A 57,671-nucleotide genomic window follows, 5' to 3' on the forward strand; every position below is an offset into this window, starting at 1 on the left:
TCAGATGTGTCCAACATTTGGGGTGCAGTTCACAAAGGCGCCCTGATTTTAGGCGATGTTCAGATACTTGTGGGTCTGCATCGACAACCGCCAGTTGCGCGCGATGCAGGTTTCGATGCACAGGCGGGTCGCCTCTTCTTTCTGGCTGATCGGCTGCAGCGCAATAATCCGTGCCTTGTCGTCCTGCAGCGTCGCCAGCAGTGCGTCCAGCGCCTCGATGTCGCGCTCGCGCGCCACCGGATGCTTCACCTCGTCGGCGCGCCGCAGCGCCTGATCCAGCACCTTCATGCCGCCGCGCATATTCACCTTCGGCGAAACCGTCACCCAGGTTTTGGCGGAACAGCGAATGTCGTGGGTGCCGCTGGTCTCAATCTGGCAGCCGTAGCCATGCTGTTCGAACAGCTCGGTCAACGGTGTCAGATCGTAGATGCAGGGTTCGCCCCCGGTGATCACCACATGACGTGCGGTGTAACCTTGTTGGCGCATCACCGCCAGCAGCTGCTCGGCGCTGGCATTGCCCCAGGCGTCGCTTTCCTCTGTTTTGACCAGGATCCGTTGCAGGTCGACTTCCCGATTGGCTTCCTTTTCCCAGGTATGTTTGGTATCGCACCAACTGCACCCTACCGGGCAGCCCTGCAGGCGGATAAAAATGGCCGGCACGCCGGTGAAAAAGCCTTCGCCCTGCAAGGTTTGGAACATCTCATTGATCGGGTACTGCATCGGTTTCTCAATCTGGAAAAGTAAAAAGCGATTATCGCAGATTCCGGCCCGGCGACCAAACGGCCAACATTGTATTAAATTTTATTCTCCGCGCCGCCGCCAGCATATCCCACCACCCCTGGCGTTTATTTAATTTGTTCGACGGGTTCTGATCTTTCATTCACGGTGTAACCTGCTTCGCAAAAACAACATTTATTTAACGTATAGGATAAATATATTTGACATAAAGCCTCGGCGCGCAGATGTATATACAAGCAAACACAAGCCGGGCGCCAGTTTCGGCCACGTTCCATCACGACTACATCTGCGTTTAGAGGGTGCCATGACTCATTCCACCAGCGAGTTAAACATTCAACAGGCCATCGACGACAGCAAGTTTTCGCTGTTTCACTGGACACTGATCATTCTCGGATTTCTGATCCTCGCCATCGACGGTTTCGATACCGCCGCCATGGGCTATATCGCCCCCTCGGTCGCCAAAGACTGGGGCATCGTGAAGCAGGATCTGGGGCCGGTGCTGAGCGCTGCGCTGCTGGGGCTGTCGCTCGGCGCGCTGATCGCCGGGCCGATCTCCGACCGCATCGGCCGCAAGCGCGTGCTGGTGTTTTCCTGCCTGTTCTTCGGCCTGTCGAGCCTGGCCACCGCCTACGCCGGTTCGCTCAACAGCCTTACGCTGTGGCGCTTCCTCACCGGTCTCGGGCTGGGGGCGGCGATGCCCAACGCCATTACCTTGATCTCCGAATACGCGCCGCAGCGCTGCCGTTCGCTGGCGATCAACACCATGTACTGCGGTTTTCCGCTGGGCGCGGCCGGCGGCGGCGCCATTTCATCGTGGCTGATCCCGAACTACGGCTGGCACAGCGTGCTGCTGCTCGGCGCCATCGCGCCGCTGGTATTGACTGTCCTGCTGATCCTGCTGCTGCCGGAGTCGGTTAAATATATGGTCAACCGCGGGCAAGATGCGGCGAAGATCAAGCGCATCGCGCAACGCTTCGTCAGCCAGAGCCTCGACGGCGTGACGCGTTTTTATCTGTACGAAGAGAAGCTGGCGCAGACCAAGACCAGCGTCGGCCTGCTGTTCAGCCGCCCTTACCTGCTCGGCACGCTGATGCTGTGGCTGACCTACTTTATGGGGCTGGTGATCTACTACGTGTTGCTGAGCTGGATGCCAATCCTGATGCAGGGATTGGGCTATCAGTTGGAGCAATCGGCGATGCTCACCTCGCTGTTCACCTTTGGCGGCACGCTCGGCATCCTGGTGGCCGGCTGGTTGATGGACCGCTGGAATGCGCACAAAGTGGTCTCGAGCGGCTTTGTCGTCACCGCCCTGCTGATCGTGGCGATGGCCACCGAGGATAAACAGATCGTGCTGCTGGGCGCCTTCATCTTCCTGATGGGCGTCACCATGAACGGCGCGCAGTCCGGGCTGCAAACGCTGGCGGCGACCTTCTACCCGACCCACAGCCGCGCCACCGGCATCGCCTGGATGCAGGGCATCGGCCGCTTCGGCGGCGTCGCCGGCACCATGATGGGCGCCCAACTGCTGGCCATGCAGTGGGAAGTGCAGAGCATCCTGATGTTCCTGTGCGTGCCGGCGCTGATCGCCGCCATCGCCACGGTGTGCAAGATGAGCCGCAAACCGACGCTGCAGCCGGCCGCCTGACCCTTGCAAGCCCGCCCACGGCGGGCTTTCTTCCTGCGGTGATAGGGCTTTTTTATCCTCCGCCGTCAACTGTAATCAGACTGTAAAAATATTGTGACTAGCCGCCCAAAAATGAGTCAATTTTAATTCATTTTTGCCGAACAGCTCACTTTTCTCCGGCTTTCCGTACCTGAGACCGGCGATAAAAAATCGCATATCAACCTGATATAAAAAGAAAATAACTTTTTCTTATGCCACTTTTCAGCGGCAACTGGTCAGTGTTGCATATGCTTGTACATACAAGTATATGTTAATAAGCCCTACGCATTGTTATGCCGTGGTACTCATCCCCACCGCGGCATGGAATCTGCACCGATACTGTTTGAGGAAACTGCTGTGACTACAAATAACAAAGTTCGCAATGTCGATGTACGCGCGCCACGCGGCACACAATTAAACGCAAAAAGCTGGCTGACCGAAGCGCCGTTACGCATGCTGCTGAACAACCTCGATCCTGAAGTTGCGGAGAACCCACACGAGCTGGTGGTGTACGGCGGCATCGGCCGCGCCGCGCGCGACTGGGATTGCTACGACAAGATCGTCGAAACCCTGAAAACGCTGGAAGAAGACGAAACCCTGCTGGTGCAGTCCGGCAAACCGGTCGGCGTCTTCAAAACCCACAGCAACGCGCCGCGCGTGCTGATCGCCAACTCCAACCTGGTGCCGCACTGGGCAACCTGGGAACACTTCAACGAGCTGGACGCCAAAGGCCTGGCAATGTACGGCCAGATGACCGCCGGCAGCTGGATCTACATCGGCAGCCAGGGCATCGTTCAGGGCACCTATGAAACCTTCGTCGAAGCGGGCCGCCAGCACTACGACGGCAGCCTGCAGGGGCGCTGGGTGCTGACCGCCGGTCTGGGCGGCATGGGCGGCGCGCAGCCGCTGGCCGCGACGCTGGCGGGCGCCTGCTCGCTGAACATCGAATGTCAGCAGAGCCGCATCGATTTCCGTCTGAAAACCCGCTACGTCGATGAGCAGGCCAAAGATCTGGACGACGCGCTGGCCCGCATCAAGAAATACACCTCAGAAGGCAAAGCCATCTCCATCGCCCTGTGCGGCAACGCGGCGGAAATCCTGCCTGAGCTGGTGCGCCGCGGCGTGCGCCCGGACATGGTCACCGACCAGACCAGCGCCCACGATCCGCTGAACGGCTACCTGCCGAAGGGCTGGAGCTGGGAAGAGTATCGCCAGCGCGCGCAAACCGAGCCGGCCAAAGTGGCCGCCGCCGCCAAGCAATCGATGGCCGATCACGTCAAAGCCATGCTGGCGTTCCAGCAGATGGGCGTGCCGACCTTCGACTACGGCAACAACATTCGCCAGATGGCGAAAGAAACCGGCGTCGACAACGCCTTCGACTTCCCGGGCTTCGTGCCGGCCTACATCCGTCCGCTGTTTTGCCGCGGCATCGGGCCGTTCCGCTGGGCGGCGCTGTCCGGCGATCCGCAGGACATCTACAAAACCGACGCCATGGTGAAAGAGCTGATCCCGGATGACGAGCACCTGCACCGCTGGCTGGACATGGCGCGCGAGCGCATCAGCTTCCAGGGCCTGCCGGCGCGCATCTGCTGGGTTGGCCTTGGCCAGCGCGCCAAGCTGGGCCTGGCGTTCAACGAGATGGTGCGCCGCGGCGAACTGTCCGCTCCGATCGTCATCGGCCGCGACCACCTGGATTCCGGCTCCGTTTCCAGCCCGAACCGTGAAACCGAAGCGATGAAAGACGGCTCAGATGCCGTTTCCGACTGGCCGCTGCTGAACGCGCTGCTGAATACCGCCAGCGGCGCCACCTGGGTTTCCCTGCACCACGGCGGCGGTGTCGGTATGGGCTTCTCCCAACACTCCGGCATGGTGATCGTCTGCGACGGCACCGACGAAGCCGCCGAGCGCATTGCCCGCGTCCTGCACAATGACCCGGCTACCGGGGTCATGCGTCACGCCGACGCCGGTTACGATATCGCTATCGACTGCGCCCGTGAGCAAGGTCTGAACCTGCCGATGGTTGCCGCGACCCAAGGAGAAAAAGCATGAAAGCGCTGACTATTCGCCCAGGCAAACTGACGCTGGCCCAGCTACGCGACGTGTATCAGCATCCGGTGACGCTGACGCTGGACGACAACGCCTACGGCCCTATCCAGCAGAGCGTGGCCTGCGTGGAACGCATCGTTGAAGAAAACCGCACCACTTACGGCATCAACACCGGGTTTGGCCTGCTGGCTTCGACCCGCATCGCCCGCGACGATTTGGAAAACCTGCAGCGTTCAATCGTGCTGTCACACGCCGCCGGCGTGGGCGAGCCCACCGACGACAATCTGGTGCGCCTAATCATGGTGCTGAAAATCAACAGCCTGTCGCGCGGCTTCTCCGGCATTCGTCTGGAAGTCATCCAGGCGCTGATCGCGCTGGTCAACGCCGAAGTTTATCCGCATATCCCGCTGAAGGGCTCGGTCGGCGCCTCCGGCGACCTGGCGCCGCTGGCGCACATGAGCCTGGTGCTGCTGGGCGAAGGCCAGGCGCGTCATCAGGGCCAATGGCTGCCGGCGACCGAAGCGCTGGCCAAGGCCGGTCTGAAACCGCTGACGCTGGCGGCGAAAGAGGGCCTGGCGCTGCTGAACGGCACTCAGGTCTCCGCCGCCTTCGCGCTGCGCGGCCTGTTCGACGCGGAAGACCTGTTCGCCGCCGCGACCGTGGCAGGCAGCCTGACGGTGGAAGCGGCGCTGGGCTCCCGCAGCCCGTTCGATGCGCGTATCCATGAGGTGCGCGGCCAGCGCGGCCAGATCGACGCCGCCCTCGCCTACCGCCACCTGCTCGGTGCGCGCAGCGAAGTCTCCGACTCGCACCGCAACTGCGAAAAAGTGCAGGATCCTTACTCCCTGCGCTGCCAGCCGCAGGTGATGGGCGCCTGCCTGACGCAGATCCGCCAGGCCGCCGAGGTGCTGGAGATAGAAGCCAACGCCGTCTCCGATAACCCGCTGGTGTTCGCCGAACAGGGTGACGTGCTGTCCGGCGGCAACTTCCATGCCGAACCGGTGGCGATGGCCGCCGATAACCTGGCCCTGGCGTTTGCCGAAATCGGTTCGCTGTCCGAACGCCGCATCTCGCTGATGATGGACAAGCACATGTCGCAGCTGCCACCGTTCCTGGTGGAGAACGGCGGCGTGAACTCCGGCTTCATGATCGCCCAGGTTACCGCGGCGGCGCTGGCCAGCGAAAACAAAGCGTTGGCGCACCCGTCGAGCGTCGACAGCATTCCGACCTCCGCCAACCAGGAAGACCACGTTTCCATGGCGCCGGCCGCCGGTCGTCGCCTGTGGAGCATGGCGGACAACGTGCGCGGCATTCTGGCGGTTGAATGGCTGGCTGCCTGCCAGGGCCTGGATTTCCGCAACGGCCTGAAGACCTCGGAAGGTCTGGAGCAGGCACGCCGTCTGCTGCGCGAGCATGTCAGTTTCTACGACAAGGATCGTTTCTTCGCCCCCGACATTGAAGCCGCCAGCCAACTCTTGGCGGCCGGTCACCTGACATCGCTGCTGCCTGCGGCGCTGCTGCCTAGCCAGGCATAATCATCACACACTGAATCACGCAGTTTGTTCTGCCCCGCCGGGTGCGTTCCACCCGGCGCGGGCAGCGCGTGCCTGTTCGGCAAACACTTAACGGGAAGCAACATGCGTAACGAAACGACACAACTCAGACGCGGACTAAACGCGCGGCACATCCGTTTCATGGCTCTCGGCTCGGCGATCGGCACCGGCCTGTTCTACGGCTCCGCCGGCGCCATCCAGCTGGCCGGCCCGGCCGTGCTGCTGGCCTACCTGGTGGGCGGCGCGGCGGTGTTCATGGTGATGCGCGCGCTGGGTGAAATGGCGGTGCACCAGCCGGTTTCCGGCTCGTTCGGCCACTACGCCAGCCACTATCTCGGCCCGCTGGCCGGGTTCCTCACCGGTTGGACCTACACCTTCGAAATGGTGATCGTCGCCCTGGCGGACGTCACCGCCTTCGGCATTTATATGGGGCTGTGGTTCCCGGAGGTCGCCCAGTGGGTCTGGGTACTCAGCATCATTCTGTTTATCGGCGCGCTCAACCTGTGCAGCGTCAAGGTGTTCGGTGAGCTGGAGTTCTGGCTGTCGCTGGTCAAAGTCGCCGCCATCGTGGCGATGATCGTCGGCGGCGCGGCGGTGATGCTGTTCGGCTTCGGCCAAACCCAGCACGCCACCGGTATCAGTAACCTGTGGCAGCACGGCGGCTTTATGCCTAACGGCATCGGCGGCGTGGTCGCGTCATTGGCGGTGGTGATGTTCGCCTTCGGCGGCATTGAGATCATCGGTATTACCGCCAGCGAGGCAAAAGACCCCGCCAAAGTGCTGCCGAAAGCGATCAACGCCGTGCCGGTGCGCATCCTGCTGTTTTACGTGCTGACGCTGACGGTGCTGATGGCGATCTATCCGTGGAACAGCATCGGCCAGAACGGCAGCCCGTTCGTGGAGATCTTCAGCAACCTCGGCATCAGCTCCGCCGCCAACGTGCTGAACGTGGTGGTGATCACCGCCGCTATCTCGGCCATTAACAGCGACATCTTCGGTGCCGGCCGCATGATGTACGGCATGGCGCAGGACGGCCAGGCGCCGCGCAGCTTCACCAAACTGACCGCCGGCGGCGTGCCGTGGATGACGGTGCTGGTGATGTCGATCGCCCTGCTGCTGGCGGTGGTGCTCAACTACCTGATCCCGGAGAAAGTCTTCATGATCATCGCCTCGATCGCCACCTTCGCCACCGTCTGGGTGTGGCTGATGATCCTGCTGTCGCAGATCGTCATGCGCCGCACGCTGTCGCCGGAGGAAACCCGTCAGCTGAGCTTCCCGGTGCCGTGGTGGCCGGTGGCGCCGGCATTGGCGACCGCCTTTATGGCATTTGTCATCGGCCTGCTCGGCTACTTCGAAGAGAGCCGCATCGCGCTGTACGTCGGGCTGGTGTGGATCGCTTTACTCACCGTGGCTTACTGGCTGTGGGTGCGCAAGAAAGGCGGCGGCTCGCCGGTGAGCGCGGCAACGCAGCAGATGTAACGCTCGCTTCTGATAAAACCCGCTGCGGCGGGTTTTTTATTGTGCTTTTGGCCAAACGCCGGCCATAAAAAAACCCGCCGCAGCGGGTTTTTATTCAGCAACCGAATCGGTCGAACTTACTGGCCTTTAACTTCTTTCAGGCCGTTGAACGGCGCACGGTCACCCAGCGCTTCTTCGATACGGATCAGTTGGTTGTATTTGGCAACGCGGTCAGAACGGCTCATGGAACCGGTTTTGATCTGGCCAGCCGCAGTCCCTACCGCCAGGTCGGCGATGGTCGCGTCTTCGGTTTCACCGGAACGGTGAGAGATCACCGCGGTGTAGCCAGCATCTTTCGCCATCTTGATAGCAGCCAGCGTTTCGGTCAGAGAACCGATCTGGTTGAATTTGATCAGGATGGAGTTAGCGATGCCTTTCTCGATGCCTTCTTTCAGGATCTTGGTGTTGGTAACGAACAGATCGTCGCCCACCAGCTGGATTTTGTCGCCCAGAACTTTGGTCTGGTAAGCGAAGCCCGCCCAGTCGGATTCATCCAGGCCGTCTTCGATAGACACGATTGGGTACTGTTTGGTCAGGTCTTCCAGGAAGTGAGTGAACTCTTCGGAAGTGAAGGCTTTGTTGCCTTCGCCGGCCAGCACGTATTTACCGTCTTTGTAGAATTCGGAAGCCGCACAGTCCATCGCCAGAGTCACGTCTTTGCCCAGCTCGTAGCCCGCCGCTTTTACCGCTTCAGCGATAACCGCCAGCGCTTCGGCGTTGGAACCCAGGTTTGGCGCATAGCCGCCTTCGTCGCCCACGGCGGTGTTCATGCCTTTGGCTTTCAGGACTTTCGCCAGGTGGTGGAATACTTCAGAACCGATGCGCACCGCTTCTTTCAGGGTTTTCGCGCCAACCGGCTGAATCATGAATTCCTGAATGTCGACGTTGTTGTCAGCGTGCTCGCCGCCGTTGATGATGTTCATCATCGGCAGTGGCATGGAGAATTTGCCTGGGGTGCCGTTCAGTTCAGCGATGTGCTCGTACAGCGGCATGCCTTTAGAGGCTGCGGCCGCTTTCGCTGCTGCCAGGGAAACCGCCAGAATGGCGTTGGCGCCGAAGTTGGATTTGTTCTCGGTGCCGTCCAGATCGATCATGATCTTGTCGATGTTCGCCTGGTCTTTGGCATCTTTACCCAGTACTGCCTGAGCAATCGGACCGTTTACTGCAGCAACGGCTTTCAGTACGCCTTTACCCAGGAAACGAGACTTGTCACCGTCACGCAGTTCCAGCGCTTCGCGGGAACCGGTAGAAGCACCTGACGGCGCAGCAGCCAGGCCTACGAAACCGCCTTCCAGATGAACTTCGGCTTCAACAGTCGGGTTACCGCGGGAGTCGATGATTTCACGACCGATGACTTTAACGATTTTGGACATTAGGTTTTCCTCAGTACAAGTTAAACTAAAACTCCAGACAAACAGCGCGCGGTTCTCACCGCGCGCCGCCTACCAAATATTTTATTTTACCTGGCGCTTCTGATGCTCGCCTGCGGCTTTCACGAAGCCGGCGAACAGCGGATGCCCATCACGCGGCGTAGACGTAAATTCCGGGTGGAACTGACAGGCTACAAACCACGGGTGATTCGGCAGTTCAATGATCTCGACCAGCTTGTTGTCGGCGGAACGACCGGCGACACGCAGCCCTGCGGCTTCGATCTGCTTCAACAGCATGTTGTTAACTTCGTAACGATGACGGTGACGCTCGACAATGGTCGGTTCGCCGTACAGCTGACGCACCAGGCTGTTGTCGCTCAGGTTGCACTGTTGGCCACCTACGCGCATCGTGCCGCCCAAATCGCTTTCTTCGCTGCGCACTTCGACGTTGCCGTCTTCGTCGCGCCATTCGGTGATCAACGCCACCACCGGGTACTTACAGTCTGGCATAAACTCGGTGGAGTTGGCGTTTTCCATGCCCGCCACGTTGCGAGCGAACTCCATCAACGCCACCTGCATGCCCAGGCAAATGCCCAGGTAAGGAATGTTGTTCTCGCGCGCATAGCGTGCGGTCATCACTTTGCCTTCCACGCCGCGGTAGCCGAAGCCGCCCGGGATCAGGATCGCATCCAGCCCTTTCAGCACTTCCACGCCGCGGGTTTCCACGTCCTGCGAGTCGATCAGCTTGATGTTCACGGTCAGACGGTTTTTCAGCCCGCCGTGCTTCAGCGCTTCGATCACCGACTTGTAGGCGTCCGGCAGCTCAACGTATTTGCCGACCATACCGATGGTCACTTCGCCGCCCGGATTGGCTTCTTCGTAGATCACCTGTTCCCATTCGGCCAGGTTGGCTTCCGGTGCGTTCAAGCTGAATCGTTTACAAATATAATCGTCCAGCCCCTGAGATTTCAATAGGCCTGGGATTTTATAAATAGAATCAACATCTTTCAGAGAGATAACCGCTTTTTCCGGCACGTTGCAGAAAAGCGCGATTTTAGCGCGTTCGTTAGCAGGAACCGCGCGATCGGAACGGCAAATCAGCACATCCGGCTGAATACCGATGGAAAGCAGTTCTTTTACGGAATGCTGGGTTGGCTTGGTTTTCACTTCGCCGGCCGCCGCCATGTACGGCACCAGCGTCAGGTGCATGTACAGGGTGTGCTCACGGCCCACTTCTACCGCCATCTGACGGATGGCTTCGAGGAACGGCAGCGATTCGATATCGCCGACGGTGCCGCCGATTTCCACCAGCACCACATCGTGGCCTTCGCCACCTTCGATGATGCGCTCTTTGATCGCGTTGGTGATGTGCGGAATGACCTGCACGGTCGCACCCAGATAGTCGCCGCGGCGTTCTTTACGCAGCACGTCGGAGTAGATGCGGCCAGTGGTGAAGTTGTTGCGACGCGACATTTTGGTGCGGATGAAGCGCTCGTAGTGACCCAAATCCAAATCGGTTTCTGCGCCGTCTTCGGTGACGAAAACTTCCCCATGCTGAATCGGGCTCATGGTGCCCGGATCCACGTTGATGTACGGGTCCAGTTTCATGATGGTAACGTTGAGGCCACGGGCTTCAAGAATAGCCGCCAGAGAGGCTGCGGCAATGCCTTTACCCAGAGAGGATACGACCCCGCCGGTCACAAAAATATAATTAGTTGTCATGCTGAACCTGAGAGTTTAGGTTTAAAGACGATGGAAGAACCAGGACGGGAAAGTAGTATACCCGAACCTCTCCTGACCTACAAACGATCGTTTTGCTGTCCATCATCTCGGCCGCCCTCCCGTGTTCATCAGGGTTTACTCCGCCGGCGCGCCCAAAACCCTCCAGGAAATACAAAGAGTTAGCGGAGAAATTTTCTTTTTACCGCCCCTCTCGAGCGATAAAACGCCTTAGATTTCAATTTGTTGGCCTTTTGCTGCCGACGGCAGCCCTGCGCCTGTGACCTGACCGCAAGCTTAACCGTTTCAGCCTGAGTGAACCTTGTCGGCGATCAACATTGTAGCGGCGGTTCAGCTTCCCTAAACCCGATTAGCCTGGGATCGAAGCGCATCGGGTTAACGACTGATGTAGAGCATGCGTTCAGGCATATCAACAATCACACGATGACCCCGCATAAAGCCCATTCCCAGCAGACCATCAAAACCCAGCGCCTCAGACGTTGGGCCTTCGGTAACGATGGCCAAATCGTTGTGATGCCGGCCCCGGCGATCGGTCAAGGTGAATCTGGTCACTCGGCAATCCAGATTCTCGGCCTCAGGCTCAATGGAACGACAGCCGGAGAACAAGAGGCCAGCCGGCAAGCCTGCGGCAAACAAAAGAGAATGGCTGGCGCCGGTATCAACAATCAGGCGCAACGGTTTATTGCCAACGAAGGCCGTCACGCTCAGCCCCTCATCGGTCTGTTCGAATGGATATGAAGCCCATATTGCAATGTCTGAAGGCAGATGAGTCAACATTTGCAAGCGGTCGTTTTCGAAATCCATCAGCACCTTTCGATCGCGGAACAACCCAAGCCCCATCACTTCACTTACCGGCAGCTCGTTTCCCAGGCTGAGTCCCCAGGGCTTAAAACTCACCACTTCGACGTCGTTAAACGGGATATAGCCAATAAACAGCCGACTAATCCGCCAGGCAGGCACCTGATTTTCACCGCCAGAGAGATCTCTCAACCGCCGAGGCGCCAGCCGCACCGCCTTCAGACTCGGTTGCGCGACCAGACGCTCCAGATCGTGTTGATAAAGGTGTATCCCTTCTGCGCTGCCGGTATCCAGCATGAGCGTGTGTAAACGGTTATCGATCTGCACATCGACTAATGGCAGCCTGCGTTCATCATACCGCAGCCGCCCAACATCAGCAGGAGGAGACGCCATGCTGAAACCGGGGAAAAAACATGCTAAAAGCATTAGCCTCTTGATCATGACGCCACCTTCCTTTGTCTGCGCGGAACGCCCTTCATGTTCACCCCGGCGCCATGAACGCCGGAAGCGCATCAGATTTCAGATTTCTTCACCTGCTGCCAGGCCTCTTCCATCTGCTCCAGCGTGGCGTCTTCAAGCCGCAGCCCGCTTTGCTTGACGATCGCTTCCACCTGGCGGAAACGGCGCTCGAACTTGCGGTTCGCCGCCTGCAGCGCGTTCTCCGCCTTGTGGCCTAAATGGCGCGACAGGTTCACCGTGGCGAACAGCAGATCGCCGATCTCCTCTTCCAGCTTGCTCTCGTCGACCACCGCTTGGCGGGCTTCGTGCATCACTTCGTCGATCTCTTCGTACACTTTGTCCAGCACCGGGCCCAGGGTGTTCCAGTCGAAGCCGACCGAGGCGCAGCGTTTCTGGATCTTGTGCGCTTTCATCAACGCCGGCAGCGCCTGCGGAATGTCGTCCAGCACCGAGTGCAACGCTTTCTCGGCGCGCTCACCGGCCTTCAGCTGCTCCCAGCGCGCCGCCACGGCTTCGCTGTCTCCGCCCTCGGCGTCGCCGAAGATGTGCGGGTGACGGCGCTCCAGCTTGTCGCTGATGGCGGTGCACACCTCATCGAAATCGAACAGCCCCTGTTCCTGCCCCATCTGAGCGTAGAACATCACCTGAAACAGCAAGTCGCCCAGCTCGTCGCGCAGATCGGCGTAGTCCTGCCGCTCGATGGCGTCCAGCACTTCGTAAGTTTCTTCCAACGTATAAGGCGCAATGGTGGCGAAGGTTTGCTTGCGGTCCCACGAGCAGCCGATCTGCGGGTCGCGCAGCGTTTTCATGATGTTCAGCAGGCGCTGCAGCGGAGTGGATTGGGTCATAAAAAATCTCTGAAAAAGCATGGGGGCGCAGGGGAGCACCCGCCGAATTCATGGATTTCGGGCCGCATCCGCTATCGATACGACCCGAAAGGCGATGTGGGCTTAGTTGCCGTGCAGACGCTTGGCGTCTATCACGTCCGGCAGCTGGTTCAGCTTCGCCAGCACCCGGCTCAGCACCTGCTGGTTGTAGATTTCGATATCCATGTCGATGGTGGCCAACTGCTTCTTGGTGTCGCTGCGGCTGGCGACGCCCAGTACGTTGACCTTTTCGTTGGCCAGAATGGTGGTAATGTCGCGCAGCAGCCCGCTGCGATCGTTGGCCATCACGCGCACCACCAGCGAATAACCGCTGGAGTAGCTTTCACCCCATACCGCGTCAACGATGCGCTCCGGCGCGTGCGATTGCAGATCGACCAGCTGATCGCAGTCCGCACGGTGGATCGAAATACCGCGCCCCTGGGTGATAAAGCCGACGATGTCGTCGCCCGGGATCGGCTGGCAACAGCGGGCGATGTGGTGCATCAGATTGCCCACGCCCTCCACCACCACTCGGCCGTTGTCCTTGTTACGAGCCGGCGGCGGCGCTTTCTGCTGCACCAGCTGGCGCAGCGCCTCGCGATCCTGCTCTTCGGCGCTCGGCTTGTTGAACTTGCCCTGCAGGTAATTCACCATCTGGTTCAGGCGAATGTCCCCACCGCCGATCGCCGCCAACACCTCGTCCAGCGAGTTCATGTTGTAGCGCGGGATCAGCAGCTTCTCGGCCTCTTTCAGGCTGATGCCGAGATGCTCCAGTTCGTTGTCCAGCATCTGACGACCGGCGAGAATGTTCTTGTCGCGATCCTGCTTGCGGAACCAGTTATGGATCTTCGAGCGCCCGCGGCTGGTGGTGACATAGCCCAGGTTCGGGTTCAGCCAGTCGCGACTCGGGTTCGGCTGCTTCTGGGTGATGATCTCAATCTGATCGCCCATCTTCAGCTGATAGGTAAACGGCACGATGCGGCCGCCGATCTTGGCGCCGATACAGCGGTGACCGACGTCGCTGTGAATATGGTAAGCGAAATCGAGCGGCGTGGAGCCGGCCGGCAGATCCACCACGTCGCCTTTCGGCGTAAACACATAGACCCGATCGTCGAACACCTGGCTGCGCACTTCGTCGAGCATCTCGCCGGAGTCCGCCATCTCTTCCTGCCAGGCGATGAGCTTGCGCAGCCAGGCGATGCGTTCTTCGTAGCCGGAGCGCACGGTCACGCCCGCGCCCTCTTTGTACTTCCAGTGCGCGGCCACGCCCAGCTCGGCGTCTTCATGCATTTGCCGGGTGCGGATCTGAATCTCGACGGTTTTGCCGCGCGGCCCCAGCACCACGGTGTGGATCGACTGGTAGCCGTTGGGTTTCGGGTTGGCGACGTAGTCGTCGAACTCGTCCGGCAGATGGCGGAAGTGGGTATGCACGATGCCCAACGCCGCATAGCAATCCTGCAGGCGCTCCGCCACGATGCGCACCGCGCGCACGTCGAACAGTTCGTCAAACGCCAGGTGCTTTTTCTGCATCTTGCGCCAGATGCTGTAGATGTGTTTCGGCCGGCCGTAGATCTCCACCCGAATGCCTTCGCTGGCCATCTCGGTGCGCAGCCCGGCGACGAAATCGTCGATGAACTGTTCGCGATCGATGCGGCGCTCATGCAACAGCTTGGCGATGCGCTTGTATTCTTCCGGATGCAGGTAGCGGAAGCAGAAACCCTCCAGCTCCCACTTCAGCTGGCCGATGCCGAGCCGGTTGGCCAGCGGGGCATAGATGTTGGAACATTCTTTCGCCGCCAGCACGCGTTCGTCTTCCGGCGCGTCTTTCACCTCACGCAGATGGGCGATGCGCTCCGCCAGCTTGATGACCACGCAGCGGAAATCCTCCACCATCGCCAACAGCATGCGGCGCACGTTGTCGACCTGTTCGGAGGCCATCGAATCGTTTTGGGTGGCTTTCAGTTGGCGAATGGCGTCCATGTCGCGCACGCCGTGCACCAGCGCGACGATGCCCTTGCCGAACGCTTCGGTCAGGGTCTCTTCCTGCACGATGCCGGCGTCCACCAGCGGGAACAGCAGCGCGGCACGCATGCTGTCGTTGTCCATGCTCAGCGTCGAGAGGATTTCCACCATCTCCAAACCGCGCCACAGCAGCAGCGAGGCGTCGGGATGGTTCTGGGTCTGCTGCTCACAATAACGCCAGGTTGCGGCCAATCGCTCACATGACTGCGGGTTAGGTAGCCCCAAGCCGGCGATCCACTCATCGAGAGCGAATTCACCCGCCGTATTCAGATGTGCACTTCTTACCGCAACCATAACTTCTCCCTACTTTGCAGCGACCTCTGGCGCGCGCTCGTTGATAAACAGCGCCATTGATTCAAGATGCCCCGTGTGCGGAAACATATCCAACATCCGCACGCGCGCAAGACGATAACCGGCGCTCAACAGCACTTTGCTGTCGCGAGCCAGCGTGGTGGGGTTACAGGAAACATACACCACCCGCGCCGGCGCCAGTTTTACAATGTGTGACATCACCCCGGCCGCACCGGCACGGGCGGGATCCAGCATCACCTTATCAAACCCTTGTGCTGCCCAAGGTTGCCGCGCAACGTCGTCCTCCAGATTCTCGTGGAAGAACGATGCATTATTCAGCTTATTCTTATGTGCATTATATTGCCCATTCGCTACCAGCGTGGCAACACCTTCGATGCCCACCACCGCAGCGGCCCGGCGCGCCAACGGCAGGGTGAAGTTACCCATGCCGCAGAACAGGTCCAGCACCCGATCATTGGGTTGAATATCGAGCCATTCAAGGGCCTGCGCCACCATTTGTTGGTTTACGGCGTCATTGACCTGAATAAAGTCGCGCGGGCTGAAGTCTAAGCGTAGCCCGTCAACCTGATAATACGGCGTGTCACCGCACAGTTTCTCGACGCGATCGCTGTCCGGCGCCAGATAAACGGCGACGTTTTCCCGCTCGCCAAACGCCAACAGCGCCTGCCGATCCGCCTCTTTCAGCGCGTCGAGATGGCGCAGCACCAGCAGCGGTCCATTATCCGCCAGCACCAGCTCCACATGCCCCAGCCGCCGTACCGCCTGCAGCCCGCTCAGGCAGGCGCGCACCGGCGCCAGCAGCTGTTCCAGCTCCGGCCGCAGCACCGGGCAGTGCTCCACCGCCACCAGCTCGCTGGAGGCCGCCTGTCGAAAACCCATCATCAGGCGCTGTGGCTTGGGCTGCCACGCCAGGCTCAGGCGGGCGCGGCGGCGATAGCCGTATTCCGGGCCGGCGATCACCGGTTCCTGCTGCGGGGTCACCCCGGTTTCGCGGGCGATCATGCGCACCAGCGCCGCCGCCTTGCTCTGCTGTTGCAGCGCCTCATCCGCATGCTGCTGCTGGCAGCCGCCGCAGACGCCGAAATGCGGGCAGCGCGGCGCCACCCGCTGCGGGCTGCGGCTCAGCAGGCGTTTGAGCTTGCCTTTGGCGAAGTGGCGCTTGTCTTCGGTCAGCTGGATTTCCGCCTGCTCGCCCGGCAATACGCCCGGCACGAACACCGCTTTGCCGTCGTGGCGCGCCACGCCCTGGCCGAAAGGATCGAGATCGCTCACCGTCACGGTGAAGATTTGTGAGCTCTGCCGGGTCGTCACGCGGCGTTTGGGAGAGTAGAATTGCGCCATATTTGTCGATTGTGTGCTGGTTCATTAAGCTAGTGTCAGCTGTCAATTCTCCCACATTGGAATCCCATGACCAAATACAGCCTGCGTGCGCGCATGATGATCCTGATTCTGGCCCCGACCTTGCTGATTGGTTTGCTGCTCAGCACCTTCTTCGTGGTGCACCGCTATAACGAGCTGCAGGAGCAATTGGTCGACGCCGGCGCCAGCATCATCGAGCCGCTGGCGGTGGCCAGCGAGTACGGCATGACGTTCCGCAGCCGCGAATCGGTCAGGCAACTGGTCAGCCTGTTGCACCGTCGCCATTCGGACATCGTGCGTTCGATCACCGTGTTCGATGCGCAGAATAATTTGTTCGTCACCTCCAATTATCATCACAACTTCGCTCAGCTACAGCTGCCGAAAGGCGTGCCGTTGCCCACCGAGCTGATGCTCACCCGACGCGGCGATTCGCTGATCCTGCGCACGCCGATCCTGTCGGAAAGCCAGTATCCGGATGAAACCGCCGACGGCGGCAGCCACCCCGACAACAACCTGGGCTATGTGGCGATCGAGCTGGATCTGCAGTCGGTGCGGCTGCAGCAATATAAAGAGGTGTTCGTCTCCACCCTGCTGCTGTTGCTGTGCATGTGCATCGCCATCCTGTTCGCTTACCGCCTGATGCGCGACGTGACCGGCCCGATCCGCAACATGGTGAACACCGTCGACCGCATCCGCCGCGGCCAGCTCGACAGCCGCGTGGAGGGCTACATGCTCGGCGAGCTGCACATGCTGAAGAACGGCATCAACTCGATGGCGATGTCGCTCACCGCCTATCACGAAGAGATGCAGCAGAACATCGATCAGGCCACCTCCGATCTGCGTGAAACCCTGGAGCAGATGGAGATCCAGAACGTCGAGCTGGATCTGGCGAAAAAACGCGCGCAGGAGGCGGCGCGCATCAAGTCCGAATTCCTGGCCAACATGTCGCACGAGCTGCGTACTCCGCTCAACGGCGTGATCGGCTTCACCCGCCAGATGCTGAAAACCGATCTGAGCGCGACCCAGACCGATTATTTGCAGACCATCGAACGCTCGGCCAACAACCTGCTGACCATCATCAACGACGTGCTGGACTTCTCCAAGCTGGAAGCCGGCAAGCTGGTGCTGGAGCATATTCCTTTTGCCCTGCGTGAAACGCTGGACGAAGTGGTGGTGTTGCTGGCGCCCAGCGCCCACGACAAGGGGCTGGAGCTGACGCTGGATGTGCACAACGACGTGCCGGAGCAGGTGATCGGCGACTCGCTGCGTCTACAGCAAATCATCACCAACCTGCTGGGCAACGCCATCAAGTTCACCGAAACCGGCAATATCGACATTCGCGTCGAGCTGCGCAAACAGCTGGATCGCCGGGTGGAGGTGGAAGTGCAGATCCACGACACCGGCATCGGCATCTCCGAACGCCAGCAGTCGCAGCTGTTCCAGGCGTTCCGTCAGGCGGACGCCAGCATCTCCCGCCGCCACGGCGGTACCGGGCTGGGGCTGGTGATCACGCAAAAACTGGTGAAAGAAATGGGGGGCGATATCTGCTTCCACAGCCAGTTGAACCGCGGCTCGACCTTCTGGTTCCATATCACACTGGATCTGAACGAGGGCATGCTGTCGCTGGCGCCGAGCCTGCCGGATCTGAGCGGCAAAACGCTCGCCTATATCGAGTCCAACCCGACGGCGGCGCAGGCGACGCTCAACATGCTCAGCATCACGCAGCTGGTGATCACCCACTCGCCGACGCTGGGCCAGTTGCCGCCAGGCCACTATGACTTCCTGCTGGCGGGCGTGCCCATCCCGTTCCGCGACAACATGGCGCAGCACGAGGACAAATTGCTGGCCTCGCTGAAGCTGGCCGATCGGGTGATTCTGGCGCTGCCGTGCCAGGCGCAGATCGACGCCGAGCTGCTTAAACAACAAGGCGCGCTCGGCTGTCTGATCAAGCCGATCACCAGCACCCGACTGTTCCCGCTGCTCCGGATGGAAGCGCCGGCACGCCTCACCGCGCAGCCTGAGCGTAAACGCCTGCCGCTGACGGTGATGGCGGTTGACGACAACCCGGCCAACCTGAAGTTGATCGGCACGCTGCTGGGGGAACAGGTAGAAAAAACCCTGCTGTGCGAGAGCGGTGAGGAAGCGCTGGCGCTGGCGCGCGACAACGTGCTGGATCTGATCCTGATGGACATTCAGATGCCGAAGATGGACGGTATTCACGCCAGTGAATTGATCCGCCAGCTGCCGCATCACAACTCCACGCCGATCGTCGCCGTTACCGCCCATGCCGCCAGCGGCGAGCGCGAGCACCTGCTGCAGGCCGGGATGGACGACTATCTGGCCAAACCGATCGACGAGAAAATGCTGACCCGCGTGCTGTCGCGCTACCACAGCGGCGACGTAGAAAACGCCATCGCCGACGACGCACCGCTGTCGCTCGACTGGCCGCTGGCACTGCGTCAAGCGGCCAACAAACCGGACCTGGCGCGCGATCTGCTGCAAATGCTGCTCGATTTCCTGCCGCAGGTGCGCGAACGGGTACAGGCACTGCTCGACGGCCAGCATGACGACGAGATCCTCGATCTGGTCCATAAGCTGCACGGCAGCTGCAGCTACAGCGGCGTGCCGCGCCTCAAGCAGCTGTGTTTCTACCTCGAGCGGCAGCTGCGTCAGGGCATCACCAACGACGAACTGGAGCCGGAGTGGCTGGAGCTGTTGGATGAGATTGAACTGGTGATCCACGCGGCGCGCGCGCATCTGGCGCAACCCGCCTGAATCCTCAGGCCATAACGCAAAAAGGCACGCCGCAGCGTGCCTTTGTTTTTAACGCCTGACGCCTATCACTGCGCCAGCAGGTACAGCTGGCTCTCGCCGCGCTGAATATTCAACGCCAGTACCGACGGCTTGCTGTCGAGGATTTTACGCAGCTCACCCAGGTTCTGGATCGGCTGTTGGTTCACGCCCAGGATCACGTCGCCCTTTTTCAGGCCGATGCGCGCCGCGGCGCTGCCGGCTTTCACGCTGTCGACCTTGACGCCCTTCACGTTGCCAACCTGGGTATTGCTCAGCTCGGCGCCTTCGATGCCGGTGTAGATATTGCCCGAGGCCACCTGGGTCTGCGCGCTTTGCTCCAGCGTGACGTCAATCGTCACCGGCTTGCCGTCGCGAATAATGCCCAGCGACATCTTGCTGCCGACCGGCAGCGTGCCGATCTCCGCCCGGAACGAGGCGAAGCTGGAGATGGCCTTGCCGTTCATGGTGACGATCACGTCGCCGGCCTTGATGCCCGCCTTCGCCGCAGAAGACTTCGGCATCACCTGGCTGACGAAGGCCCCGCGCTGCGCGTCGACCTTCATCGCCTTGGCCAGCTCAGAGTTCAGCTCGGTACCCATGATGCCCAGCTCGCCGCGTTTCACCTGGCCATATTCGACCATTTGCGCCGTCAGGTTTTTCACCATGTTGCTCGGAATGGCAAAGCCGATACCGATGTTACCGCCGTCCGGCGCCAGGATCGCTGTGTTGATGCCGATCAGCTCACCGTTCAGGTTAACCAGCGCCCCCCCAGAGTTACCGCGGTTGATCGCCGCATCGGTCTGGATAAAGTTTTCGTAGTTTTCGATGTTCAGGCCGCTGCGCCCCAGGGCGGATACGATACCTGAAGTGGCGGTTTCACCCAGCCCGTACGGGTTGCCGATCGCCACGGTGTAATCGCCGACGCGCAGCTGATCGGAATCCGCCATCTTGATCGCCGTCAGGTTCTTGAAGTCTTTCAGCTGGATCAGTGCGATATCGGAACGCGGATCCTTGCCGATCACCTTGGCGTCGAAACGGCGGCCGTCGCTCAGCTGCACCTGGATCTTGTTGGCGTTGTCCACCACGTGGTTATTGGTCACCACGTAGCCCTTGGCGGCATCGATGACCACCCCGGCACCCAGCGCCTGGAATTTCTGCTGCGTGCCTTGCGGCTGGCCATCCGGCCCAGGCTGTTCGCCGCCCTGACACATCGGCGAGCCCTGGAACGGCGAGCCGTCCTGGCAGAACGGCGAATCTTCGCCGAAGAACTGTTGGAACTGCTGCGGCATGCGCGGCGTATTGACCGTGGTGCTGCCCTCAACGTTAATGCTCACCACGGAAGGCATTACCTTTTCCAGCATCGGCGCCAAGCTCGGCAGCTGTTGGGTGCTGGATGAGGCGGTTTCAGCGGCGCTGGCCGTGACCGGGCCCATCGCCATACCGATACTGAATGCCAGTGCGCTCAGAACTAATGCGGTTTTTTTCATCTGTGTGTCTCTTATAAAGTCGTTCAAAAAGAATAGCTGTCTTGCGTGCTTATTCAGAGTTAATTAATAGCCCGAAGTTCCGGCACAGATGATTGGCAATAGTAAACAAATATTGTCCGTCTTTACAAAAATCGAGACAGCCAACCAATTGGAATTGTTAAATTTATTCTTCAGCGTAATTATTCCGCCGCCATCAATCGACGATATTCGTCATAGGCGTAAAGGTCGGTCATTCCACTGATATAGTCCTGCAATAAACGCGCGCGGAAATAATATTCCCGAATGGCTTGCTGCTCCGGCGATAAATGCTGCAGCCCCTCTACCGCCTCCGCATACGCCAGCCGATGCTTGGTGGACAGCTTGTGGAACAGGCGCGTTTCGATCGGGTAAGCGCGATGGCTGTCCTCGCGCACCAGTTGGCTGAAATCCGCCAGCGACATCGCCAACAGTGGGCTGTAAATGTCCAGCAGGCCGCTGATCACCCGGTAGCCTTGCAGCTCGAGTTGCTCGACCTCCGGGTGGTTGAACACGTGCTTGAACGCCACATTTTTAAATATTTTCAGCAGCCGGTACGCCGGGCTGGAGTCCTCCAGCAGCGCCTGATTGAAACTGCCCTGATAGACCGCGTCCAGATTGTCGATAAAGCGCTGCGCCGCGTGCGGCACCAGCCGCGCCACGGTAAACACCCGCAGATACATGAAGAACTGATCTTCCGCGCTGCGCCGCGCGCCGCCGCGATCGATCTTGCGAAACGCGCTGGCGACGGTCTTGTCGAACAGATCGCCCGGCACCACCTCGCCCCACTCCTGAATCAGGTGCTGATACAGCTGCTCGACGGTGAAAATGCTCTTCTCCACCGCGTCTTCCAGATCGGCCACGCAGTACGAGATATCGTCGGCGGCCTCCATGATATAGGTCAGCGGGAAACGATCGAACTCGCCCATGTGCAGCTCGCGCCGCAGCCGATCGACGAAGGCCTCTTCCGCCAGATAGTAGCCGGGCTTTTTCATCAGGTAACTGTGGCTGGCGGGGATGTCGCTCGCCCAGTAGGCCGGGCGGGTGTATTTCAAAATGCAGCCGACCTGCGCGTAGGTCAGGTTGAGCTTGAGCAGGCTGTACACCATGCGGATCGCCTGGGCATTGCCCTCGAAGTGGCTGAGATCCTGACGGATCCGGCTGCGCAGCCGGTTCAGATCGCTCTCCCCCTCATGCAGGCGCAGCGTCGCCACCTGGCAGCGATCGTGGCTGCCCGGCTCGCTGCCGCAGCTGGCGGGATCGAGCCGTTGGGCGAACCAGTCGTTGATCGCCGACTCGCCGAAGTGACCGAACGGCGGATTGCCGATGTCGTGCATCAGGCAGGCCATTTCCACGATGCTTTCAAACGGATCGAGCAGCCGGGTCAGGCCGAGCTCATCAATTCTCCCCGCCTGTTTGAAGCGGTTGAGGATCTCTTTGGCAATGTGGCGCCCAACCTGCTGCACCTCCATCGAGTGCGTCAGGCGGCTGCGTACCGCCGCGTTGCGCTCCAGCGGAAACACCTGGGTTTTTTGCTGCAGACGGCGAATGGCGGCCGAGTTGACGATGCGCCCGCGATCGCTCTCGAACTGCCGCACGATGTCGTACTCTTCCTCGGCCTCGATCGGTTTGCTGAAAGGCCGTTGGAAGCTGATTTTTTGCTTGAAGTCGATCCCGGACATCTGTTTCTCCGCCGTTGCACCCTGCCCCCGTGATAACAATTCCCGGCAGCGGATGCAACGCATTATCTCTCATACACAGCCATGATAGACTATGCCGCAATTCTCACGGCCAATCAGCGAGTGTTATTTATGAAAGTAGGCATCATCGGCGCAATGGAGCAGGAAGTCACCCTGCTGCGCGATCAAATCGAAAACCGTCAAACCATCCAGCGCGCGGGCTGCGAAATCTACACCGGCCAGATCGGCAGCGTTGACGTGGCCCTGCTGAAATCCGGCATCGGCAAAGTCTCGGCGGCCATGGGCACCACCCTGCTGCTGGAACACTGCAGCCCGGATCTGGTGATCAACACCGGTTCAGCCGGCGGCCTGGCCAGCAGCCTGCGCGTGGGCGATATCGTGGTGTCGGAAGAAGTGCGCTACCACGACGCCGACGTCACCGCCTTCGGCTACGAGCCGGGCCAGATGGCCGGCTGCCCGGCGGCGTTCGTCGCCGACGACGCGCTGATCGCGCTGGCAGAAGGCTGCATCAAACAGCTGGATCTGCACGCGGTGCGCGGCCTGATCTGCAGCGGTGACGCCTTCATCAACGGCGCCGAGCCGCTGGCGCGCATTCGCGCCACCTTCCCGCGCGTCGCCGCCGTGGAAATGGAAGCCGCAGCGATCGCCCACGTCTGCCATCTGTTCGGTACGCCGTTCGTGGTGGTGCGCGCCATTTCCGACGTCGCCGACAGCGAGTCGCACATGAGCTTCGACGAGTTTCTGGTGGTAGCGGCCAAGCAGTCTACGCTGATGGTCAACGCCATGCTGCAAACCCTGGCCAAGCGCGGTTGATGTGAGGCTGCGCTTCACCTCAATGCTCTGTCTGTTGGCGCTCTGGCTGGCCATGCCGGCCGGCGCCGCTCAGCGGGTGATCAGCCTGGCGCCCAACGCGACCGAACTCGCCTATGCCGCCGGCATGGGCGATGTGCTGGTGGCGGCGAGCGCCTATTCCGATTATCCGCCGCAGGCCGCCAAGCTGGAGCAGGTGGCCTCCTGGCAGGGCATCAATCTGGAGCGGGTGCTGGCGCTCAAGCCGGATCTGATCCTCGCCTGGCGCGGCGGCAATCCGCAGCGCGTGCTGGATCAGCTCGCCGCGTTCGGCATCCCGATCTTCTATGCGGACGCCGACACCCTCGAAGGGATCGCCGGTTTGCTGGACAAGCTGGCGCAATACAGCCCGCACCCGGAGCAGGCGCATCAGGCGGCGGAAGGCCTTCGCCGCCAGTTCGCCGCTCTCAAACAACAGTATGCCGCTAACCCATCGCGGCGCGTGCTGCTGCAGTTCGGCACCCAGCCGCTGTTCACCAGCGCCGGCGCCACATTGCAGAGCCAGGTGCTGGCGCTGTGCGGCGGGCAGAACGTCTTCGCCGACAGCCGCACCCCTTGGCCGCAGATCAGCCGCGAGCAGGTGTTGGCGCGCCAGCCGCAGGCCATCGTCATCACCGGGGGCGCGAAAGAAGCCGCCAGTGTGAAAGCTTTCTGGGCCCCGCAGCTGCAGGTGCCGGTGATCGCGCTGAACGAAGACTGGTTCAACCGCGGCGGGCCGCGCATTGCGTTGGCGGCGCAGCAGCTGTGCCGCCAATTGGCGGAGATCCGCTGATGCTGGTGTTCTGGTTGGATATTCTCGGCACGGCGGTATTCGCCGTCTCCGGCGTGCTGCTGGCCGGTAAGCTGCGCATGGATCCCTTCGGCGTGCTGGTATTGGGCGTGGTCACAGCGGTCGGCGGCGGCACTATCCGCGACATGGCGCTGGCCAACGGCCCGGTGTTCTGGGTCAAGGATCCCACCGATCTGGTGGTGGCGATGATCACCTGCGTCTTGACGCTGCTGCTGGTGCGCCAGCCGCGCCGTCTGCCGAAGTGGGTGCTGCCGGTGCTGGACGCCGTCGGGCTGGCGGTGTTCGTCGGCATCGGCGTCAACAAGGCCTTCGCGGCCGGCACCGGCCCGCTGGTGGCAATCTGCATGGGAGTGATCACCGGCGTCGGCGGCGGCATTATCCGCGACGTGCTGGCGCGCGAGATCCCGATGATCCTGCGCACCGAAATTTACGCCACCGCCTGCATCATCGGCGGCATCGTGCACGCCACGGCGTTTTACACCTTCCACATGCCGCTGCAACAGGCCATGATGCTGGGCATGATCATCACCCTGGCCATTCGGCTGGCGGCCATCCGCTGGCACCTCAAACTGCCCGCCTTTATTCTCGAACGCTGAGCCGTCGCCCTGCGGGGCGACGCTTGGCAACGCCGCGCCTGGTGATTTATTAGACTATTAACGGGGTTGATGGTATTATTTTCCACCGAAAAATAGCGTAGTGACGATGTAAAATTCTGTTATCCGCAGGTTAATTCCTTTCCCACGCTGTTAAAACTTTTTAACTTTTTGCCGATAAGTCATCACAAGATGGCTTACGGATGACTATTCCCGCAATGATGAAAAAAATTCTGCTTGCCTGCTGTGGCACCCTGCTGAGTGGCGCCGCGTATGCCGATGCCGTCAGCGGCCAGATCGGCGTTACCCTGACCATTGAACCGCAATGCGCCGTGCGCCTCGAGGCCGCCGCCCCACAGGCCGAATGCAGCCACGCGACGGCGCAGCCGAACATCATCCACAGCCCATCGGCACAGGCGAACGGTGCGGAAGTGATCCTCGTGGAATGGTAGGCATAAAAAAACCCGCCGGCCGTAAGGCGAGCGGGTTGATATTCTGACAGGCAAACTCAGATGCTGAACGACGAACCGCAACCGCAGGTGGTTTTGGCATTCGGATTGGTCACCACGAAGCGCGACCCTTCCAGCCCTTCGGTGTAGTCCACCGAGCCGCCGACCAGATACTGCAGGCTCATCGGATCAACCACCAGCGCCACGCCCTGCTTCTCGATGGTCATGTCGCCATCGTTGACCTTGTCGTCAAAAGTGAAGCCGTACTGGAATCCGCTGCAGCCGCCGCCGGTAATGTAAACCCGCAACTTCAGGTTCGGATTTTCTTCGTCAGCAATCAGGAACTTAACCTTGCTTGCTGCTGCCTCGGTAAATTGCAGGGGCAGTGCCGTTTGATCACTCATACTCTTTACTCCCAACATTGTTCAGCATCAGATCGCGACTATGGCTGCCTGATTAATATTAACGATTATCCGATACCTGAGTGTTGCGTTCAAGTATTCACCGCATTTGTTGTATTTTCCTTACCTGTTTTCTCCGCCGCTTCCCGCGCCAGCTGCGCCTCCTGCCCTTGCAGCGTGCGGGCCAGGATCGACGAATACAGCGGCTTGCCGCCGAGCAGCTGCGCCACCACCGTGGCACCGAGGCAGGTGATGATCATCGGTAAAATCAGTTGGTAGTTGTCGGTCATTTCCAGTACCAGCACGATGCCGGTCAGCGGGGCGCGCACCGTGGCGGCGAACAGTGCCCCCATGCCGGCGATGGCGAAGGTGCCCGCCTCGATGCCGTACTGCGGGAACAGATGCGCCCCCGCCAGCCCAAAGGCGGTGCCGAACAGCGTGCCCAGCGCCAGCATCGGCGCAAAGATGCCGCCCGGCGCGCCGGAGCCGAAGCACAGCAGCGTAGTGAAGATGCGGGTGATAAAGATAAACATCAACATGCCGACGCTGTAATTGCCCGCCGCGGCGATCGGGATCAGCCCAAAGCCGCCACCCGCCGCCTCCGGCTGGATCAGCCCCAGAATGCCGCACACGCCGCCGAGCAGCCCGCCCATCAGCAAGATATTGCGCATTCTGCCGCCGTGCAGGCGCGCAAACATGTCTTGAGTGCGGAAGATCAGCGCGTTGAATCCCACGCCCACCGCACCGAATATCGCCCCCAGCACCAGATAGAGCCACAGGGTATTGATGGGCGCCGAAGAAAGTTTGTCGACCGCGATCACCGATCCCTGGCCGTTAAACAGCTGGAACACCACGCTCGACATAATAACGCCGATAAACACCGCTTTAATCGAGATCAGGTTGTAGCGGAACTGCGGCCGCATCTCTTCGATGATGAACAAGATGCCGGCCAGCGGCGCGTTGAACGCGGCGGACAGCCCGGCGGCGGCCCCGGTCGCCAACAGCGTATGACGCGCCTCGGCGCCGCGAATGCGCAGCACGTCCAATACCATGCGCCCGACGTTGCCGCCCATTTGCACCGTGGGGCCTTCGCGCCCCAGCACCATGCCCGCCCCCAGCGTGCCCATGCCACCGATGAATTTCACCGGGATCACGCGCCACCAGCGTACCGGCCGCAGCTCCTCCAGCGCGCCTTCGATCTCCGGAATGCCCGAGCCGCCCGCCTCAGGCGCAAAGCGCCGCACCAGGTAATAGCCCAGCGCCGCCAGCGCGGCGGACAGGATAAACGCCAGCGGCCACACCAGGAGCCAGGAGTCGGCGACCTGCGCCAACGAAGCCAGCCGCTGCTGCTGCACCCATTCCACCGCCTTATCGAAGGCCACGCCGAGCAAACCGGCCAGCGTCCCCACCAGCGCGGCCATCACCAGGATCGCCACCGGGGTCTTATCGCGGCGAATAAACTGACGCACCGCATCGCTGCGGCTAAGACGCGGGCTCAACGTCCCGACTGGCTGTGATTGTGATTCCGTCATCGCGAGTAATTCGTCAGGTAATTTGTAATACAAATAGGCAAGGCGGTTATTCTACCCCAACCCGATGGCGGGCGCTGCCGTTAATGGTATCTGACTGTGATCGTTTCATAACGCGGCGCTCTCCTCTAGAATAGCGCGGTCAAATCATTCAAAAGAGAATCCAGGAGCCGATTTATGAGCCTACACAGCAAGTCCGAAAGTCTGTACGCCCAGGCGCAACAGTTGATCCCCGGTGGGGTGAACTCTCCGGTGCGTGCATTCACCGGCGTAGGCGGTGTGCCGCTGTTTATCGAGCGGGCTGACGGGGCTTACCTGTTCGATGCCGACGGCAAGGCCTATATCGACTATGTCGGTTCCTGGGGGCCGATGGTGCTGGGGCACAACCACCCGGCGATCCGCGACGCGGTGATCGAAGCGGCGCAGCGCGGCCTGAGCTTCGGCGCGCCGACCGAGATGGAAGTCAAAATGGCGCAGCTGGTCACCGAACTGGTGCCTACCATGGATATGGTGCGTATGGTGAACTCGGGCACCGAAGCCACCATGAGCGCCATCCGCCTGGCGCGCGGCTACACCAACCGCGACAAAATCATCAAGTTCGAAGGCTGCTACCACGGCCACGCCGACTGCCTGCTGGTGAAAGCCGGTTCCGGCGCGCTGACCCTCGGCCAGCCGAACTCACCGGGCGTGCCGGCCGACTTCGCCAAGCACACCCTGACCTGTACCTATAACGACCTGGATTCGGTGCGCGCCGCCTTCGAGCAGTACCCGTCCGAGATCGCCTGTATCATCGTCGAGCCGGTTGCCGGCAACATGAACTGCGTGCCGCCGCTGCCGGAATTCCTGCCGGGCCTGCGCGCATTGTGCGACAAGTACGGCGCGCTCTTGATCATCGATGAAGTGATGACCGGTTTCCGCGTGGCGCTGGCCGGCGCGCAGTCCTATTACGGCGTCGAGCCGGATCTGACCTGCCTCGGCAAAATCATCGGCGGCGGCATGCCGGTGGGCGCCTTCGGCGGCCGCCGCGACGTGATGGACGCGTTGGCGCCGACCGGCCCGGTCTACCAGGCAGGCACCCTGTCCGGCAACCCGATCGCCATGGCGGCGGGCTATGCCTGCCTGACCGAAGTATCACAGGTAGGCGTACACCAGACGCTGACCGAACTGACCGAAATGCTGGCCGCAGGCCTGCTGCATGCGGCGCAGGAAGAGAATATCCCGCTGGTGGTCAACAACGTCGGCGGCATGTTCGGCCTGTTCTTCACCGAGGCGCCGACAGTGACCTGCTATCAGGACGTGATGCAGTGCGATGTGGAACGCTTCAAGCGTTTCTTCCACCTGATGCTGGAGGAAGGGGTGTATCTGGCGCCGTCCGCCTTCGAAGCGGGCTTCATGTCCGTGGCGCACAGCAAGGAAGACATTCAGCGCACCATCGACGCCGCGCGTCGCTGCTTCGCCAAGCTGTAATCCCGGCCGAATGGCCAAAAAAACGGGCGCCTCGGCGCCCGTTTTGTTTTTCGCAGCCGCTTAAAGCAGCGTGCCGTAAATGGTCAACAGCGCCACCACCACCACGATGATCATCGTCACCTTGCGCGCCAGCGTCACCGCCGCCCGCGGCGTTTGCACCGGATCCATATGCGGATCGCGCGCCAGCGAGAACTGCGCCAGCCGCGTCAGCACCTGATACGACGACGAATGCCGATCCCCCAGCGAGGCGAACCAGGCCGGCAGCGCACGCTCACCGTGGCCGAACAGCGCGTAGGCCACCCCAGCCAAACGCACCGGGATCCAGTCCAGCCAGTTCAGCAGATGATCGATACCCGACTGCGAACGCTCCAGCGGCGTATTGTGGCGCGCCAGCCAGGTTTGATAGGCGCGCAGGAAGGCATACCCCGCCAACGCGATCGGCCCGTAAGGCCCAAAGACCACGAACCAGAACAGCGGCGCCAGGTAATAGCGGAAGTTGATCCACAGCAGCGCGTTTTGCAGCTCGCGCAGGCGCAGCTCTTCGCTGCAGTCCACCGGCAAACCGTGGATCAACGCCAGCTCTTCCGCCATCTGATCGCTGGCGTGAGTATCGCCCTGCCGCGCCGCTTTCAGGTAGGCGCGGTAGTGTTTGCGCTTGATGCCGGCGCCGACGCACAGCAGATCGATGACGATCCACAGCAGCAGCGTCACCACGCCGAAGAACAACCCGTGAGACAGCCACAGAACGCCCCAGACGATCACCATCCAGGCGGCGGTCATCGCCAGCGTCTGCGCCAGCGAAACCCGATGCAGCCGCTGAAACACCACTTCGAGACGGTGATCCAACTGCCAGTGTTCTCCCAGCTTAAACAGGCGCTCCCAGGCCAAAACCAGCAACAGCGTAAACAGCGTCATTAGCGATTCCTCTCCCTTTTTCTTGTCTCAAGCATAGCGTCGGCGGGCGCGTCGCGTTGTTCCAGAGATGCCAGATAGCGATCCCAATCGAACGCCGGCCCGGGATCGGTCTTGCGGCCGGGGGCGATATCGCAATGCCCGGCGATATTGGCCACCAGCGGCGGATAATGTTCGGCCAGCAGCGCGGTGACCGCCTGCAGCGTGCGGTATTGCGCCTCGGTGTAAGGCAACAGATCGGTACCTTCCAGCTCGATGCCGATGGAGAAATCGTTGCACCGATCGCGCCCCTGATACAGAGAAACGCCCGCGTGCCAGGCGCGCTGGTCGAAGGGCACATACTGCACGATCTCCCCGTCGCGGCGGATCAGACAGTGCGCCGACACCCGCAGCTGATGGATCTCGGCGAAATAGGGGTGCTGCGCGGGATCGAGCGTGCCGGTAAACAGCTGGTCGATATAGGGGCCGCCGAATTCGCCGGGCGGCAGGCTGATGTTGTGGATGACCAGCAGCGAGGGGGGCTCGTCATCCGGACGCCGATCGCAGTGCGGCGACACCACTCGCGTCACCCCGACAATCCAGCCATTTTCCAACTGCATCAGACACCTCTCTGCGGTGGTACTTATTCCTGCAACAGAGTAGCATGTTCCCCTACGATCTAACCGTCCATTTCGGAGTTTTCCATGCCGCCACGCCGCTACAGTGCCGACAGTCGCCGCACCGAGCTTCTTGAACGAATTGAAAGTGATATTCCCTATGCCGTCGCCCAGGCGCTGCGCGAAGACCTGGGGGGTGAAGTCGACGCCGGGCGCGATATTACCGCGCAATTGTTACCGGCGGACAAGCAGGCCGAAGCCACCGTCATCACCCGCGAAGCCGGCATATTCTGTGGCCGCCGCTGGCTGAATGAGGTCTTTATTCAATTGGGCAACCAGGTGCTGGTGGAGTGGCTGGTGGCTGACGGCGACCGTCTGACGCCGAACCAACCGCTTTGCCGGCTGCGCGGCCCCGCGCGGGTGATGCTGACCGGCGAGCGCACCGCGCTGAACTTCGTGCAGACGCTCTCCGGCGTGGCGACCGAGGTCAACCGCTACGTGGCCCTGCTGGAAGGCACCCGGACTCGCCTGCTCGATACCCGCAAGACCCTGCCCGGCCTGCGCACCGCGCTGAAATACGCCGTACTGTGCGGGGGTGGCAGCAACCATCGGCTGGGGCTGTCCGACGCCTTCCTGATCAAGGAAAACCACATCATCGCCTCCGGCTCTATCAAGAACGCGGTGGAAAAAGCCTTCTGGCTGCACGCCGACGTGCCGGTGGAAGTGGAGGTCGAATCGCTCGATGAGCTGCAGCAGGCGCTGGATGCCGGTGCCGATATCATCATGCTGGACAACTTCAGCGTCGAGATGATGCGTCAGGCGGTCGCCCAAACCCAGGGCCGCGCCCAGCTGGAGGTGTCCGGCAACGTCACCAGCGAGACGCTGCGCACCTTTGCCGAGACCGGCGTGGATTACATTTCGGTCGGCGCGCTGACCAAGCACATCACTGCACTCGATCTGTCGATGCGCTTCAAATGATCCCCCTCGCCCCCGGCCGCTGTCGGGGGCGTTACGGTAAAATTGCGAACCTCCTCCCACCGTTTTTTTCACCGCTGCAAACGACATCATTACTGATGGAAGCGCGCCGAGAAACGCGCAAAAGCCCCTCGCCGAGCCTCCGAGCAAGCCGCTACCGTTGTCTTCCACACCCCAATGGAGAAAACAACGCATGGAAACGCAACGCGGCTTTACCCTGATAGAACTGATGGTGGTGATCGCCATCATCGCCATCCTCAGCGCCATCGGCATCCCTGCCTACCAGCGCTACATCCAGAAAGCGGCAATGACCGACATGCTGCAAACCATGGCGCCGTATAAACTGGCGGTCGAGCTGTGCGTGCTGGACGAAGGCGCCCCCACCGGCTGTGAGGCCGGCAGCAAAGGCATTCCCACCGGCGGCGCGTCGCGTTACGTCAGCGGGGTGAAAGTCGCCAAAGGCGTGATCACGCTGACCGGCACCCAAACGCTGCAGGGGCTGGCGGTGGCATTAACCCCCAAAGCGAACGCCGATGGGCTGACCCGCTGGAGCCGGCTGTGCAGCAGCGAAAACGCAACGCTGGTTGAGGTGTGCCAGGAAGTCTTCCGCTTCGACAACGCGGCGGAGTAACGGCGATGAACGCGCAAATCAGCGAAGAGGTTCACGCCCTGTGCCGGCGCTATCAGGCGTTGGCGCTGAACGAAGACCCGACCACTCTCACGATCGCGCTCAACGAAGAAGCGCCGCAGGGGCTGCTGGCGGCGCTGCGTTTCGCCACCGGCAAGCGCATCCATCTGGAACATTGGCCGGCGGCCAGGCTGGAGCAGGCACTGAACCAACGCCACGAATCGCTGCCGGCGCCGCTGGCAGCCGAAGAAGACACCGCCGACATCGCCTACCCCGACGACGGCGATGCGCCGGTGGTGCAGTTCATCAACCAGACGCTGCGTCTGGCCATCCAGCGCCGCGCCTCGGATATCCACTTCGAGCCCTTTCGGCAGCATTTTCGCATTCGCCTGCGCATCGACGGCGTGCTGCAAACCCTCGCCTCACCGCCGCCGCAGCTGGCCGCGCGCCTCATCGCCCGGCTGAAGATCCTCGGCCAGTTGGATATCGCCGAGCGCCGTCAGCCTCAGGACGGGCAACTCAGCCTGACGCTGGACAGCGCGCGCTATGCCATGCGTATCGCCACCCTACCGACGCTGCACGGCGAAAAGGTGGTGCTGCGCGTTCAGCAAGGTGAGCAGCAGGAGCTGCCGCTGGATCAACTGGGCATGGGCCGGGCGGATCTGGCGCGCTACGCGGCGGCGCTGGCCTGCCCGCAAGGTTTGATCCTGGTGACCGGCCCGACCGGCAGCGGCAAGACGGTCACGCTGTACAGCGGTCTGCGCCAGTTGAACGATGCGCAAAGCAACCTGTGCAGCGTCGAGGATCCGATCGAGATACCGCTGTTCGGCGTCAATCAAACCCAGATCAACGCCAAAACCGAGCTGAGTTTCGCCCGGGTGCTGCGCGCCCTGCTGCGCCAGGATCCGGATGTCATCATGATCGGCGAGATCCGCGATGCGGAAACCGCCGAGATTGCAGTCAAGGCCGCGCAAACCGGCCACCTGGTGCTGTCGACGCTGCATACCAACTCCACCGGCGAAACCCTGACGCGACTAATGCATATGGGTATCCCCGGCTACCTGCTCGCCGGCTGCCTGAAGCTGGTCATCGCACAGCGGCTGGTGCGCAGGCTGTGTCGCCACTGCCGCTACCCGCACAGCCAGCCGACGCATTTTCCTGCCTCGGTCTGGCCGGAGCCGCTGATCGCCTGGCGCGCCGACGGCTGCGAACATTGCTTCGGCGGCTACTATGGGCGCATCGGCGTGTATGAGCTGTTGGCCATTACGCCGGAAATACAGGCGGCGTTGCTGACGAACACCGCGCCCAGCCTGCTGGCGGATGTCGCCCGCGAGCAGGGGCAGCTTTCGCTGCTGCAGGCCGGGCTGGCGCTGGCCAGCGAAGGCACGACCTCGCTGGAAGAACTGTACCGCGTGATCGACGTCGTCCAGCTCGGCGTAACCGCGCCATGAAAGCGCGCCGGCTGTTCCTTTGGCAGGCTTTCGACGCCCAGGGCGCCTTGCGCCGCGGCGAACTGATGAGCGATGAAAAACGGCAGGTGAGCCGGTTACTGATCGAACAAGGCCTGCAACCTTGGCGGATTGGGCACGGCAAACGCATCACGCCCGGCCAGTGGCGCGGAGAACCCTTAATCCACTTCACCCGCCAACTTGCCACCCTGTTGCAGGCCGGGTTGCCGCTGGTCAATACGTTGCAGCTGCTGGCGGCAGAGCATCCTTCGGCAGCCTGGCGTTGCCTGTTGCGCCAGTTGGCAGAGCAGGTGCGCGAAGGGCAGCCGCTCTCCGAAACCCTTGCCGCGCAGCCAGGCGTTTTTCCACTTATCTATCGCCAACTGATCGCCATCGGCGAACTGACCGGCAACCTCGATCGCTGCTGCCTGCAGCTGGCACAACAACAGGAAGCCCAGCTGATGCTGCGCCGCAAAGTGACCAAAGCGCTGCGGTATCCCCTCTTCATCTGTGCGGTGGCGCTGCTGGTCAGCGTGCTGATGCTGGTGATGGTGCTGCCGGAATTCGCCAAGGTTTATCAGTCGTTCGATGCCCCGCTGCCCTGGTTTACCCAAGGGTTATTGGGGGTGTCCGCGCTGCTGATCGCCGTTGGCCCCTATTTGGCGCTGCTGCTCGGCGCATTGCTGCTCGGCTATTGCCGCTGGTTGCATCCACACCCGCCATGGCGCCGACGTGAACAGGCCGCCTTGCTGCGCCTGCCGCTGATCGCCCGGCTGGTGAGCGGCGGCGCGCTGAGCCAAACCTTTCGTATTCTGACCATGACCCAACGCGCGGGGCTGACGCTGGTGGAAGGGTTGAACGCGGCGGCACTGGCGGCGGATCATCTGCTGTACCGACAGGCGCTGGAGCAGGTGCAGCGGCAGATCGCCGAAGGCGAGGCGTTTCATCATGCCCTGGGCCTGCAACCGCTGTTTCCGCCGCTGTGCCGGCAACTGGTGCGGGTGGGCGAAGAATCCGGTTCGCTGGACGCCTTGCTGGATAAATTGGCGCAGTGGTACGAACGGCAGACGCACGAGCTGGCCGATACGCTGGCGCAAACGCTGGAGCCACTGCTGATGCTGGTGGTGGGCGGGATTGTCGGTGCTTTGGTGATCGCCATGTACCTGCCTATTTTTCAACTGGGCAGCGTGCTGGGATAAAAAAGAGGATAGCGGGCGCCGCTGTGCGCTGCGCCCGAATGCAAGGTGCGGCTTATTTGCTGCCGAAGACGCGGTTTTCCTGCTCCGCCACGCGGATAAAGGTGGTGCGCTTGGTCAACTCTTTCAGGCGCTCGGCACCAACGTAGGTGCAGGCGGAACGCAGGCCGCCGAGGATATCGCGCACGGTAAACTCCACCTCGCCACGCAGCGGCAGCTTGACGGTTTTGCCTTCGGCCGCGCGATACTCCGCCACACCGCCGACGTGGCGTTTCATCGCCGACTCGGAGCTCATGCCGTAGAACAGCATGAACTTCTCGCCGTTCTCTTCCACCACGGTGCCTTCGCACTCGTCGTGGCCGGCCAGCATGCCGCCCAGCATCACAAAGTCAGCACCGCCGCCGAAGGCTTTGGCAACGTCGCCCGGCACCGAGCAGCCGCCGTCGCTGACGATTTGGCCGCCCAGCCCGTGGGCCGCATCGGCGCATTCGATCACCGCCGACAGCTGCGGGTAGCCCACGCCGGTCTTCACGCGGGTGGTACAGACTGAACCCGGGCCGATGCCGACCTTAACGATATCGGCGCCGGAGAGGATAAGCTCTTCCACCATCTCGCCGGTCACCACGTTGCCGGCGCAGATCACGTGATTCGGGCAGGCTTCGCGCGCTTTCTGCAGGAAGGCGACGAAATGTTCAGAGTAGCCGTTGGCCACGTCGATGCAGATGAATTTCAGCGCCGGAGACAGGGCCAGGATCTGCTGCATTTTGACGAAGTCGGCTTCGGAAGTGCCGGTTGACACCATCACGTGGCGCAGCACCGATTCCGGCATGCGCTGCACGAAGTCAGCCCATTGCTCGACGCTGTAATGTTTGTGTACCGCGGTGAGAACGTCGAAAGAAGCCAGGGCCTCTGCCATGCGGAAGGTGCCCACCGTGTCCATGTTGGCGGCGATAATCGGCACACCGGACCAGCTGCAACCTGAATGCTTGAAGGTAAACTGACGTTCCAGTTCAACCTCGGAGCGGCTTTTCAGCGTAGAGCGCTTAGGGCGGATCAACACGTCTTTAAAGCCCAACTTCAAATCTTCTTCAATACGCATGACTTATGATGTCCTGGTTAATGGCGACGGATCGCAAGGAGGATGTTCGAATCTCTGCCCGACGGCTTTCCGGTGGCGCAAAAAGACGGCGGCGAGATTAATGCCAGTTCCAGTGACGTTATAATACGCGCTAATAATCGCCGAACAAGACTGCGAATTCGCCTTTATTTACGCTACAATCCGACAAATTTACCTGCATAACCGCAGTGTGATTGCCCGCTCATTTTTGCCGTGCCGCTGCGCTTTTTCTCGCCGTCCGATCGGTGCCGATGCGCAAGCGCCGCCTGCCGACTTGCACTTCTGCGCGATCGCTTTATGATTCGACTATTATTTTTTTATGAACATCGGATGCACCTAACACCATGGCCTACATTGTTGCGTTGACCGGGGGCATAGGCAGCGGCAAGACGACCGTCGCGAACGCCTTTGCGCGCCACGGCGCAACCCTCGTCGATGCCGACGTGATCGCCCGTCAGGTCGTCGAGCCGGGCACCCCTGCTTTGGCCGCGATCGCCGAGCGATTTGGTAATGAAATGTTGCTGCCGGACGGCGCATTGAACCGCGCTGCGCTGCGTCAGCGCATCTTTAGCCATCCCGATGACAAAACCTGGCTGAACCAGCTGCTGCATCCGCTGATACACCGTGAAACCCAGCGCCAACTGGCGCAGGCCACCGGCCCGTACGCGCTGTGGGTGGTGCCGCTGCTGGTGGAAAACGGTCTGCAAGATCGCGCCGATCGGGTGCTGGTGATCGACGTCGACGCCGAAACCCAGCTGGCTCGCACCATCGCGCGCGACGGCGTCAGCCGTGAGCAAGCGCAGAGCATTCTCGCCGCCCAGGCCACGCGCCGGCAGCGCCTCGCCGTGGCGGATGACATTATTGACAACAGCGGCGCCGCTCAGGGGATAGAGCCACAGGTCGCCGCACTGCATCGTCGCTACCTTGAACTGGCGGCAACAGCGCCCCAACAGGATTAAACTGCATGAGTGATGTTTCCCCAACCGTTCTCTTTGAACACCCGCTGAACGAAAAAATGCGCACCTGGCTACGCATCGAATTTCTGCTGCAACAGCTGCACGGCCAACGCGCCCTGAGTGAAACCGCCATCGCCCTCACCTTCTTTCGCACCGTCTCCGACTTGCTGGACGTGCTGGAGCGCGGCGAAGTGCGCACCGAACTGCTCAAAGAGCTGGAGCGCCAGCAGCAGAAACTGTTGGCCTGGGCCGATGTGCCGGGCGTGGATATGGCGCTGATCGACCAGCTGCGCGGCCAGTTGAAGTCGCGCTCATCGGCGCTGATGGCGGCGCCGCGCCTCGGCCAGGCGCTGCGCGAAGATCGGCTGATCGGCCTGGTGCGCCAGCGGCTGAACATTCCCGGCGGCTGCTGCAGCTTCGATCTGCCAACCCTGCACATGTGGATGCACGCGCCGCAGCAGGATCGCGATGCCGACGTCGCCACCTGGCTGCAGTCGCTGGATCCGCTGAACCAGGCGCTGATCATGGTGTTGGATCTGATCCGTCAGTCGGGGCCGTTCCGCAATCAAATCAGCCTGAACGGCTTTTTCCAGGACAACGCCGAAGGGGCAGATCTGCTGCGCCTGCGCCTCCATCTGGCGCCGCAGCTTTATCCGCAGATTTCCGGCCACAAGACCCGCTATGCCATTCGTTTCCTGCCGCTGGATAGCGAAAATGGCGTGGTGCCTGAACGCCTGACGTTCGAACTGGCCTGTTGTTGAACTTGTGCAAGAAAGCCTTCCCAGCACTGACAGAAGGCGTAAGGAACCGTTATGACGACCGTAGTAAAATGCCCAACCTGTGGCACCGGCGTGGTTTGGGGTGAAGTTAGCCCGTTCCGGCCGTTTTGCAGCAAGCGCTGCCAGCTGATCGATCTCGGCGAGTGGGCTGATGAAGAGAAACGTATTCCGAGCAACAGCGATCTGTCGGAAAGCGAAGACTGGAGTGAAATGGACGATCGTTGATCGTCCACGATTGGCCTGGCGCCCGCCAGGCCAACCTTGTTATTGCGCGGCGTTCGCCTGCGCCACCAGCAGCTGAATAATGCCGGCATTGGCTTCCGGGAACTCGTCTTCACGCAGCTCCGCCTGTTTAACCCAGCGCATCGGTTGCCCCTCGCGGCCGTACGGCTCGCCCGCCCAGGCTTCCACCAGATAAAAATTCAGCGTCACGATGCGATCGCTGAAGCGGTGCTCCACCACCTCCAACAGTTCGGCGCGTTCGGCTTCGATACCGGTCTCTTCCCGCAGTTCGCGGCTCAGCGCCTGCTCCGGCGTTTCACCCTGTTCGATCTTGCCACCGGGGAACTCCCAGAATCCGGCCATGTGCGCGTCGGCGGCGCGGCGGGTAATAAAGATCTCCCGTTGCGCATTACGGATGATGCCCACGGCGATATTCAGATGTTTCATCTCACCCTCCTGATGGGTGTCAAAAAACAGGGGCTCAGCAAGCTGAACCCCTGGGTATTATCGGTTAACCGCAGCCGGCATTACTGCAGGCGGCCGTGGCACTGCTTGTATTTCTTACCGGAGCCGCATGGGCACGGATCGTTGCGGCCCACTTTACGCTCGGCGGTCGCTGGCGCGTTCGGATCTTCGGTCACCAGCGCGTTCTCGTCGTGGTGGCTCAGCTGTTGGTGCTGCGCCAGGCGCTCGGCCTCTTCACGGCGCTGCTGTTCCAGCGCTTCCACCTCTTCCGGCATCCGCACCTGAACCTTGCTCAGCACGCTGATCACTTCATATTTCAGCGATTCCAGCATGGTGGCGAACATGTTGAAGGATTCACGCTTGTACTCCTGCTTAGGATCCTTCTGCGCATAGCCGCGCAGGTGAATACCCTGACGCAGGTAGTCCATCGCCGCCAGGTGCTCTTTCCACAGGGAATCCAGAGTCTGCAGCATCACGCCCTTCTCGAAGTTGCGCATCATTTCGCTGCCGACCACTTCTTCCTTACGCTGGTACTGCTCTTTGGCGTTCTCCAGAATGCGTTCGCGCAGCGTCTCTTCGTGCAGCTCCGGCTCTTTGTCCAGCCATTGTGCGATCGGCATCTCCAGATCGAAGTCGTTCTTCAGGCGCTCTTCCAACCCCTGAATGTCCCACTCTTCTTCCAGCGACTGCGGCGTGATGTAGTTGTCGATGGTGCTCTTGAACACGTCCTCGCGGATGCTGGCGATGGTTTCGCTCACGTCGGACACGTCCAGCAATTCGTTACGCTGGCTGTAGATGGCGCGGCGCTGATCGTTAGCGACGTCGTCGTATTCCAGCAGCTGCTTACGGATGTCGAAGTTGCGGCTCTCCACTTTGCGCTGTGCGTTGGCGATCGCCTTGGTCACCCACGGGTGCTCAATTGCTTCACCTTCCTTCATGCCCAGTTTACGCATCATGCCGGACACGCGATCCGAAGCGAAGATACGCATCAGGGCATCTTCCATCGACAGGTAGAAGCGGGATGAACCGGCATCGCCCTGACGACCGGAACGGCCGCGCAGCTGGTTATCGATACGGCGCGATTCGTGGCGCTCGGTGCCGATGATATGCAGGCCGCCCGCCGCCAGCACCGCGTCGTGGCGCACTTTCCAGGCCGCTTTGATGGCTTCGATCTGCTCTTCGGTCGGCTCTTCCAACAGCGCCACTTCGGCCTGCCAGCTGCCACCCAGCACGATATCGGTACCACGGCCCGCCATGTTGGTGGCGATGGTTACCGCACCGCTCTGGCCGGCCTGGGCAACGATATCCGCTTCCATGGCGTGGAATTTGGCGTTCAGCACCTTGTGCTCGATGCCCGCTTTGGTCAGCTCATGGGAAACCACTTCGGATTTCTCGATTGAGATGGTACCCACCAGCACCGGCTGGCCTTTGGCGGTACGCTCGCGGATGTCTTCGATGATGGCGCCGATCTTCTCTTTCTCGGTCATGTACACCAGATCCGGCATGTCCTTACGGATCATCGGACGGTTGGTTGGCACCACGATGGTGTCCAGCTTGTAGATCGAGCTGAATTCGAAGGCTTCGGTATCGGCGGTACCGGTCATCCCGGCCAGCTTCTCGTACAGACGGAAGTAGTTCTGGAAGGTGATCGAAGCCAGCGTCTGGTTCTCGTTCTGGATCTCCACGCCTTCTTTGGCTTCCACCGCTTGGTGCAGACCGTCGGACCAACGGCGGCCCTGCATGGTACGGCCGGTGTGTTCGTCGACGATGATCACTTCGCCGTCTTTCACGATGTAGTCAACGTCGCGGGTAAACAGCACGTGGGCGCGCAGCGCGGCGGTAACGTGGTGCATCAGCATGATGTTGGTCGGCGAGTACAGCGATTCGCCTTCATCCATGATGCCGGCTTCCACCAGCATCTCTTCGATTAGGATCAAGCCGCGTTCGGTCAGGTGGACCTGACGCGCCTTCTCATCCACCGAGAAATGCCCTTCACCCTTGAAGGTGTCGGAGTCTTCTTTTTCCTGGCGGATCAGTTTAGGGATCAGCTTGTTGACCTTGATGTACATCTCGGAGCTGTCTTCGGCCGGGCCGGAGATGATCAGCGGCGTACGCGCTTCATCGATCAGGATGGAGTCCACCTCATCCACCAACGCATAGTGCAGTTTGCGCTGCACGCGCTCTTCCGGGCTGAACGCCATGTTGTCGCGCAGGTAGTCGAAACCGTATTCGTTGTTGGTGCCGTAGGTGATGTCAGCGGCGTAAGCTTCACGCTTGGCCGGCGCCGGCATGCCCGGCAGGTTGATGCCGATGCTCAGGCCGAGGAACTCGAACAGCGGACGGTTGTTTTCGGCGTCACGCTGCGCCAGATAGTCGTTGACGGTCACGACGTGCACGCCGCGGCCGCTCAGGGCGTTCAGATAGGCCGGCAGCGTCGCGGTCAGGGTCTTACCTTCACCGGTACGCATTTCGGCGATACAGCGGTCGTTCAGCACCATGCCGCCCAGCAGCTGCACATCGAAGTGACGCATGCCGAACACGCGCTTGCTCGCTTCACGCACCACGGCGAAGGCTTCCGGGATCAGGCTTTCCAGCGACTCGCCTTTCTCCAGGCGCGCGCGGAACTCGTTGGTTTTCGCTTTCAGCTCGTCATCGGACAATTTTTCCATGTCCGGTTCCATGCGGTTGATCTGCTCAACCACTTTGCGCATGCGGCGCAGGGTACGATCGTTACGGCTGCCAAAAACTTTGGTTAATAATTTCACTAACATGATGTTTGATATCTCTGTCATGACGGCCGAATACGGCAGTCAACTTGCTATTATTTATGGTTTTTGTGCCCTGAGGGCGGAGTCAGACGAGCGCGGCAGGCCCGGCGCGAATGCCCTGTACCTGCGCCACCCACAGACCGGTCTGGTGCCGTGCCAGCGTTGGCAGCACCTCAAGGTGGGTATGGCGAATGATGGTCGGCGGCTTCGGCTCGTGCGTCAGCAGCGCGTTGAGGGTAGAAAGCAGCGCCAGTTGCGCTACCTGCAAAGGCGGTTCGGCTTCGGCTTCGCTCTCCTGCACCCGCGCATAAACCGCCTGCGGCGCCAGCGCGAAAGAGAGGTGACGAATGACGGTGCGCAGCGCATGTTGCTGCCAGTAATCTACGCTGAAGGTAGGGCGACGGTGCGCGTCCTGCAGCAGGGCCAGGCTGTTGAAGGTGCCGTTGGCCGAATTTTGCCGGTTAAGGCTGGACGACGTATTCGGCAGTGCGGCCTGATCGGGGGCGCCGGGCAAATTGGAAGACGCGCCAAGCGTGGCCGCAACCATCCCTAACAGGAGATGGGGCCAGAAATAACGTCTGCCAAATTGTCGCCAACGATTTAGAATACCGATCACGAGTTTATAATCCGCCGGAGCCCATTATGCGCGATAGCCGTCCACAATTATTAGATGTCCTGTTCGACGACGCGTCTGCCGGCAGCAAAGGGCCGCTGCATAACGTCCAGCAACGCGCGGTGGCGCTGCTCAAGCTTAACCGTGCAGTGAAGGGCCTGTTGCCTGCTCCCCTGCATCCCTGGTGCCGCGTCGCGAATTTCCGACAGGGTATTTTAGTGCTCGAAACGGCAAATGCCAGTTGGATGATGCGCTTGCGCTACGAACAACCCGCTTTGCTGTCTGCACTACGAGCGCAAATTCTACCATCATTGTCGTCGATCGACATCAGGATTAATCCGGCCTTGATGGCGAAAGGCAGCCACCAGGTGCAAAACGCAGAGAAAGCGCCGGAAAAACCCGTGCCGATGCGGCATTTGAGTCTGGAGAGTGCGGAAGAACTGAGAGGATTGGCGAGCCGTAGCCCGGAGAAACTGCGCAAGATATTGGAACGGCTGGCTGCATTGGCCGGAGAGGGTACCAACACAACCAGTCGTGATAAGTGATCAGCGACACAGCTGCAAAACACCAGACCGCATCACGAGCCTGAATTCTCAGGCTCTCAGGGGATGCGCCTGCCGTTATTCGCAGCAGGCGAGGAATTCAGACCTTACGCCAATACGGTGGACGGTGCCTTGAATGCCAGCGGCATTTCGGCTTCGTCCTGGAAGGTCACGTATTCCCACGCTTCCTGCTTGGCCAGCACGGCCTGCAGCAGTTTGTTGTTCAGCGCGTGGCCAGACTTGTACGCGGTGAACGCGCCAATGATGTTGTGGCCGCACATGAACAGATCGCCGATGGCGTCCAGCATTTTGTGACGTACGAATTCGTCTTCGAAACGCAGGCCGTCTTCGTTCAGCACGCGGTAGTCGTCTACCACGATGGCGCAGTCGAAGCTGCCGCCCAGGGCCAGGCCACGGGACTGCAGGTATTCGATGTCGCGCATAAACCCGAAGGTGCGCGCGCGGCTGATTTGACGCACGAACGACTCAGCCGAGAAATCAAGACGATAGCGCTGAGAGCTGGCGTCGATAGCCGGGTGGTTGAAGTCGATGGTGAAGTCCAGGCGGAACCCGTTATGCGGGGACAGCTCGGCCCACTTGTCGCCATCTTCAACGCGCACGGTCTCTTTCAGACGCAGGAATTTCTTCGCCGAGTTCAGCTCTTCGATGCCGGCATCCAGCAGCAAGAACACGAACGGACTGGCGCTGCCGTCCATGATTGGGATTTCAGCGGCGTCGACTTCGATGACGATGTTGTCGATGCCCAACCCAGCCAGAGCGGCGTTGAGGTGCTCAACGGTCGAAATACGCACGTCATGCTCATTCACCAGGCAAGTACAGAGCATGGTATCACGCACGGATTTTGCATCAGCCGGAAAATCAACCGGTGGATTCAAGTCAGTGCGACGATAGATGACCCCGGTATTAGCCGGCGCTGGGCGCATTGTCAGCGTGACTTTCTTGCCGGTATGCAAACCGACGCCAGTCGCCTGAACAATACGTTTTAATGTCCTTTGTTTGATCATCGTTTTATCTCGCAATGTTATCCATCCTACCAGCCAAGCATACAGCATGGCTGGCGGGACAGTTTAGCACAAAGAGCGGAGATTCCAAATTCTCAGGATATTCTTAGTCTGCCTGTTTACGCAGGAAGGCTGGAATATCAAGATAATCGGGCTCTTTATTCGGCTGCGCAGCTTGGTCGTTGACCACCTTGGCGGCAGGTTTTACTTCCTGCGGCAGAGGCGACATGCCGTGCTGCTGATAACGGTGGTCCATCACCGGCTGGCTGGCCTGCTTATTGGTCACCAGGGTGATTTCAGGACGTTTGTCCATACCGATACCGGTTGCAACCACGGTTACGCGCAGTTCGTCGTTCATTTCCGGATCCAGCGAGGTACCGATAACCACGGTAGCGTTGTCGGACGCGAACGCACGGATGGTGTTACCCACGGTTTCGAACTCATCCAGACGCAGGTCGAAGCCGGCGGTGATGTTGACCAGCACGCCGCGCGCGCCGGACAGGTCGATGTCTTCCAGCAGTGGGCTGGAGATCGCCATTTCGGCCGCTTCTTCGGCACGGTCTTCACCGCAAGCCACGCCGGAACCCATCATCGCGTAGCCCATTTCGGACATCACGGTGCGCACGTCGGCGAAGTCGACGTTCATCAGGCCCGGACGGGTGATCAGCTCGGCGATACCCTGCACCGCGCCTTTCAGCACGTCGTTGGCCGCGCCGAACGCGTCCAGCAGAGAGATGCCGCGACCCAGAACTTTCAGCAACTTGTCGTTCGGGATGGTGATCAGCGAGTCCACATGTTTGGACAGCTCAGCGATACCCTGCTCCGCGAATGCCATGCGCTTCTTGCCTTCGAAGTTGAAAGGCTTGGTCACCACGGCCACGGTCAGAATACCCAAATCTTTAGCCACTTCAGCCACCACTGGCGCCGCACCGGTACCGGTGCCGCCGCCCATGCCGGCCGCGATGAAGACCATGTCTGCGCCGTCCAGCGCTGCGCGCAGGGCTTCGCGGTCTTCTTCCGCTGAATTGCGACCCACTTCCGGGTTCGCGCCCGCACCCAGACCTTTGGTAATACCGCTACCGATCTGGATGGTTTGGCCAACCGCCGTTTTGCGGAGCGCCTGGGCGTCCGTGTTCACAGCGAAGAATTCAACACCTTCGATGCGCTCGCGCACCATGTGTTCAACGGCGTTGCCACCGCCGCCGCCGACGCCGATGACTTTAATCACCGCGTCATTGGTTAGTTCCATTGGTTCAAACATAGTTTCTCTCCGTTTTGTGCCTGTCGCTGCGAGATCATAAAAAGATTACTCAGCATGATCTCTTTGTTGAAACATTAAAACTCTTTTCTCAGCCAGCTATTGATACGTTTAAACCAATTGCCCACCGAGGCGCGTTTTTCTCCTTCTGTCTCACCGCTCAGGTGAGACTCTTTTCCATAGTGCAGCAGACCTACCGCTGTAGAGTAGTAAGGCTCCTGCGCATAATCCGTCAGACCCGTGATGTTCAAGGGTTGGCCGATGCGTACCTGGGTGTGGAACACCCGTTGCGCACAGGCTGCCAGGCCATCAATCTGGGCGGCGCCACCGGTCAGCACGATACCGGCTGCCAGATGATGCTTCACCCCTTGCTGACGCAGTTGCTCCTGCAATTGCAATATTTCATCGTTAACCAGATTCAACAGTTCGGTGTAGCGTGGCTCAATGACTTCAGCCAGCGTCTGTCTTTGCAGACTGCGCGGAGGACGTCCCCCGACGCTAGGCACCTCTACATTCTCATCCTTGCTAACAATCGACCCAAGCGCACAGCCGTGTCGAACTTTAATCGCTTCCGCGTCGGTCGGCGGCGTGCCGAAGGCGTAGGCGATATCGCTGGTGACCACGTTCCCGGCATAAGGGATCACTTTGGTGTGGCGCAGCGCACCGCCGGTGTACACCGCCATATCCATGGTGCCGCCGCCGATATCCACCACGCAAACGCCGAGTTCGCGTTCATCTTCGGTCAGCACCGCGTAGCTCGCGGCCAGACCGGCGAAAATAAGTTGGTCAACTTTCAGGCCGCAACGTTCCACGGCCTTGACGATGTTCTTCGCCATATCGTTATGGCAGGTAATCAGATGCACCTTGGCCTGCATGCGCACGCCGGACAGCCCAACCGGGTTTTTGATGCCTTCCTGATAATCGATGGCGTATTCCTGAGGAATCACGTGCAGAATGCGGTGTTCGTCGCGCACGCGCACCGATTTGGCGGTGTGCACCACGTTCTCCACGTCGTCCTGCGTCACTTCCTCTTCCGAGATCGGCACCATGCCGATTTCGTTCTGGCAGCTGATGTGTTTGCCCGACAGCGCCAGGTACACCGAGGAGATCTGGCAGTCCGCCATCAGCTCGGCCTGATCGATGGCGCGCTGTACGCACTTCACCACCGACTCCAGGTCGTTTACGCCACCCTTATCCATGCCGCGAGACGGGCAGCTGCCCACCCCGATAATGTTGACCATGCCATCGGGCAGAACTTCCCCTACCAACGCGGAGACTTTTGCAGTACCGATCTCCAGTCCAACTACCAGTTTTCTGTCCGTCGACTTGATCATTGTTGTTTTGCCTGTGCCTGATTCTGTTGCTGATTACTGTTTTGCTGACCGCCAAGCGCCTGCGGATCGACCAACACCGGAGCCCACCCTACCGAAGCGCCGGACTCGTAGCGCAGATCGACATAGCTGACACGCTTGCTCTCCGCCTGGCCCTGCTGCTGCAATACCGGGTAAAGCTCGATAAACCGCTGCAAACGCCCGTTGCGGTCATCGCGCCCCAGCTCAAGCCGGACATCGTTGTCCAGCGCCAGCTGCCAGGAATGGCGCGCGGTCATCGCCGCCATTTTCAGCGTATATTTGCTGGCCGCCAACGTGGCGCTCATCGCCCGATAGCCTTCCAGCACATCCTGCTCGCTCCCTTCCGGCCCGTAGAGCAGCGGCAACTTCTGTTTACCCGCCCGCTCCGCCGGCACGCTGAACGCTTTGCCTTCGGCGTCCACCATGTGCAAATCGTTCCAGCGCGCCACCGGGACGTACTCCACCAGATGGATCTTCAGCTCATCCGGCCATTGTTTGCGCACGCTGGCCTGCTTGATCCACGGCAGACGTTCGATCTGCTGCTGGATGACGTCCACATCCTGCGTCATAAAGGTGCCGGGCGCGCCCAGCGCCAGGATCGCCTGACGAATATCATCGTTGGTGGTGTAGTGGCGTTCGCCGGTCACCACCAGCCTTGAGAGCGGCAGGCGACTGGCGTCTTTCATCCAGCCAAGCACCGCCCAACCGCTCCACACGACCGTTCCCAACACCATCAGCAGGAAAATCATTCCCGCCAACTGGGTTCCATTGCTGCGGCGCGGGCCGTTATCCACCTCGCGATCGCGCGCATTCAGGGCAGCTTGCGACATATCAGTCGGCCAACTCCAAAATTCTCGCCACCAACTGCGAGAAGCTTAATCCAAACTGGCGCGCCGCCATCGGCACCAGGCTATGACTGGTCATGCCCGGAGAGGTGTTCACCTCAAGCAGATAGAAGCTGCCATCGCTGTCTTGCATCACGTCGACGCGGCCCCAGCCGCTGCAGTCCAGGCCGCGATAGGCACGCAGCGCCAACGCCGCCATCTCGGCTTCCTGCTCGGCGCTCAAACCGCTCGGGCAGAAGTACTGCGTGTCGTCCGAAATGTACTTGGCCTGGTAGTCGTAAAACACGCCGGCCGGCTGGATGCGGATCGACGGCAGCACCTGGTCGCCCAGCATCGCCACGGTATATTCCGGGCCGCTCAGCCACTTCTCCACCAATACGTCGTCGTCATGGCGGAAGGCCTCTTCCAACGCGGCTTCCAGCGCGCCGCTTTCGGTGACCTTGCTCATGCCGACGCTGGAGCCTTCACGGCTCGGCTTGACGATCAGCGGCAGGCCAAGCTCCGCCACGCGTGCCAGCAGCGCCGCTTTTTCGCCGCCGAGGTACAGCTGGCGATTCAGCGCCACGTAAGGCGCCACCGGCAAGCCCATCGACTGCCACACCATCTTGGTGCGCCATTTGTCCATGGTCAGCGCCGAGGCCATCACGCCGCTGCCGGTATAAGGCAGTTCGAGGAACTCCAGCAGCCCCTGCAGGGTGCCGTCCTCGCCGCCGCGGCCATGCAGCGCGATAAACACTTTGGTGAACCCCTGCTCTTTCAGCTGGGTCACCGGGAAATCGCGGGTATCGACGCCGTGCGCATCGATACCGGCTTCGCGCAATCCGGCCAGCACCGCAGCGCCGGATTGCAGGGAGACTTCACGTTCAGCGGAGGTGCCGCCCAGCAGAACTGCAACTTTATCAGCCATGGTGCACCTCCTCTTTCTTCGGCGGCTGCAGCTTCAGCTCAGCCAGTTTACGGGCGATTTTGCCCACGTTGCCGGCGCCTTGCACCAGCACCAGGTCTTCATCCTGCAGCAGCTGCGCCAGGGTTTCCGGCACGGTATCGGCATCGGAAACCAGGATCGGATCCAGCTTGCCGCGGCTGCGGATGGTGCGGCACAGCGAGCGGCTGTCCGCGCCCGGGATCGGCGCTTCGCCGGCGGCGTACACGTCGAGCATCAGCAGCACATCCACCTGCGACAGCACGTTGGCGAAATCGTCGTACAGATCGCGGGTGCGCGTATAACGGTGCGGCTGGAAGATCATCACCAAACGCTTGTCCGGCCAGCCGGCGCGCGCCGCTTTCAGCGTGGCGTCCACCTCGGTCGGATGGTGGCCGTAGTCGTCCACCAGCATCGCGCTGCCCGCTTTGCCGTTGACCGGCTCCAGCGGGAACTCGCCGAGGAAATCGAAGCGACGCCCGGTGCCCTGGAAGCCCGCCAGCGCGCGCAGGATATCTTCGTCGTCGATGCCTTCTTCGGTCGCCACCGCCACCGCCGCCGCCGCGTTCAACGCATTGTGGCGCCCCGGCGCGTTCAGCGTCACCGTCAGCAACGGTTTGTCCTGACGGCTCAGGGTAAAGTGCCCCTGCGGCCCAATCTGCCGGTAGTCTTCGATGCGCACGTCGGCATCTTCACTGAAGCCGTAGGTGGTGATATGGCGACCCACGCGCGGCAACAGCTCGCGCACTACCGGATCGTCGATGCACATCACCGCACGGCCGTAGAACGGCAGGTTGTGCAAGAAATTGATAAACGTCTGCTTCAGATTCTCGAAGTCGCCCTGGTAGGTATCCATATGGTCGGCTTCGATGTTGGTGACCACGGCCACCATCGGCTGCAGATGCAGGAACGACGCATCGCTCTCATCCGCTTCCGCGATCAGATAACGGCTGGACCCCAGTCGTGCGTGGGTCCCCGCCGCCTTCACCAGCCCGCCGTTAACGAAGGTCGGGTCCAGGCGGGCTTCGGCGTAAATGCTCGAAACCATCGCCGTGGTGGTGGTTTTGCCGTGCGTGCCGGCGATAGCGATGCCGTGGCGAAAACGCATCAGCTCCGCCAGCATCTCTGCGCGGCGGATCACCGGGATACGCGCTTCACGGGCGGCGACAATCTCCGGGTTGTCGGCGGAGATGGCGGTAGAAACCACCACCACGCTCGCATCCAGCACGTTTTCCGGACGGTGATTGAAGTAAATCGTCGCCCCGAGCGCGCTCAACTGCTGGGTCACCGGATTCGGCGCCAGATCGGAGCCGCTGATCTGATACCCTTCGTTTGCCAACACTTCGGCGATACCACCCATGCCGGCGCCACCGATGCCGACAAAGTGAATGTGCCGGACGCGACGCATCTCGGGCACGATAGTACGTAGTTTCGCCAGTTGTTGTGTATTCATCACTCTCTCTAATCCGGATCCGGTACCCCGGCCCTACATCACATTGCTTTTATTCAGGTTCGGCGCACCGAACCCCTGCACTCGTTACTTGGCGAGCCGCACCAGCTCCGCCGCCACGCGCTCGGTGGCATCCGGAATGGCGACCGCGCGCGCTTTCTCGGCCATGGCCAGCAGCGTCTTGCGATCCCAGCTCGCCAGCAGTTCGGCCACCACATCGGCGTTGAACTGCGGCTGTTCGATAATCTTCGCCGCACCGGCTTCTTCCAGCGGACGCGCGTTCCAGTACTGCTGACGGTCCTTGTGCATGAACGGCACGAAGATCGCCGGCAGCCCCGCCGCCGCGATTTCGCTGACGGTCAACGCGCCGGAGCGGCAGACCACCACGTCGGCCCAGGCGTAGGCGGCGGCCATGTCGTCGATGAACTCGGTCACCTTGTGCTGCGTCTGCCCTACCCTTTCGTAGTCGCGCAGCACCGTTTCCAGCGCGCCCTTGCCAACCTGATGCCAGAGCGTAATTCTATCGCCCAAACGCGCCGCGACTTCAGGAACTGTCTGATTCAGCACGCGCGCGCCCTGACTTCCGCCAATCACCAGCACGCGGATCGGGCCTTCGCGCCCCTGCAACCGCTCCGCCGGCAACGGCAGCGCCAACACGTCGGTACGTACCGGGTTGCCCACCACCTCGGCGTTCGGGAACGCGCCGGGGAAGGCCTGCATCACTTTGGCGGCGATGCGCGCCAGCCAGCGGTTGGTCAAGCCGGCGATGCCGTTTTGTTCGTGCAGCACCACCGGGATGCCACACTGCCAGGCCGCCAGGCCGCCGGGGCCGGACACGTACCCCCCCATCCCCAGCACCACGTCAGGCTGATAGCTGCGCATGATGGCTTTCGCCTGGCGCACCGCCTGCCAGATCCGCAGCGGCGCAGTCAGCTGGGCCTTCAGGCCTTTGCCGCGCAGGCCGGAGATGCGGATAAAATCAATCTCGATCCCGTGCTTCGGCACCAGATCGGCTTCCATTCGGTCTGCGGTTCCGAGCCAGCGCACCTGCCAGCCCTGCGCCATCAGATGATGCGCGACCGCCAGCCCCGGGAACACGTGCCCGCCGGTACCGCCTGCCATCACCATTAAACGCTTAGGTTTCCCGCTCATCCCTTACCTCTTCACAAACGCCTGAGCCTTCGTCAGGCGCGTTTCATAATCAATTCGCAGCAACAGCACGATGGCCGTCGACATAATCAGCAAGCTCGAACCGCCGTAACTGATCAGCGGCAGCGTCAGACCTTTGGTCGGCAGCATGCCCGCGGCGGCGCCGACGTTAACCAGCGCCTGGAAGCTGAACCACACGCCGATCGCGCAGGCCAGGAAGCCGGAAAAGCGTTGGTCGATCTCCAGCGCGCGGCGCCCGATGGACATCGCGCGAAAAGCGACGAAGAATACCATTAACAGGGCTAAAACCACACCGATATAGCCCAGTTCTTCACCCAAAATGGAGAAGATGAAGTCGGTGTGCGCTTCCGGCAAATACTCCAGTTTCTGCACCGAGTTGCCGAGCCCCTGCCCCCAGAACTCGCCGCGACCGAACGCCATCAGCGACTGGGTCAGCTGGTAGCCGCTGCCGAACGGATCGGCCCACGGGTTCCAGAACGAGGTCACGCGGCGCATACGGTATGGTTCCGCGATGATCAGCAGCACCACGGCGAACACGCCGGAACCGATGATCGCCAGGAACTGCCACATTTTCGCGCCGGCCAGGAACAGCATCGCCAGCGTGGTGATGAACAGCACCACCACGGTACCGAGGTCCGGCTGCGCCAGCAGCAGCACCGCCAGCACCACCATCACGCCCATCGGCTTGCAGAAGCCCCAGAAGTTGCTGCGCACCTCTTCCACCTTGCGCACCAGATAGCTCGCCAGGTAGCAAAACAGCGACAGCTTGGACAGCTCTGCCGGCTGAATACGCAGCGGGCCGAGCGCGATCCAGCGCGAAGCCCCGTTCACCGAGCTCCCCACCACCAGCACGATCAGCAGCATCACGATCGACATCAGCAACATCACGTTGCTGTAGCGCTGCCAAATCTCCATCGGGACGCGCAGCGTCACCAGCGACAGGCCGAACGCCAGGCCGAGGTACAGCGCGTCGCGTTTGGCGAACAGGAACGGATCGTCCGCCAGGCGCTGGCCGATCGGCATCGACGCCGAGGTCACCATCACGAAGCCGATGATCGCCAACCCGAAGGTCAGCCAAAGCAGGGTGCGATCGTAGAGCACCATGTTGACCGCATCGTTGTCGCGCGCACCGGTCACCCAGTCTTTAAGCCGTTCTGTCAGCCCGAAGTTCGGCAAGCGTAGTTTCATCCGCCAAGCTCCTGCGCCAGGCGGGCGAACTCATCGCCGCGCACTTCAAAATTACGGAACTGATCGAGGCTGGCGCAGGCCGGCGACAGCAATACCATGTCGCCGGGCTGTACGCGGCCGGCGATGGTGCGCATCGCCTGCTCCATGGTCTCGGTCAGCGTCGCCACCTCCGGCCGCAGCTGTGCCAGCTGGGCGCCGTCGCGGCCAAAGCAATACAGACGCACATTATCGCCCTGCAGGTAGCGCGCCAGCGGCGAGAAATCGGCGGACTTGCCGTCGCCGCCCAGCAGCAGATGCAGCGTGCCGTCTACCTGCAGGCCGTTCAGCGCCGCTTCGGTGCTGCCGACGTTGGTGGCTTTGGAGTCGTTGATCCAACGCACGCCGTTGTTCTCCCAGGCCAGCTGGAAGCGGTGCGCCAGGCCGGTGAAGGTGGTCAGCGCCTTCAGGCTGGACGCGCGCGGGATATTGACCGCATCCGCCAACGCCAGCGCCGCCAGGGCGTTGGTGTAGTTGTGGCGGCCGGTCAGTTTCATCTCGCGCGTATTCAGCACTTTCTCACCGCGCACCCGCAGCCAGGTTTCCCCCTGCTGACGGTTCAGGTGATAGTCGCCCACGTCGGCGCCGAAGCTGACGCAGCGCTCGTCGGCGCCGCGCACCGGCATGGTCAGCGCATCGTCCGCGTTCACCACGCACGCGACGGCGTTTTCATACACGCGCAGCTTGGCGCCGCGATACTGCTGCAGGCCGAACGGATAGCGATCCATATGATCTTCGGTCACGTTCAGGATGGTCGCCGCCGCCGCCCGCAGGCTATACGTCGTTTCCAGTTGGAAGCTGGACAGCTCCAGCACGTAAAGCTGGCATTCCTGACGCAGCAGGCTCAGCGCCGGCAGGCCGATATTGCCGCCCACGCCCACCGCCCAACCGGCGGCTTTCGCCATCTCGCCCACCAGGGTGGTAACGGTGCTTTTACCGTTGGAGCCGGTGATCGCCACGATCGGCGCCTGCGCTTCACGGCAGAACAGTTCGACGTCGCCGACGATTTCCACGCCGGCATCCGCCGCGGCGCTCAATGCCGGGGTCGCCAGCGCGACGCCCGGGCTGGCAACGATCAGATCCGCCGCCAGCAGCCAGTCCTGATTCAGATCGCCCAGATGGCGCTCCACGCTTTCAGGCAGTTTGTCCAAGCCTGGCGGCGCGATACGGGTATCCATCACGCGCGGCGTCACGCCGCGCGCCATGAAGAAATCGACGCAGGACAGGCCGGTGAGGCCCAACCCGATGATGACGACTTTTCTACCCTGATAGTCTGCCATGATTAACGCACCTTCAGCGTTGCCAGGCCAATCAGCACCAGCATCAGCGAAATGATCCAGAAGCGCACGATAACGCGCGGCTCCGGCCAGCCTTTCAATTCATAGTGGTGGTGAATCGGCGCCATGCGGAAAATGCGTTGCCCGCGCAGCTTGAACGATCCCACCTGCAGGATCACCGACAGCGTCTCTACCACAAATACGCCGCCCATGATCACCAACAAGAACTCCTGACGCAGCAGCACCGCGATGGTACCCAACGCGCCGCCCAACGCCAACGAACCGACGTCGCCCATAAACACCTGGGCCGGGTAAGTGTTGAACCACAGGAACCCGAGGCCGGCGCCGACGATGGCGGTACACACGATCACCAACTCACCGGCATGACGCAGATACGGAATATGCAGGTAGTTGGCGAAGTTCATGTTACCGGTCGCCCAGGCCACCAGCGCGAAGCCGGCCGCCACGAATACCGTCGGCATAATCGCCAGGCCGTCCAGGCCGTCGGTCAGGTTGACCGCGTTGCTGGTGCCGACGATCACGAAATAGGCCAGCAGGATGTACAGCAGGCCCAGCTGCGGCATCACGTCCTTAAAGAACGGCACAACCAGCTCGGTGGCTGGCGTGTCTTTTCCTACGGCGTACATGGCGAATGCGACAATCAGCGCAATCACCGACTGCCAGAAATACTTCCAGCGGGCGATCAGCCCTTTGGTGTCCTTACGCACCACCTTGCGGTAGTCGTCGACGAAGCCGACGATGCCGTAACCCACCAGCACGAACAGCACGCACCAGACATACGGGTTGGACGGGTAGGCCCACATCAGCACCGAAATGGTGATGGAGGTCAGGATCATGATGCCGCCCATGGTCGGCGTGCCACGCTTGCTGAAGTGCGACTCGGGGCCGTCGTTACGCACCACCTGGCCGAAGGACATTTCTTGCAGGCGCTTGATCACCCGCGGGCCCATCCACAACGACAGGAACAGCGCGGTCAGCAGGCTGACAATGGCTCGGAACGTCAGATAAGAAAAGACGTTGAAGCCTGAGTAATACTTGACCAAATGCTCGGCCAGCCAAACTAACATGGTGCTTTCTCCTGTAACGCGCGTACTACCTGCTCCATTGCGGCACTACGTGAACCTTTGATTAACACGGTAATGACCGCATGTTCCGACAGTAATTCCGCCACGCGCGCGATCACTGCTGTCTTGTCTTGATAATGTTCGCCGTTGCCGGACGCCTCGCTCAGCACGCGGCTCAAACCGCCGACGCTGATCACTTTGTCGACGCCGGCCAGACGGGCGGCTTCGCCCACCTGACGGTGACACTCTTCCGCTTCCGCGCCCAGCTCGGCCATATCGCCGACCACCATCACGCGGTAGCCCGGCATCTCTGCCAGCACCTGCGCCGCCGCGGTCATCGACCCGACGTTGGCGTTATAGCTGTCGTCCAGCAGCAGCTTGCCTTCGGCCAGCGCCACCGGGAACAGACGCCCCGGCACCGCCTGCAACTGTTTCAGCCCCTGACGCACCGCTTCGAGGGTGGCGCCCACCGACATCACCAGCGCCGTCGCCGCCAGCGCATTGGCCACGTTGTGGCGCCCCGGCAGCGGCAGCGCGATCTCGGCGGTGCCGAACGGGCTGTGCAGCGTGAACTGCGTGCCTGCACCGTTCACCCGCACGTTATCCGCGAAGAAATCCACGCCTTCGGCAGCCTGCGGCGAGAAGCGCCAGACGGTTTTGCCGCCCAACATGCTCTGCCAGTGCGGCCAGTCGTTGTTATCGGCGTTGATGATCGCCACGCCGTCGGCCGGCAGGCCGGTAAAGATTTCACCTTTCGCCTGCGCGACGCCGGCCAGCGAGCCGAAGCCTTCCAGGTGCGCCGCCGCCAGGTTGTTCACCAAAGCGGTCTGCGGACGCGTCAATGCGGTGGTGTAAGCGATTTCGCCAATGTGGTTAGCGCCCAGCTCTATCACGGCAAAATCATGCTGCGGCTCCAGACGCAACAGCGTCAACGGCACGCCGATGTCGTTATTGAAGTTGCCGGCGGTATACAGCACTTCGCCGCATTCACGCAGAATGGCGGCGGTCATTTCTTTCACCGATGTCTTGCCCGAGGAGCCGGTCAGCGCCACCACGCGCGCCGGCACCTGCTGACGCACCCAGGCGCCAAGCTGCCCCAGCGCCAGACGGGTGTCTTTCACCACCAGCTGCGGCACGTCCACCAATAAGCGCTTACTGACCAGCAATGCCCCGGCGCCTGCGGCTACGGCATCCGCCGCAAAGTCGTGAGCGTCGAAACGCTCGCCTTTCAGCGCCACAAACAGGCAACCGGCGGTCACCTTGCGGGTGTCTGTCGTCACCTCGACAATTTGGCAATCGGCGCCGATCGGTTCAGCGCTCAATACCTCAGCCAGTGTCTGAAGAGAGACAGGGATCATGCCAGCACCCCCAGCAGTCGGGCGACCGTCGTGCGGTCGGAGTAATCCAGGCGGCGGTTGCCCACCAGCTGATAATCTTCGTGGCCTTTGCCCGCCACCAACACCACATCCTGCTCCTGCGCCTGCATGATGGCGCTGGTCACCGCTTCGGCGCGGCCGTGGATCACCAGCGCTTGCCCGGCATCCAGCAATCCGGTCAGGATATCGTTGATAATCGCGCGCGGCTCTTCGGTTCGCGGGTTGTCATCGGTGATCACCACGCGATCGGCGAACTGCTCAGCGATGCCGCCCATCAGAGGACGCTTGCCCTTGTCGCGATCGCCGCCGCAGCCGAAGACGCACCACAGCTGCCCCTGGCAGTGCAGGCGCGCCGCTTCCAGCGCTTTCTCCAGCGCATCCGGCGTGTGGGCGTAATCCACCACGACCGTCGGTTTGCCCGGCGCGTTAAACACTTCCATGCGGCCGCAGACCGGCTGCAGACGGTTGCCGGTTTCCACCAGCGCCTCCAGCGGGTAGCCCAGCGACAGCAACGTCGCCAATGCCAACAGCAGGTTGCTGACGTTGAAAGCGCCCATCAGGCGGCTTTCGATCTCGCCGTCGCCCCAGCTGGAGCTGAACCGAACCGTGGCGCCGTTGTCGTGATAATCGACCGCCGTGGTTTTCAGCCAGCGGCCGTGGCAGCCCGGCTGCAGGTTGCCCTGCATCGTCACCGCCACCGCATCCGGCAGCTTGCTCAGCCAGCGCTGGCCGACTTCATCGTCGGCGTTGATGATCGCCTGCCCCACATTGTGGGCGGCGAACAGCGACCATTTGGCCGCTTCGTAATTGGCCATGTCACCGTGGTAATCCAGGTGATCGCGGCTCAGGTTGGTGAAGACCGCAGCAGCGAACGGCAGCGCCGCCACCCGGTGTTGCACCAAACCGTGGGATGAGACTTCCATCGCGGCGAAGGTCGCGCCCTGTTCCGCCAAGTCGTTTAATACGTGTTGAACATCCACCGCAGAACCGGTGGTATTCTCGGTCGGGCAGACCTGGCCCAGCAGACCGTTGCCGACGGTGCCCATCACCGCGCTGGTTTCGCCCAGCAGTTGGCTCCACTGCGCCAACAACTGCGTGGTGGTGGTTTTGCCGTTGGTGCCGGTCACGCCGACCAGGCGCAGACGCTCGCCCGGCTGATGGTAAAAACGCCCGGCCAACGCGGAAAGGCGCTGGTTCAGTTGGCTCAGGTAGATCACCGGCACGCCGTGCATCTCAACAATGGCGCCGTCTTCGGCCTGACCGTCAGCTTCGGCGATCACGGCGGCGACGCCCTGCGCGATGGCCTGCGGAATATAGCGGCGTCCATCCGTTTGATGGCCGACCACGGCGACAAACAGATCCCCGGCAGCCGCCACACGGCTGTCTAATGTCATTTCCCGCAGCGCGCGCCCGGGCGCCGTCGGCACCCATGGGGCGAGTAAGTCGCGCAAATTACGATCTGCCACCTGAACCCTCTTTCTTGTTAATCACTAATTCGCTTTTGTCACCGGTGGGCAACGCGTCAGGCTCGACGTTCATGGTGCGCAATACGCCGCCCATGATGGCGCCGAACACCGGCGCGGAGATTGCGCCACCATAGTATTTCCCACCCTGCGGGTCGTTGATGACGACCACCAGGGCAAAACGGGGGTTACTTGCCGGCGCGACGCCGGCGGTATAAGCGATGTATCGGTTGACGTATTTGCCGTCCGGGCCCACTTTTTTCGCGGTACCGGTTTTGATGGCGATACGGTATCCCTTGATGGCGGCTTTCACGCCGCCGCCGCCCGGCAAGGCCACGCTTTCCATCATGTGCACCACGGTGCGCACCAGAGGTTCAGGGAAAACGCGTTCGCCGGCGACCGGAGGGTCAACCTTGGTGATCGACAATGGGCGATACACGCCCAGACTGCCGATCGTTGCATAGACTCGCGCCAACTGTAACGGAGTTACCATCAGCCCGTAGCCGAAAGAGAAGGTGGCCCTCTCTATGTCAGACCACCGTTGTTTTTTTGGGTATATGCCACTGCTTTCTCCGACCAGCCCCAAATTGGTCGCTTTTCCCAGCCCAAAACGAGAGTAAGTATCTACTAACGCTGAGGACGGCATCGCTAACGCCAGCTTTGAAACACCGACGTTACTCGACTTCTGCAAGATCCCGGTCAATGACAGCTCCGAGTACCGCGCCACGTCTTTGATCTCGTGGCCCTGAATGCGGTACGGGATGGTGTTCAACACGCTGTTTTCTCTGACCACGCCGTTTTGCAGCGCGGTCATCACCACCATCGGCTTCACGGTTGAACCGGGTTCAAAAATATCGGTGATAGCACGGTTACGCATGGTCTCTTTCGGCGTACCGGCCATGTTGTTCGGGTTGTAAGACGGGCTGTTGGCCATCGCCAGCACTTCGCCGGTGTTCACGTCGATCAGCACCGCAGTGCCCGATTCGGCCTTGTTGAACGCCACGGCGTTGTTCAGCTCGCGATACACCAGCGCCTGCAGCCGTTCATCGACGCTCAGTACCAGGTTGTGCGCCGCCTGGCTGTCGACGGAGGAGATATCTTCGATCACCCGGCCGAAGCGGTCCTTACGCACCGTTCTCTCGCCCGGTTGCCCGGTCAGCCAGCGGTCGAAACTCTTCTCGACGCCTTCGATACCTTGTCCGTCGATGTTGGTTACGCCGATGATGTGCGACGTTACCTGCCCCGCCGGGTAGTACCGGCGCGACTCCTGCCGCAGGTAGATCCCCGGCAGCTTGAGCTTGTGGATGTAGTCGCCGATCGCCGGGTTCACCTGGCGCGCCAGATAAACGAAGCGCCCTTTCGGGTTGGCGTTGATGCGGTTGGAGAGTTGGTCCAGCGGGATGTTCAGCGCATCGGAAAGCGCTTTCCAACGGCTGTCCAGCGTGATGCCGCCGCGCTCGTTCAGCTCTTTCGGATCCGCCCACACCGCATTG

Annotated in this window: 48 protein-coding genes (1 of these 48 running past the window's edge); 18 read left to right on the forward strand and 30 right to left on the reverse strand. The window is 61.2% G+C overall.

From position 1 onward, the window contains the following. Positions 1–48 precede the first annotated feature (48 nt). Complete coding sequence (queE, locus tag HMPREF3138_RS01645) at positions 49–720, reverse strand: 7-carboxy-7-deazaguanine synthase QueE (RefSeq protein WP_038873559.1); 672 nt, start codon at positions 718–720, stop codon at positions 49–51. 322 nt (positions 721–1,042) lie between these two features. Between queE and HMPREF3138_RS01650 the strand changes: the two genes are divergently transcribed. The 4 genes from HMPREF3138_RS01650 (at position 1,043) to HMPREF3138_RS01665 (ending at position 7,479) form a co-directional block, all read left to right on the forward strand. After that, positions 1,043–2,383, forward strand: a complete 1,341-nt coding sequence (locus HMPREF3138_RS01650) for an MFS transporter (protein ID WP_038873555.1) — start codon at positions 1,043–1,045, stop codon at positions 2,381–2,383. A 375-nt stretch (positions 2,384–2,758) separates the two neighbouring features. Continuing rightward, positions 2,759–4,450 carry a urocanate hydratase gene (gene hutU / locus HMPREF3138_RS01655; protein ID WP_070558768.1) on the forward strand — a complete coding sequence of 564 codons (1,692 nt, stop codon included), beginning with the start codon at positions 2,759–2,761 and terminating at the stop codon, positions 4,448–4,450. Then, positions 4,447–5,982: a histidine ammonia-lyase gene (gene hutH, locus HMPREF3138_RS01660; protein WP_025301604.1), complete on the forward strand. Its 1,536-nt coding sequence runs from the start codon at positions 4,447–4,449 to the stop codon at positions 5,980–5,982. Before hutU ends, hutH begins: the two co-directional genes overlap by 4 nt. A gap of 102 nt (positions 5,983–6,084) precedes the next feature. Then, positions 6,085–7,479, forward strand: a complete 1,395-nt coding sequence (locus HMPREF3138_RS01665; RefSeq protein WP_038873550.1) for an amino acid permease — start codon at positions 6,085–6,087, stop codon at positions 7,477–7,479. A gap of 116 nt (positions 7,480–7,595) precedes the next feature. Here HMPREF3138_RS01665 and eno read toward each other — a convergent pair whose 3' ends face one another. From eno to rlmD, 6 genes are all read right to left on the reverse strand, one after another. Next, positions 7,596–8,891, reverse strand: coding sequence for a phosphopyruvate hydratase (gene eno, locus HMPREF3138_RS01670; RefSeq protein ID WP_038873548.1), 1,296 nt, complete (start codon positions 8,889–8,891; stop codon positions 7,596–7,598). 81 nt (positions 8,892–8,972) lie between these two features. Continuing rightward, on the reverse strand, positions 8,973–10,610 hold the full coding sequence (pyrG, locus tag HMPREF3138_RS01675) for a glutamine hydrolyzing CTP synthase (RefSeq protein ID WP_004932674.1): 1,638 nt from the start codon (positions 10,608–10,610) through the stop codon (positions 8,973–8,975). Positions 10,611–11,003: 393 nt separating this feature from the next. Further along, positions 11,004–11,867: a pepsin/retropepsin-like aspartic protease family protein gene (locus HMPREF3138_RS01680; protein ID WP_038873546.1), complete on the reverse strand. Its 864-nt coding sequence runs from the start codon at positions 11,865–11,867 to the stop codon at positions 11,004–11,006. A gap of 71 nt (positions 11,868–11,938) precedes the next feature. Next, entirely contained in the window at positions 11,939–12,733 is a 795-nt protein-coding gene (gene mazG, locus HMPREF3138_RS01685; protein ID WP_038873564.1) for a nucleoside triphosphate pyrophosphohydrolase, read from the reverse strand. A gap of 102 nt (positions 12,734–12,835) precedes the next feature. Beyond that, positions 12,836–15,067 (reverse strand): GTP diphosphokinase, encoded by a 2,232-nt coding sequence (gene relA, locus HMPREF3138_RS01690; RefSeq protein ID WP_070558770.1) that lies wholly within the window; start codon positions 15,065–15,067, stop codon positions 12,836–12,838. Between the two features lie 9 nt (positions 15,068–15,076). Beyond that, on the reverse strand, positions 15,077–16,426 hold the full coding sequence (rlmD, locus tag HMPREF3138_RS01695) for a 23S rRNA (uracil(1939)-C(5))-methyltransferase RlmD (protein ID WP_038873541.1): 1,350 nt from the start codon (positions 16,424–16,426) through the stop codon (positions 15,077–15,079). Between the two features lie 66 nt (positions 16,427–16,492). Here rlmD and barA point away from each other — a divergent pair, with 66 nt between their 5' ends. Then, complete coding sequence (gene barA, locus HMPREF3138_RS01700; protein ID WP_038873538.1) at positions 16,493–19,219, forward strand: two-component sensor histidine kinase BarA; 2,727 nt, start codon at positions 16,493–16,495, stop codon at positions 19,217–19,219. A gap of 65 nt (positions 19,220–19,284) precedes the next feature. Here the strand turns inward: barA and degP are convergent, their stop codons facing one another. Together degP and dgt are read right to left on the reverse strand one after the other, a co-directional pair. Beyond that, a complete protein-coding gene (gene degP, locus HMPREF3138_RS01705) occupies positions 19,285–20,724 on the reverse strand; it encodes a serine endoprotease DegP (protein ID WP_033637134.1) in 1,440 nt (479 codons plus the stop codon). Positions 20,725–20,903: 179 nt separating this feature from the next. Further along, entirely contained in the window at positions 20,904–22,421 is a 1,518-nt protein-coding gene (gene dgt / locus HMPREF3138_RS01710; protein ID WP_025301593.1) for a dGTPase, read from the reverse strand. 129 nt (positions 22,422–22,550) lie between these two features. Between dgt and mtnN the strand changes: the two genes are divergently transcribed. The 4 genes from mtnN (at position 22,551) to HMPREF3138_RS01730 (ending at position 25,123) form a co-directional block, all read left to right on the forward strand. Continuing rightward, positions 22,551–23,252 (forward strand): 5'-methylthioadenosine/S-adenosylhomocysteine nucleosidase, encoded by a 702-nt coding sequence (gene mtnN, locus HMPREF3138_RS01715; RefSeq protein ID WP_038873535.1) that lies wholly within the window; start codon positions 22,551–22,553, stop codon positions 23,250–23,252. Between the two features lie 22 nt (positions 23,253–23,274). After that, on the forward strand, positions 23,275–24,060 hold the full coding sequence (btuF, locus tag HMPREF3138_RS01720) for a vitamin B12 ABC transporter substrate-binding protein BtuF (protein WP_038873532.1): 786 nt from the start codon (positions 23,275–23,277) through the stop codon (positions 24,058–24,060). Then, entirely contained in the window at positions 24,060–24,674 is a 615-nt protein-coding gene (locus HMPREF3138_RS01725; protein ID WP_038873529.1) for a TRIC cation channel family protein, read from the forward strand. The genes btuF and HMPREF3138_RS01725 overlap by 1 nt, the downstream gene beginning before the upstream one ends. Positions 24,675–24,889: 215 nt before the next feature. Continuing rightward, on the forward strand, positions 24,890–25,123 hold the full coding sequence (locus tag HMPREF3138_RS01730) for a hypothetical protein (protein ID WP_038873526.1): 234 nt from the start codon (positions 24,890–24,892) through the stop codon (positions 25,121–25,123). A gap of 56 nt (positions 25,124–25,179) precedes the next feature. On the opposite strand, the gene erpA is transcribed toward HMPREF3138_RS01730, so the two are convergent. Together erpA and clcA are read right to left on the reverse strand one after the other, a co-directional pair. Next, on the reverse strand, positions 25,180–25,524 hold the full coding sequence (gene erpA / locus HMPREF3138_RS01735) for an iron-sulfur cluster insertion protein ErpA (protein ID WP_033649222.1): 345 nt from the start codon (positions 25,522–25,524) through the stop codon (positions 25,180–25,182). 89 nt (positions 25,525–25,613) lie between these two features. Further along, on the reverse strand, positions 25,614–27,053 hold the full coding sequence (clcA, locus tag HMPREF3138_RS01740) for a H(+)/Cl(-) exchange transporter ClcA (protein WP_038873523.1): 1,440 nt from the start codon (positions 27,051–27,053) through the stop codon (positions 25,614–25,616). Positions 27,054–27,227: 174 nt separating this feature from the next. Here clcA and hemL point away from each other — a divergent pair, with 174 nt between their 5' ends. After that, positions 27,228–28,517, forward strand: a complete 1,290-nt coding sequence (gene hemL / locus HMPREF3138_RS01745) for a glutamate-1-semialdehyde 2,1-aminomutase (RefSeq protein ID WP_038873520.1) — start codon at positions 27,228–27,230, stop codon at positions 28,515–28,517. A 60-nt stretch (positions 28,518–28,577) separates the two neighbouring features. Here hemL and ampE read toward each other — a convergent pair whose 3' ends face one another. Further along, positions 28,578–29,432 carry a beta-lactamase regulator AmpE gene (gene ampE / locus HMPREF3138_RS01750; protein WP_033631795.1) on the reverse strand — a complete coding sequence of 285 codons (855 nt, stop codon included), beginning with the start codon at positions 29,430–29,432 and terminating at the stop codon, positions 28,578–28,580. Then, positions 29,432–30,028, reverse strand: a complete 597-nt coding sequence (gene ampD / locus HMPREF3138_RS01755; RefSeq protein WP_038873516.1) for a 1,6-anhydro-N-acetylmuramyl-L-alanine amidase AmpD — start codon at positions 30,026–30,028, stop codon at positions 29,432–29,434. Before ampD ends, ampE begins: the two co-directional genes overlap by 1 nt. Before the next feature lie 84 nt (positions 30,029–30,112). Between ampD and nadC the strand changes: the two genes are divergently transcribed. The 4 genes from nadC to hofC all read left to right on the forward strand — a co-directional run bounded on the left by nadC (position 30,113) and on the right by hofC (position 34,275). After that, positions 30,113–31,003, forward strand: a complete 891-nt coding sequence (gene nadC / locus HMPREF3138_RS01760) for a carboxylating nicotinate-nucleotide diphosphorylase (protein ID WP_038873514.1) — start codon at positions 30,113–30,115, stop codon at positions 31,001–31,003. 190 nt (positions 31,004–31,193) lie between these two features. Further along, positions 31,194–31,631: a prepilin peptidase-dependent pilin gene (ppdD, locus tag HMPREF3138_RS01765; RefSeq protein WP_038873512.1), complete on the forward strand. Its 438-nt coding sequence runs from the start codon at positions 31,194–31,196 to the stop codon at positions 31,629–31,631. Positions 31,632–31,636: 5 nt separating this feature from the next. Next, positions 31,637–33,079 (forward strand): type II secretion system protein GspE, encoded by a 1,443-nt coding sequence (gene gspE / locus HMPREF3138_RS01770; RefSeq protein WP_038873510.1) that lies wholly within the window; start codon positions 31,637–31,639, stop codon positions 33,077–33,079. Next, positions 33,076–34,275, forward strand: a complete 1,200-nt coding sequence (gene hofC, locus HMPREF3138_RS01775) for a protein transport protein HofC (protein ID WP_038873508.1) — start codon at positions 33,076–33,078, stop codon at positions 34,273–34,275. Before gspE ends, hofC begins: the two co-directional genes overlap by 4 nt. 52 nt (positions 34,276–34,327) lie before the next feature. Here the strand turns inward: hofC and HMPREF3138_RS01780 are convergent, their stop codons facing one another. Continuing rightward, complete coding sequence (locus tag HMPREF3138_RS01780) at positions 34,328–35,371, reverse strand: GMP reductase (RefSeq protein ID WP_038873504.1); 1,044 nt, start codon at positions 35,369–35,371, stop codon at positions 34,328–34,330. 362 nt (positions 35,372–35,733) lie between these two features. Between HMPREF3138_RS01780 and coaE the strand changes: the two genes are divergently transcribed. Genes coaE through yacG form a run of 3 tightly spaced genes read left to right on the forward strand, consistent with a single transcriptional unit; the run spans position 35,734 to position 37,349 of the window. Then, entirely contained in the window at positions 35,734–36,348 is a 615-nt protein-coding gene (gene coaE, locus HMPREF3138_RS01785) for a dephospho-CoA kinase (RefSeq protein WP_038873501.1), read from the forward strand. 5 nt (positions 36,349–36,353) lie between these two features. Beyond that, positions 36,354–37,106 (forward strand): cell division protein ZapD, encoded by a 753-nt coding sequence (gene zapD, locus HMPREF3138_RS01790; protein WP_038873498.1) that lies wholly within the window; start codon positions 36,354–36,356, stop codon positions 37,104–37,106. 51 nt (positions 37,107–37,157) lie between these two features. Beyond that, entirely contained in the window at positions 37,158–37,349 is a 192-nt protein-coding gene (gene yacG / locus HMPREF3138_RS01795; RefSeq protein WP_004932737.1) for a DNA gyrase inhibitor YacG, read from the forward strand. A 39-nt stretch (positions 37,350–37,388) separates the two neighbouring features. Here the strand turns inward: yacG and mutT are convergent, their stop codons facing one another. The 3 genes from mutT to secM form a co-directional block, all read right to left on the reverse strand. Next, positions 37,389–37,793 (reverse strand): 8-oxo-dGTP diphosphatase MutT, encoded by a 405-nt coding sequence (gene mutT, locus HMPREF3138_RS01800; protein ID WP_038873496.1) that lies wholly within the window; start codon positions 37,791–37,793, stop codon positions 37,389–37,391. A gap of 80 nt (positions 37,794–37,873) precedes the next feature. Continuing rightward, a complete protein-coding gene (secA, locus tag HMPREF3138_RS01805; protein ID WP_038873493.1) occupies positions 37,874–40,582 on the reverse strand; it encodes a preprotein translocase subunit SecA in 2,709 nt (902 codons plus the stop codon). Between the two features lie 82 nt (positions 40,583–40,664). Further along, positions 40,665–41,195, reverse strand: a complete 531-nt coding sequence (gene secM, locus HMPREF3138_RS01810; protein ID WP_038873490.1) for a secA translation cis-regulator SecM — start codon at positions 41,193–41,195, stop codon at positions 40,665–40,667. A 26-nt stretch (positions 41,196–41,221) separates the two neighbouring features. Here secM and HMPREF3138_RS01815 point away from each other — a divergent pair, with 26 nt between their 5' ends. Continuing rightward, positions 41,222–41,737 (forward strand): DUF721 domain-containing protein, encoded by a 516-nt coding sequence (locus tag HMPREF3138_RS01815; RefSeq protein WP_033637110.1) that lies wholly within the window; start codon positions 41,222–41,224, stop codon positions 41,735–41,737. A 104-nt stretch (positions 41,738–41,841) separates the two neighbouring features. Here the strand turns inward: HMPREF3138_RS01815 and lpxC are convergent, their stop codons facing one another. The 13 genes from lpxC to HMPREF3138_RS01880 all read right to left on the reverse strand — a co-directional run. Beyond that, positions 41,842–42,759 carry a UDP-3-O-acyl-N-acetylglucosamine deacetylase gene (gene lpxC, locus HMPREF3138_RS01820; protein ID WP_025159644.1) on the reverse strand — a complete coding sequence of 306 codons (918 nt, stop codon included), beginning with the start codon at positions 42,757–42,759 and terminating at the stop codon, positions 41,842–41,844. A gap of 103 nt (positions 42,760–42,862) precedes the next feature. Then, on the reverse strand, positions 42,863–44,017 hold the full coding sequence (gene ftsZ / locus HMPREF3138_RS01825; RefSeq protein WP_004932757.1) for a cell division protein FtsZ: 1,155 nt from the start codon (positions 44,015–44,017) through the stop codon (positions 42,863–42,865). Positions 44,018–44,091: 74 nt separating this feature from the next. Then, the gene (gene ftsA, locus HMPREF3138_RS01830) at positions 44,092–45,348 is read right to left on the reverse strand and encodes a cell division protein FtsA (RefSeq protein WP_070558772.1); all 1,257 of its coding nucleotides are present in this window, start codon (positions 45,346–45,348) and stop codon (positions 44,092–44,094) included. Beyond that, positions 45,345–46,196: a cell division protein FtsQ gene (gene ftsQ, locus HMPREF3138_RS01835; protein ID WP_004932761.1), complete on the reverse strand. Its 852-nt coding sequence runs from the start codon at positions 46,194–46,196 to the stop codon at positions 45,345–45,347. The genes ftsA and ftsQ overlap by 4 nt, the downstream gene beginning before the upstream one ends. A gap of 1 nt (position 46,197) precedes the next feature. Then, positions 46,198–47,118, reverse strand: coding sequence for a D-alanine--D-alanine ligase (locus HMPREF3138_RS01840; protein ID WP_038873486.1), 921 nt, complete (start codon positions 47,116–47,118; stop codon positions 46,198–46,200). Continuing rightward, the gene (murC, locus tag HMPREF3138_RS01845; RefSeq protein ID WP_038873483.1) at positions 47,111–48,586 is read right to left on the reverse strand and encodes a UDP-N-acetylmuramate--L-alanine ligase; all 1,476 of its coding nucleotides are present in this window, start codon (positions 48,584–48,586) and stop codon (positions 47,111–47,113) included. The genes HMPREF3138_RS01840 and murC overlap by 8 nt, the downstream gene beginning before the upstream one ends. Positions 48,587–48,670: 84 nt before the next feature. Then, a complete protein-coding gene (gene murG / locus HMPREF3138_RS01850; protein WP_004932773.1) occupies positions 48,671–49,735 on the reverse strand; it encodes an undecaprenyldiphospho-muramoylpentapeptide beta-N-acetylglucosaminyltransferase in 1,065 nt (354 codons plus the stop codon). A 3-nt stretch (positions 49,736–49,738) separates the two neighbouring features. Continuing rightward, positions 49,739–50,941, reverse strand: coding sequence for a cell division protein FtsW (gene ftsW / locus HMPREF3138_RS01855; RefSeq protein ID WP_038873480.1), 1,203 nt, complete (start codon positions 50,939–50,941; stop codon positions 49,739–49,741). After that, the gene (gene murD, locus HMPREF3138_RS01860) at positions 50,938–52,257 is read right to left on the reverse strand and encodes a UDP-N-acetylmuramoyl-L-alanine--D-glutamate ligase (RefSeq protein WP_038873478.1); all 1,320 of its coding nucleotides are present in this window, start codon (positions 52,255–52,257) and stop codon (positions 50,938–50,940) included. Before murD ends, ftsW begins: the two co-directional genes overlap by 4 nt. Before the next feature lie 2 nt (positions 52,258–52,259). Then, positions 52,260–53,342, reverse strand: a complete 1,083-nt coding sequence (gene mraY / locus HMPREF3138_RS01865) for a phospho-N-acetylmuramoyl-pentapeptide-transferase (RefSeq protein WP_004932782.1) — start codon at positions 53,340–53,342, stop codon at positions 52,260–52,262. After that, on the reverse strand, positions 53,336–54,697 hold the full coding sequence (murF, locus tag HMPREF3138_RS01870; RefSeq protein ID WP_038873474.1) for a UDP-N-acetylmuramoyl-tripeptide--D-alanyl-D-alanine ligase: 1,362 nt from the start codon (positions 54,695–54,697) through the stop codon (positions 53,336–53,338). The genes mraY and murF overlap by 7 nt, the downstream gene beginning before the upstream one ends. Continuing rightward, entirely contained in the window at positions 54,694–56,181 is a 1,488-nt protein-coding gene (gene murE, locus HMPREF3138_RS01875) for a UDP-N-acetylmuramoyl-L-alanyl-D-glutamate--2,6-diaminopimelate ligase (protein WP_038873471.1), read from the reverse strand. Before murE ends, murF begins: the two co-directional genes overlap by 4 nt. After that, positions 56,168–57,671, reverse strand: the 3' portion of a protein-coding gene (locus HMPREF3138_RS01880) for a peptidoglycan glycosyltransferase FtsI (protein ID WP_004932790.1). Its footprint extends 260 nt past the window's final position; the window shows 1,504 of its 1,764 coding nt (coding positions 261–1,764); the start codon falls outside the window, past its right edge — the gene reads right to left on this strand; the stop codon is at positions 56,168–56,170. The genes murE and HMPREF3138_RS01880 overlap by 14 nt, the downstream gene beginning before the upstream one ends.

The sequence above is a fragment of the Serratia sp. HMSC15F11 genome (genome assembly GCF_001808215.1).
Classification (GTDB): domain Bacteria; phylum Pseudomonadota; class Gammaproteobacteria; order Enterobacterales; family Enterobacteriaceae; genus Serratia; species Serratia nevei.

What these genes read in the sequence shown, in the direction of transcription:
- ftsQ (WP_004932761.1), bottom strand. Translation starts at nt 46,196, where the DNA reads ATGTCGCAAGCTGCCCTGAATGCGCGCGATCGCGAGGTGGATAACGGC.
- btuF (WP_038873532.1), top strand. Translation starts at nt 23,275, where the DNA reads ATGCTCTGTCTGTTGGCGCTCTGGCTGGCCATGCCGGCCGGCGCCGCT.
- HMPREF3138_RS01665 (WP_038873550.1), top strand. Translation starts at nt 6,085, where the DNA reads ATGCGTAACGAAACGACACAACTCAGACGCGGACTAAACGCGCGGCAC.
- dgt (WP_025301593.1), bottom strand. Translation starts at nt 22,421, where the DNA reads ATGTCCGGGATCGACTTCAAGCAAAAAATCAGCTTCCAACGGCCTTTC.
- hutH (WP_025301604.1), top strand. Translation starts at nt 4,447, where the DNA reads ATGAAAGCGCTGACTATTCGCCCAGGCAAACTGACGCTGGCCCAGCTA.
- barA (WP_038873538.1), top strand. Translation starts at nt 16,493, where the DNA reads ATGACCAAATACAGCCTGCGTGCGCGCATGATGATCCTGATTCTGGCC.
- HMPREF3138_RS01840 (WP_038873486.1), bottom strand. Translation starts at nt 47,118, where the DNA reads ATGGCTGATAAAGTTGCAGTTCTGCTGGGCGGCACCTCCGCTGAACGT.
- secA (WP_038873493.1), bottom strand. Translation starts at nt 40,582, where the DNA reads ATGTTAGTGAAATTATTAACCAAAGTTTTTGGCAGCCGTAACGATCGT.
- hofC (WP_038873508.1), top strand. Translation starts at nt 33,076, where the DNA reads ATGAAAGCGCGCCGGCTGTTCCTTTGGCAGGCTTTCGACGCCCAGGGC.
- erpA (WP_033649222.1), bottom strand. Translation starts at nt 25,524, where the DNA reads ATGAGTGATCAAACGGCACTGCCCCTGCAATTTACCGAGGCAGCAGCA.
- ftsZ (WP_004932757.1), bottom strand. Translation starts at nt 44,017, where the DNA reads ATGTTTGAACCAATGGAACTAACCAATGACGCGGTGATTAAAGTCATC.
- HMPREF3138_RS01730 (WP_038873526.1), top strand. Translation starts at nt 24,890, where the DNA reads ATGATGAAAAAAATTCTGCTTGCCTGCTGTGGCACCCTGCTGAGTGGC.
- ppdD (WP_038873512.1), top strand. Translation starts at nt 31,194, where the DNA reads ATGGAAACGCAACGCGGCTTTACCCTGATAGAACTGATGGTGGTGATC.
- murC (WP_038873483.1), bottom strand. Translation starts at nt 48,586, where the DNA reads ATGAATACACAACAACTGGCGAAACTACGTACTATCGTGCCCGAGATG.
- HMPREF3138_RS01650 (WP_038873555.1), top strand. Translation starts at nt 1,043, where the DNA reads ATGACTCATTCCACCAGCGAGTTAAACATTCAACAGGCCATCGACGAC.
- lpxC (WP_025159644.1), bottom strand. Translation starts at nt 42,759, where the DNA reads ATGATCAAACAAAGGACATTAAAACGTATTGTTCAGGCGACTGGCGTC.
- ftsA (WP_070558772.1), bottom strand. Translation starts at nt 45,348, where the DNA reads ATGATCAAGTCGACGGACAGAAAACTGGTAGTTGGACTGGAGATCGGT.
- mutT (WP_038873496.1), bottom strand. Translation starts at nt 37,793, where the DNA reads ATGAAACATCTGAATATCGCCGTGGGCATCATCCGTAATGCGCAACGG.
- pyrG (WP_004932674.1), bottom strand. Translation starts at nt 10,610, where the DNA reads ATGACAACTAATTATATTTTTGTGACCGGCGGGGTCGTATCCTCTCTG.
- mraY (WP_004932782.1), bottom strand. Translation starts at nt 53,342, where the DNA reads ATGTTAGTTTGGCTGGCCGAGCATTTGGTCAAGTATTACTCAGGCTTC.
- ampD (WP_038873516.1), bottom strand. Translation starts at nt 30,028, where the DNA reads ATGCAGTTGGAAAATGGCTGGATTGTCGGGGTGACGCGAGTGGTGTCG.
- rlmD (WP_038873541.1), bottom strand. Translation starts at nt 16,426, where the DNA reads ATGGCGCAATTCTACTCTCCCAAACGCCGCGTGACGACCCGGCAGAGC.
- mazG (WP_038873564.1), bottom strand. Translation starts at nt 12,733, where the DNA reads ATGACCCAATCCACTCCGCTGCAGCGCCTGCTGAACATCATGAAAACG.
- relA (WP_070558770.1), bottom strand. Translation starts at nt 15,067, where the DNA reads ATGGTTGCGGTAAGAAGTGCACATCTGAATACGGCGGGTGAATTCGCT.
- zapD (WP_038873498.1), top strand. Translation starts at nt 36,354, where the DNA reads ATGAGTGATGTTTCCCCAACCGTTCTCTTTGAACACCCGCTGAACGAA.
- nadC (WP_038873514.1), top strand. Translation starts at nt 30,113, where the DNA reads ATGCCGCCACGCCGCTACAGTGCCGACAGTCGCCGCACCGAGCTTCTT.
- clcA (WP_038873523.1), bottom strand. Translation starts at nt 27,053, where the DNA reads ATGACGGAATCACAATCACAGCCAGTCGGGACGTTGAGCCCGCGTCTT.
- hemL (WP_038873520.1), top strand. Translation starts at nt 27,228, where the DNA reads ATGAGCCTACACAGCAAGTCCGAAAGTCTGTACGCCCAGGCGCAACAG.
- HMPREF3138_RS01680 (WP_038873546.1), bottom strand. Translation starts at nt 11,867, where the DNA reads ATGATCAAGAGGCTAATGCTTTTAGCATGTTTTTTCCCCGGTTTCAGC.
- coaE (WP_038873501.1), top strand. Translation starts at nt 35,734, where the DNA reads ATGGCCTACATTGTTGCGTTGACCGGGGGCATAGGCAGCGGCAAGACG.
- murF (WP_038873474.1), bottom strand. Translation starts at nt 54,697, where the DNA reads ATGATCCCTGTCTCTCTTCAGACACTGGCTGAGGTATTGAGCGCTGAA.
- HMPREF3138_RS01725 (WP_038873529.1), top strand. Translation starts at nt 24,060, where the DNA reads ATGCTGGTGTTCTGGTTGGATATTCTCGGCACGGCGGTATTCGCCGTC.
- yacG (WP_004932737.1), top strand. Translation starts at nt 37,158, where the DNA reads ATGACGACCGTAGTAAAATGCCCAACCTGTGGCACCGGCGTGGTTTGG.
- mtnN (WP_038873535.1), top strand. Translation starts at nt 22,551, where the DNA reads ATGAAAGTAGGCATCATCGGCGCAATGGAGCAGGAAGTCACCCTGCTG.
- ampE (WP_033631795.1), bottom strand. Translation starts at nt 29,432, where the DNA reads ATGACGCTGTTTACGCTGTTGCTGGTTTTGGCCTGGGAGCGCCTGTTT.
- HMPREF3138_RS01780 (WP_038873504.1), bottom strand. Translation starts at nt 35,371, where the DNA reads ATGCGTATTGAAGAAGATTTGAAGTTGGGCTTTAAAGACGTGTTGATC.
- murG (WP_004932773.1), bottom strand. Translation starts at nt 49,735, where the DNA reads ATGAGCGGGAAACCTAAGCGTTTAATGGTGATGGCAGGCGGTACCGGC.
- murD (WP_038873478.1), bottom strand. Translation starts at nt 52,257, where the DNA reads ATGGCAGACTATCAGGGTAGAAAAGTCGTCATCATCGGGTTGGGCCTC.
- queE (WP_038873559.1), bottom strand. Translation starts at nt 720, where the DNA reads ATGCAGTACCCGATCAATGAGATGTTCCAAACCTTGCAGGGCGAAGGC.
- eno (WP_038873548.1), bottom strand. Translation starts at nt 8,891, where the DNA reads ATGTCCAAAATCGTTAAAGTCATCGGTCGTGAAATCATCGACTCCCGC.
- HMPREF3138_RS01815 (WP_033637110.1), top strand. Translation starts at nt 41,222, where the DNA reads ATGCGCGATAGCCGTCCACAATTATTAGATGTCCTGTTCGACGACGCG.
- ftsW (WP_038873480.1), bottom strand. Translation starts at nt 50,941, where the DNA reads ATGAAACTACGCTTGCCGAACTTCGGGCTGACAGAACGGCTTAAAGAC.
- degP (WP_033637134.1), bottom strand. Translation starts at nt 20,724, where the DNA reads ATGAAAAAAACCGCATTAGTTCTGAGCGCACTGGCATTCAGTATCGGT.
- gspE (WP_038873510.1), top strand. Translation starts at nt 31,637, where the DNA reads ATGAACGCGCAAATCAGCGAAGAGGTTCACGCCCTGTGCCGGCGCTAT.